The 57357-nt window shown below is 64.6% G+C and carries 48 protein-coding genes and 1 pseudogene (1 of these 49 only partly in view); 22 read left to right on the top strand and 27 right to left on the bottom strand.

Annotated elements, in window-relative coordinates:
- The 8 genes from AC05QJ_RS07500 to AC05QJ_RS07465 form a co-directional block, all read left to right on the top strand.
- Positions 1-524, top strand: the 3' portion of a protein-coding gene (locus AC05QJ_RS07500) for a LysR family transcriptional regulator (RefSeq protein WP_476746271.1). It extends 388 nt beyond the left edge of the window; only the last 524 of its 912 coding nucleotides appear in the window; the start codon falls outside the window, past its left edge; its stop codon occupies positions 522-524.
- Positions 525-639: 115 nt separating this feature from the next.
- On the top strand, positions 640-2103 hold the full coding sequence (locus AC05QJ_RS07495; protein WP_476746270.1) for a gamma-aminobutyraldehyde dehydrogenase: 1464 nt from the start codon (positions 640-642) through the stop codon (positions 2101-2103).
- Positions 2104-2186: 83 nt separating this feature from the next.
- Positions 2187-3338, top strand: coding sequence for a putative ABC transporter substrate-binding protein YdcS (ydcS, locus tag AC05QJ_RS07490; protein WP_476746269.1), 1152 nt, complete (start codon positions 2187-2189; stop codon positions 3336-3338).
- A 213-nt stretch (positions 3339-3551) separates the two neighbouring features.
- Positions 3552-4589: an ABC transporter ATP-binding protein gene (locus AC05QJ_RS07485; protein ID WP_476746268.1), complete on the top strand. Its 1038-nt coding sequence runs from the start codon at positions 3552-3554 to the stop codon at positions 4587-4589.
- Position 4590: 1 nt separating this feature from the next.
- Positions 4591-5541, top strand: coding sequence for an ABC transporter permease (locus tag AC05QJ_RS07480; RefSeq protein WP_476746267.1), 951 nt, complete (start codon positions 4591-4593; stop codon positions 5539-5541).
- Positions 5531-6337, top strand: a complete 807-nt coding sequence (locus AC05QJ_RS07475) for an ABC transporter permease (RefSeq protein WP_476746266.1) — start codon at positions 5531-5533, stop codon at positions 6335-6337. Before AC05QJ_RS07480 ends, AC05QJ_RS07475 begins: the two co-directional genes overlap by 11 nt.
- Positions 6338-6364: 27 nt before the next feature.
- On the top strand, positions 6365-7789 hold the full coding sequence (locus tag AC05QJ_RS07470) for a gamma-aminobutyraldehyde dehydrogenase (protein ID WP_476746265.1): 1425 nt from the start codon (positions 6365-6367) through the stop codon (positions 7787-7789).
- Between the two features lie 16 nt (positions 7790-7805).
- Complete coding sequence (locus AC05QJ_RS07465) at positions 7806-9668, top strand: FAD-dependent oxidoreductase (RefSeq protein ID WP_476746264.1); 1863 nt, start codon at positions 7806-7808, stop codon at positions 9666-9668.
- An 88-nt stretch (positions 9669-9756) separates the two neighbouring features.
- On the opposite strand, the gene AC05QJ_RS07460 is transcribed toward AC05QJ_RS07465, so the two are convergent.
- The 3 genes from AC05QJ_RS07460 to AC05QJ_RS07450 form a co-directional block, all read right to left on the bottom strand.
- Entirely contained in the window at positions 9757-10863 is a 1107-nt protein-coding gene (locus AC05QJ_RS07460) for an NADH:flavin oxidoreductase/NADH oxidase (RefSeq protein WP_476746263.1), read from the bottom strand.
- Positions 10864-10980: 117 nt separating this feature from the next.
- Positions 10981-12690, bottom strand: coding sequence for a single-stranded-DNA-specific exonuclease RecJ (recJ, locus tag AC05QJ_RS07455; RefSeq protein WP_476746262.1), 1710 nt, complete (start codon positions 12688-12690; stop codon positions 10981-10983).
- 42 nt (positions 12691-12732) lie between these two features.
- Positions 12733-13275, bottom strand: a complete 543-nt coding sequence (locus AC05QJ_RS07450) for a YaeQ family protein (RefSeq protein WP_476746261.1) — start codon at positions 13273-13275, stop codon at positions 12733-12735.
- Positions 13276-13428: 153 nt separating this feature from the next.
- Here AC05QJ_RS07450 and AC05QJ_RS07445 point away from each other — a divergent pair, with 153 nt between their 5' ends.
- Together AC05QJ_RS07445 and AC05QJ_RS07440 are read left to right on the top strand one after the other, a co-directional pair.
- A complete protein-coding gene (locus tag AC05QJ_RS07445; protein WP_476746260.1) occupies positions 13429-14628 on the top strand; it encodes a CaiB/BaiF CoA transferase family protein in 1200 nt (399 codons plus the stop codon).
- Between the two features lie 20 nt (positions 14629-14648).
- A complete protein-coding gene (locus AC05QJ_RS07440) occupies positions 14649-15479 on the top strand; it encodes a TIGR02285 family protein (protein ID WP_476746259.1) in 831 nt (276 codons plus the stop codon).
- 158 nt (positions 15480-15637) lie between these two features.
- Here AC05QJ_RS07440 and AC05QJ_RS07435 read toward each other — a convergent pair whose 3' ends face one another.
- Together AC05QJ_RS07435 and AC05QJ_RS07430 are read right to left on the bottom strand one after the other, a co-directional pair.
- Positions 15638-15922: a DUF3509 domain-containing protein gene (locus tag AC05QJ_RS07435; protein ID WP_476747888.1), complete on the bottom strand. Its 285-nt coding sequence runs from the start codon at positions 15920-15922 to the stop codon at positions 15638-15640.
- A 121-nt stretch (positions 15923-16043) separates the two neighbouring features.
- Positions 16044-17270 carry an EAL domain-containing response regulator gene (locus AC05QJ_RS07430; protein WP_476746258.1) on the bottom strand — a complete coding sequence of 409 codons (1227 nt, stop codon included), beginning with the start codon at positions 17268-17270 and terminating at the stop codon, positions 16044-16046.
- Positions 17271-17453: 183 nt separating this feature from the next.
- Between AC05QJ_RS07430 and AC05QJ_RS07425 the strand changes: the two are divergent.
- Positions 17454-17603: pseudogene (locus tag AC05QJ_RS07425) on the top strand (type II toxin-antitoxin system HigB family toxin); the annotation flags it as partial.
- On the top strand, positions 17593-17952 hold the full coding sequence (locus AC05QJ_RS07420) for a helix-turn-helix domain-containing protein (protein WP_476746257.1): 360 nt from the start codon (positions 17593-17595) through the stop codon (positions 17950-17952). The pseudogene AC05QJ_RS07425 and the gene AC05QJ_RS07420, both read left to right, overlap by 11 nt.
- A 57-nt stretch (positions 17953-18009) precedes the next feature.
- On the opposite strand, the gene thrC is transcribed toward AC05QJ_RS07420, so the two are convergent.
- From thrC to xerD, 4 genes are all read right to left on the bottom strand, one after another.
- The gene (gene thrC / locus AC05QJ_RS07415; protein ID WP_476746256.1) at positions 18010-19419 is read right to left on the bottom strand and encodes a threonine synthase; all 1410 of its coding nucleotides are present in this window, start codon (positions 19417-19419) and stop codon (positions 18010-18012) included.
- A 104-nt stretch (positions 19420-19523) separates the two neighbouring features.
- Positions 19524-20828 carry a homoserine dehydrogenase gene (locus AC05QJ_RS07410; protein ID WP_476746255.1) on the bottom strand — a complete coding sequence of 435 codons (1305 nt, stop codon included), beginning with the start codon at positions 20826-20828 and terminating at the stop codon, positions 19524-19526.
- Between the two features lie 82 nt (positions 20829-20910).
- The gene (dsbC, locus tag AC05QJ_RS07405) at positions 20911-21642 is read right to left on the bottom strand and encodes a bifunctional protein-disulfide isomerase/oxidoreductase DsbC (protein WP_476746254.1); all 732 of its coding nucleotides are present in this window, start codon (positions 21640-21642) and stop codon (positions 20911-20913) included.
- 142 nt (positions 21643-21784) lie between these two features.
- Positions 21785-22681 carry a site-specific tyrosine recombinase XerD gene (gene xerD / locus AC05QJ_RS07400; RefSeq protein ID WP_476746253.1) on the bottom strand — a complete coding sequence of 299 codons (897 nt, stop codon included), beginning with the start codon at positions 22679-22681 and terminating at the stop codon, positions 21785-21787.
- Between the two features lie 77 nt (positions 22682-22758).
- Between xerD and AC05QJ_RS07395 the strand changes: the two genes are divergently transcribed.
- Entirely contained in the window at positions 22759-24561 is a 1803-nt protein-coding gene (locus tag AC05QJ_RS07395; protein ID WP_476746252.1) for a cation:proton antiporter, read from the top strand.
- A gap of 156 nt (positions 24562-24717) precedes the next feature.
- On the opposite strand, the gene rplS is transcribed toward AC05QJ_RS07395, so the two are convergent.
- The 5 genes from rplS to ffh all read right to left on the bottom strand — a co-directional run bounded on the left by rplS (position 24718) and on the right by ffh (position 28276).
- Positions 24718-25068: a 50S ribosomal protein L19 gene (gene rplS, locus AC05QJ_RS07390; protein WP_042122082.1), complete on the bottom strand. Its 351-nt coding sequence runs from the start codon at positions 25066-25068 to the stop codon at positions 24718-24720.
- 42 nt (positions 25069-25110) lie between these two features.
- Positions 25111-25863 (bottom strand): tRNA (guanosine(37)-N1)-methyltransferase TrmD, encoded by a 753-nt coding sequence (trmD, locus tag AC05QJ_RS07385; protein WP_476746251.1) that lies wholly within the window; start codon positions 25861-25863, stop codon positions 25111-25113.
- Positions 25864-25866: 3 nt separating this feature from the next.
- A complete protein-coding gene (gene rimM / locus AC05QJ_RS07380; RefSeq protein ID WP_476746250.1) occupies positions 25867-26403 on the bottom strand; it encodes a ribosome maturation factor RimM in 537 nt (178 codons plus the stop codon).
- Positions 26404-26408: 5 nt separating this feature from the next.
- Positions 26409-26660 carry a 30S ribosomal protein S16 gene (rpsP, locus tag AC05QJ_RS07375; protein WP_042122088.1) on the bottom strand — a complete coding sequence of 84 codons (252 nt, stop codon included), beginning with the start codon at positions 26658-26660 and terminating at the stop codon, positions 26409-26411.
- A 239-nt stretch (positions 26661-26899) separates the two neighbouring features.
- Complete coding sequence (ffh, locus tag AC05QJ_RS07370) at positions 26900-28276, bottom strand: signal recognition particle protein (protein ID WP_476746249.1); 1377 nt, start codon at positions 28274-28276, stop codon at positions 26900-26902.
- A 197-nt stretch (positions 28277-28473) separates the two neighbouring features.
- On the opposite strand from ffh, the gene AC05QJ_RS07365 reads away from it, so the two are divergent.
- From AC05QJ_RS07365 to AC05QJ_RS07355, 3 genes are all read left to right on the top strand, one after another.
- The gene (locus AC05QJ_RS07365; RefSeq protein WP_476746248.1) at positions 28474-29286 is read left to right on the top strand and encodes a cytochrome C assembly family protein; all 813 of its coding nucleotides are present in this window, start codon (positions 28474-28476) and stop codon (positions 29284-29286) included.
- A gap of 10 nt (positions 29287-29296) precedes the next feature.
- Positions 29297-30508, top strand: a complete 1212-nt coding sequence (locus AC05QJ_RS07360; protein ID WP_476746247.1) for a transporter associated domain-containing protein — start codon at positions 29297-29299, stop codon at positions 30506-30508.
- Positions 30509-30813: 305 nt separating this feature from the next.
- A complete protein-coding gene (locus AC05QJ_RS07355; protein WP_476746246.1) occupies positions 30814-32121 on the top strand; it encodes an MFS transporter in 1308 nt (435 codons plus the stop codon).
- A gap of 50 nt (positions 32122-32171) precedes the next feature.
- Here AC05QJ_RS07355 and purT read toward each other — a convergent pair whose 3' ends face one another.
- The 5 genes from purT to AC05QJ_RS07330 all read right to left on the bottom strand — a co-directional run bounded on the left by purT (position 32172) and on the right by AC05QJ_RS07330 (position 35358).
- Positions 32172-33353, bottom strand: a complete 1182-nt coding sequence (purT, locus tag AC05QJ_RS07350; RefSeq protein WP_476746245.1) for a formate-dependent phosphoribosylglycinamide formyltransferase — start codon at positions 33351-33353, stop codon at positions 32172-32174.
- 93 nt (positions 33354-33446) lie between these two features.
- Positions 33447-33914, bottom strand: coding sequence for a preQ0 transporter (locus AC05QJ_RS07345; protein WP_476746244.1), 468 nt, complete (start codon positions 33912-33914; stop codon positions 33447-33449).
- Between the two features lie 64 nt (positions 33915-33978).
- Positions 33979-34191 carry a DUF1289 domain-containing protein gene (locus tag AC05QJ_RS07340; RefSeq protein ID WP_476746243.1) on the bottom strand — a complete coding sequence of 71 codons (213 nt, stop codon included), beginning with the start codon at positions 34189-34191 and terminating at the stop codon, positions 33979-33981.
- On the bottom strand, positions 34191-34715 hold the full coding sequence (locus tag AC05QJ_RS07335) for a gamma carbonic anhydrase family protein (protein ID WP_476746242.1): 525 nt from the start codon (positions 34713-34715) through the stop codon (positions 34191-34193). Before AC05QJ_RS07335 ends, AC05QJ_RS07340 begins: the two co-directional genes overlap by 1 nt.
- Positions 34716-34758: 43 nt before the next feature.
- Entirely contained in the window at positions 34759-35358 is a 600-nt protein-coding gene (locus AC05QJ_RS07330; RefSeq protein ID WP_476746241.1) for a CoA pyrophosphatase, read from the bottom strand.
- A gap of 131 nt (positions 35359-35489) precedes the next feature.
- On the opposite strand from AC05QJ_RS07330, the gene AC05QJ_RS07325 reads away from it, so the two are divergent.
- The 4 genes from AC05QJ_RS07325 (at position 35490) to AC05QJ_RS07310 (ending at position 43107) form a co-directional block, all read left to right on the top strand.
- Positions 35490-36050 (top strand): NUDIX hydrolase, encoded by a 561-nt coding sequence (locus tag AC05QJ_RS07325; RefSeq protein ID WP_476746240.1) that lies wholly within the window; start codon positions 35490-35492, stop codon positions 36048-36050.
- Positions 36051-36077: 27 nt separating this feature from the next.
- On the top strand, positions 36078-36644 hold the full coding sequence (locus AC05QJ_RS07320) for a L,D-transpeptidase family protein (protein WP_476746239.1): 567 nt from the start codon (positions 36078-36080) through the stop codon (positions 36642-36644).
- Positions 36645-36839: 195 nt separating this feature from the next.
- Positions 36840-38549, top strand: coding sequence for a ShlB/FhaC/HecB family hemolysin secretion/activation protein (locus tag AC05QJ_RS07315; RefSeq protein WP_476746238.1), 1710 nt, complete (start codon positions 36840-36842; stop codon positions 38547-38549).
- A 25-nt stretch (positions 38550-38574) separates the two neighbouring features.
- A complete protein-coding gene (locus AC05QJ_RS07310; protein WP_476746237.1) occupies positions 38575-43107 on the top strand; it encodes a hemagglutinin repeat-containing protein in 4533 nt (1510 codons plus the stop codon).
- A gap of 69 nt (positions 43108-43176) precedes the next feature.
- Here the strand turns inward: AC05QJ_RS07310 and AC05QJ_RS07305 are convergent, their stop codons facing one another.
- Both AC05QJ_RS07305 and purL read right to left on the bottom strand, forming a co-directional pair.
- A complete protein-coding gene (locus tag AC05QJ_RS07305; protein ID WP_476747887.1) occupies positions 43177-43488 on the bottom strand; it encodes an NGG1p interacting factor NIF3 in 312 nt (103 codons plus the stop codon).
- Between the two features lie 2 nt (positions 43489-43490).
- Entirely contained in the window at positions 43491-47390 is a 3900-nt protein-coding gene (gene purL / locus AC05QJ_RS07300; RefSeq protein ID WP_476746236.1) for a phosphoribosylformylglycinamidine synthase, read from the bottom strand.
- A gap of 246 nt (positions 47391-47636) precedes the next feature.
- Here purL and mltF point away from each other — a divergent pair, with 246 nt between their 5' ends.
- The gene (mltF, locus tag AC05QJ_RS07295) at positions 47637-49097 is read left to right on the top strand and encodes a membrane-bound lytic murein transglycosylase MltF (protein ID WP_476746235.1); all 1461 of its coding nucleotides are present in this window, start codon (positions 47637-47639) and stop codon (positions 49095-49097) included.
- A gap of 139 nt (positions 49098-49236) precedes the next feature.
- Here the strand turns inward: mltF and tadA are convergent, their stop codons facing one another.
- Together tadA and AC05QJ_RS07285 are read right to left on the bottom strand one after the other, a co-directional pair.
- The gene (gene tadA, locus AC05QJ_RS07290; RefSeq protein ID WP_476746234.1) at positions 49237-49716 is read right to left on the bottom strand and encodes a tRNA adenosine(34) deaminase TadA; all 480 of its coding nucleotides are present in this window, start codon (positions 49714-49716) and stop codon (positions 49237-49239) included.
- The gene (locus AC05QJ_RS07285) at positions 49716-51098 is read right to left on the bottom strand and encodes a multicopper oxidase family protein (RefSeq protein ID WP_476746233.1); all 1383 of its coding nucleotides are present in this window, start codon (positions 51096-51098) and stop codon (positions 49716-49718) included. The genes tadA and AC05QJ_RS07285 overlap by 1 nt, the downstream gene beginning before the upstream one ends.
- Before the next feature lie 237 nt (positions 51099-51335).
- Between AC05QJ_RS07285 and AC05QJ_RS07280 the strand changes: the two genes are divergently transcribed.
- Complete coding sequence (locus tag AC05QJ_RS07280; protein WP_476746232.1) at positions 51336-51836, top strand: acyltransferase; 501 nt, start codon at positions 51336-51338, stop codon at positions 51834-51836.
- Positions 51837-51890: 54 nt separating this feature from the next.
- Here AC05QJ_RS07280 and AC05QJ_RS07275 read toward each other — a convergent pair whose 3' ends face one another.
- From AC05QJ_RS07275 to AC05QJ_RS07260, 4 genes are all read right to left on the bottom strand, one after another.
- Positions 51891-52781 carry an alpha/beta hydrolase gene (locus AC05QJ_RS07275; protein WP_476746231.1) on the bottom strand — a complete coding sequence of 297 codons (891 nt, stop codon included), beginning with the start codon at positions 52779-52781 and terminating at the stop codon, positions 51891-51893.
- Between the two features lie 66 nt (positions 52782-52847).
- Complete coding sequence (locus AC05QJ_RS07270; RefSeq protein WP_476746230.1) at positions 52848-55076, bottom strand: TonB-dependent siderophore receptor; 2229 nt, start codon at positions 55074-55076, stop codon at positions 52848-52850.
- 76 nt (positions 55077-55152) lie between these two features.
- A complete protein-coding gene (locus tag AC05QJ_RS07265; RefSeq protein WP_476746229.1) occupies positions 55153-56499 on the bottom strand; it encodes a HAMP domain-containing sensor histidine kinase in 1347 nt (448 codons plus the stop codon).
- Positions 56499-57194 (bottom strand): response regulator transcription factor, encoded by a 696-nt coding sequence (locus AC05QJ_RS07260; RefSeq protein ID WP_476746228.1) that lies wholly within the window; start codon positions 57192-57194, stop codon positions 56499-56501. The genes AC05QJ_RS07265 and AC05QJ_RS07260 overlap by 1 nt, the downstream gene beginning before the upstream one ends.
- Positions 57195-57357: the final 163 nt, after the last annotated feature.

The following is a 57357-nucleotide window of genomic DNA, read 5'->3' as shown; positions in this document are numbered from 1 at the left end:
GCCCCTACATCGAGCACCTGCTGGTGGCTGGCGAGATCGATGTCGGCGTGCTGATCCTGTCGAACCTGGAAGACCGCCTGGCGCTGCAGACCGAAGTCCTCACCCATTCACCCCACCGCCTGTGGCTCCCGGCCCAGCACCCGCTGCTGGAGCGCGACAGCATCAGCCTCGCCGATGTGGCCGACGAGCCGCTGATCCAGCTCAACGTCGATGAAATGGAACACAACGCCCGGCGCATGTGGTCCGGCGCGGGGCTGCAGGCGCGGATCAGCCTGCGCACCGCGTCCACCGAGGCGGTGCGCAGCCTGGTGGCGGCGGGCCTCGGGGTGTCGATCCAGCCGGACATGACCTACCGCCCCTGGTCGCTGGAAGGCGACATCATCGAGGCGCGGCCGCTGGCCGACCTCAACCAGACCCTCGATATCGGTTTGGCCTGGCGCCGCGGCACGGCGCGGCCAGCACTGGTCGATCCCTTCCTCACCGTGGCCCGTGAACCGGGCAATACCCGAAAGCCTTCGATTTAATCGAACGCCACCTTCAATATTTAGAATTTGTCGCCCTGCGCCTGCCGCTCTAGTCTCTGTAAGAAATATCGCCCACCCCGGTCGGCGAATAACTAAAACAACAGAGAATCGAAGCATGTCCGGCGCCCACCCGACCCCGCTGTCCACCGCCCTGCTGATCGACGGCGAACTGGTTGCCGGCAACGGCCCGGCCGAGCCGATCTTCAATCCGGCCACGGGCGAAGTGCTGACGCAGATCGCCGAGGCCAGCACCGAACAGGTCGAGACCGCGATCCAGGCCGCCCACCGCGCCTTCGCCAGTTGGTCACGGACCACGCCGCAGCAACGTTCCAACCTCCTCCTCGCCATTGCCGACGCCATGCAGAAGCAGGCCGATCACCTGGCCCGCCTCGAAGCCCTCAACTGCGGCAAGCCGCTGCACCTGGCCCGCCAGGACGACCTGCCGGCAGCCATCGACGTGTTCCGTTTCTTCGCCGGTGCCGTGCGCTGCCAGACCGGCCAGCTTGCCGGCGAATACCTGCCGGGCTACACCAGCATGGTCCGCCGCGATCCGCTGGGCGTGGTGGCGTCCATCGCGCCGTGGAACTACCCGATCATGATGGCGGCCTGGAAGATCGCCCCGGCGCTGGCTGCCGGCAACACCCTGGTGTTCAAGCCGTCGGAGCACACACCGCTGTCGATCCTGGCGCTGGCCCCGGCGCTCGCCGAGCTGTTGCCGCCAGGGGTGCTGAACATCGTCTGTGGCGGCGGCGAAAGCGTCGGCAGCCATCTGGTCAGCCATGCCCGGGTACGCATGGTGTCGCTCACCGGCGATATCGTCACCGGCCAGAAAATCCTCCAGGCCGCCTCCAAGACCCTCAAGCGCACCCACCTGGAGCTGGGCGGCAAGGCCCCGGTGATCGTCTGCAACGACGCCGACCTCAAGGCCGTGGTCGAGGGTGTGCGCAGCTACGGCTACTACAACGCAGGCCAGGACTGCACCGCCGCCTGCCGCATCTACGCCCAGGCCGGCATCCACGACAAGCTGGTGGCCGAACTGGGCTGGGCGGTGAGCAGCCTGCGCTTCGCCGGCAAGCGCGACGCCGACAACGAGATCGGCCCGCTGATCAGCACCCGCCAGCGCGACCGCGTGGCGAGCTTCGTCGAACGTGCGCTGAGCCAGCCCCACATCGAACGGGTCACCGGCGCCGCCGTGCATTCGGGCCCAGGCTTCTATTACCAGCCGACGCTGCTCGCCGGCTGCCAGCAGCGCGACGAGATCGTCCAGCGCGAAGTGTTCGGCCCGGTGGTCACCGTGACCCGCTTCGACGAGCTGTCCCAGGCGGTGGACTGGGCCAACGATTCCGAATACGGCCTGGCCTCGTCAGTGTGGACCCGCGACCTGGACAAGGCCATGCAGATCGCCGCCCGCCTGCAGTACGGCTGCACCTGGATCAACAGCCATTTCATGCTGGTCAGCGAGATGCCCCACGGCGGGCTCAAGCGTTCCGGCTATGGCAAGGACCTGTCCAGCGACTCGCTGCAGGACTACAGCGTGGTGCGGCACATCATGGCCCGCCATGGCGAACACCTGAGCTGAACAAAAACAGGCACTACGCTGACAACACCGCTGTACCGCTTTCACAACCTGCCCCGACCATAATTTGAAGAAGAGGGAACACCATGTTCGTGCACAAGACCGCATTGCTCAGCGCCCTGAGCACCGCCCTGCTGGCCAGCGCCAGCCTGCAGGCCGCCGAACCGCTCAAGGCCGTGGGTGCCGGCGAAGGCCAGCTGGATATCGTCGCCTGGCCCGGCTACATCGAGCGCGGTGAAAGCGACAAGAACTACGACTGGGTCACCGGTTTCGAGAAGGAAACCGGCTGCAAGGTCACGGTGAAGACCGCCGCCACCTCCGACGAAATGGTCAGCCTGATGGCCAAAGGTGGCTACGACCTGGTCACCGCCTCGGGCGACGCCTCGCTGCGGCTGATCGTCGGCAAGCGGGTGCAGCCGATCAACACCGCGCTGATCCCCAACTGGAAGAACATCGACCCGCGCTTCAACGACGGCCCGTGGTACGTGGTCAACAAGCAGGTGTACGGCACGCCCTACCAGTGGGGCCCGAACGTGCTGCTGTACAACACCAAGGTATTCCCGCAGGCGCCCACCAGCTGGGGCGTGGTGTTCGAGCCGCAGAATCTGCCGGACGGCAAACCGAACAAAGGCCGCGTGCAAGCCTACGACGGCCCGATCTACATTGCCGATGCGGCGCTGTACCTGAAGTCGGCCAAGCCTGAACTGGGCATCCAGAACCCCTACGAACTGAACGAAACCCAGTACAAGGCCGTGCTCGACCTGCTGCGCCAGCAACAGCCGCTGATCCACCGCTACTGGCACGACGCGACCGTGCAGATGAGCGACGTGAAGAACGAGGGCGTGGCTGCCTCCAGTTCCTGGGGCTACATGGTCAACGGCCTGAAAGCCGACAACCAGCCGGTGGCCTCCACCGTGCCGAAGGAAGGCGCCACTGGCTGGGCCGACACCACCATGCTGCACGCCGAGGCCAAGCATCCGAACTGCGCCTACAAGTGGATGGACTGGTCGCTACAGCCGAAGGTCCAGGGTGACGTCGCCGCCTGGTTCGGCTCGCTGCCGGCGGTCCCGGCGGCCTGCACCAGCAGCGAACTGCTGGGTGCCGAAGGCTGCAAGACCAACGGCTTCGACCAGTTCGACAAGATCGCCTTCTGGAAAACCCCGCAGGCCGAGGGCGGCAAGTTCGTGCCGTACAGCCGCTGGACCCAGGACTACATCGCGATCATGGGTGGGCGCTAAGCCTTAGCCCTGGGCCCACCTTTCGGGCCTCATCGCTGGCAATGCCAGCTCCCACAGGGTTCGGCGGCGCACACAGAACCTGTGGGAGCCGGCATTGCCGGCGATGAGGCCCGAAAGAGCCCGCAAAAGCCACCTGCCAAACATGCACCACCTTCGTCAGTCGTCCAGGCCTGGGCCGCTGCACACACCCACGCCTATCCGGAGCACCGCACCATGACCCTTGCAGTCCAGTTCACCCAGGTTTCCCGCTTGTTCGGCGAGGTCAAGGCCGTCGACCGGGTATCCATCGATATCCAGGACGGCGAGTTCTTTTCCATGCTCGGCCCTTCCGGCTCGGGCAAGACCACCTGCCTGCGCCTGATCGCCGGCTTCGAACAACCCAGCCACGGCTCGATCCGTATCCACGGCGCCGAAGCCGCCGGCCTCCCGCCCTACCAGCGCGACGTCAACACCGTCTTCCAGGACTACGCCCTGTTCCCGCACATGAGCGTGCTCGACAACGTCGCCTACGGCCTCAAGGTCAAGGGCGTGGGCAAGCAGGAGCGCCACAAGCGTGCCGAAGAGGCTCTGGGCATGGTCGCCCTCGGCGGCTACGGCAGCCGCAAGCCAGTGCAACTGTCCGGCGGTCAGCGCCAGCGCGTGGCCCTGGCCCGCGCCCTGGTCAACCGCCCACGCGTACTGCTGCTGGACGAACCGCTGGGCGCCCTCGACCTGAAGCTGCGCGAGCAGATGCAGACCGAGCTGAAGAAGCTCCAGCGCCAGCTCGGCATCACCTTCATTTTCGTCACCCACGACCAGACCGAAGCGCTGTCGATGTCCGACCGCGTCGCGGTGTTCAACCGCGGTCGCATCGAGCAGGTGGACACCCCACGCAACCTGTACATGAAGCCGGCCACTACCTTCGTCGCCGAGTTCGTCGGCACCTCCAACGTGGTCCGTGGCGAGCTGGCCAGCCAGTTGAGCGGCAGCGTCCAGCCCTTCTCTATCCGCCCCGAACACATCCGCCTGGGCGATGCCGCCGCCAGCAGCCAGGTGCAGATCAGCGGTGTGCTGCACGATATCCAGTACCAGGGCAGCGCCACCCGCTACGAGCTGAAACTGGACAACGGCCAGTTGCTCAACGTCAGCCAGGCCAACAACCAGTGGCAGGCCGAAGCCGCGCACCTGCAACCGGGCCAGCGCCTGGCCGCGCACTGGGCGCGGGAGGCGATGACGCCGCTGGCCGAAACCGTGCTGAGCGAGGGTCGCTGAGATGAGCCTGGCCCTGGAAAAACCGGCGCCGATGCCGGTGGGATCGCCGATGCGGCGCTTCTCCAACCTGCTGTACCGCAAGCCCAACCTGTACCTGGCGTTGCTGCTGATCCCGCCGCTGATCTGGTTCGGCGCGATCTACCTAGGCTCGCTGCTGAGCCTGCTGTGGCAAGGCTTCTACACCTTCGACGACTTCACCATGGCGGTGACGCCGGACCTGACCCTGGCCAACTTCGCCGCGCTGTTCAACCCGGCGAACTTCGACATCATCCTGCGCACCCTGGGCATGGCCATCGCCGTGTCCATCGCCAGCGCCGCCCTGGCCTTCCCCATCGCCTACTACATGGCGCGCTACACCACGGGCAAGACCAAGGCGTTCTTCTACATCGCGGTGATGATGCCGATGTGGGCCAGCTATATCGTCAAGGCCTACGCCTGGACGCTGCTGCTGGCCAAGGGCGGCGTGGCCCAGTGGTTCGTGCAGGCGCTGAACCTGGAGCCGGTACTGCAGTTCATCCTCGGCATCCCGGGCGTGGGCGGCAGTACCCTGTCGACCTCGCACCTGGGGCGCTTCATGGTGTTCGTCTACATCTGGCTGCCGTTCATGATCCTGCCGATCCAGGCCTCGCTGGAGCGCCTGCCGCCGTCACTGCTGCAAGCCTCGGCCGACCTCGGTGCGACACCGCGGCAGACCCTGATGCAGGTGATCCTGCCGCTGTCGGTGCCGGGCATCGCGGCGGGTTCGATCTTCACCTTCTCGCTGACCCTCGGTGACTTCATCGTCCCGCAACTGGTGGGCCCGCCCGGCTACTTCATCGGCAGCATGGTCTACGCCCAGCAGGGCGCGATCGGCAACATGCCGATGGCCGCGGCCTTCACCCTGGTGCCGATCGTGCTGATCGCCATCTACCTGTCCATCGTCAAACGCCTGGGGGCCTTCGATGCACTCTGAAAAAGCTTCGCTGGGCCTGCGCCTGGCGGCCTGGGGCGGGCTGGTGTTCCTGCACTTCCCGATCCTGATCATCTTCCTCTACGCCTTCAACACCGAGGACGCGGCATTCAGCTTTCCGCCCCAGGGCTTCACCCTGAAATGGTTCAGCGTGGCCTTCTCGCGCCCTGACGTGCTGGAGTCGATCAAGCTGTCGCTGCAGGTGGCCTGCCTGGCCACGCTGATCGCCCTGGTACTCGGCACCCTGGCCTCGGCGGCATTGTACCGGCGCAGCTTCTTCGGCAAGGAAGGCATCTCGCTGATGCTGATCCTGCCGATCGCCCTGCCCGGCATCATCACCGGTATCGCCCTGCTCTCGGCATTCAAGAGCCTGGGCATCGAGCCGGGGATCTTCACCATCGTGGTCGGTCACGCCACCTTCTGCGTGGTGATCGTCTACAACAACGTCATCGCCCGCCTGCGCCGCACCTCGCAGAGCCTGATCGAGGCCTCGATGGACCTCGGCGCCGACGGCTGGCAGACCTTCCGCTACATCATCCTGCCGAACCTCGGCTCGGCGCTGCTGGCTGGCGGCATGCTGGCGTTCGCCCTGTCGTTCGACGAGATCATCGTCACCACCTTCACCGCCGGCCACGAACGCACCCTGCCGATCTGGCTGCTCAACCAGCTCAGCCGGCCGCGGGACGTGCCCGTGACCAACGTGGTCGCCATGCTGGTGATGATGGTGACCATGCTGCCGATCCTTGGCGCCTACTACCTGACCCGCGGCGGCGAAAGCGTTGCCGGCAGCGGAAAATGACCCTGACTTGCTGACGAGGACTGAACCATGCAAACCAAGCTGCTGATCAACGGCCAACTGGTGGCCGGCGAAGGACCTGCCCACGACGTGCTCAACCCGTCCCTGGGCGCCACCCTGGTGAGCATCAACGAGGCCACCGCCGCCCAGGTGGACGCTGCCGTGCGCGCCGCCGACCACGCCTTCGACGCCTGGTCGCAGACCGCGCCGAAAGACCGTGCAGGTTTGCTGCTGAAACTGGCCGACGCCATCGAGGCCAACGGCGAAGAACTGGCCAAGCTGGAATCGGACAACTGCGGCAAGCCCTACAGCGCCGCGCTGAACGACGAGATCCCGGCCATCGCCGACGTGTTCCGCTTCTTCGCCGGTGCCAGCCGCTGCCTCAATGGCTCGGCGGCGGGCGAGTACCTGCCGGGCCACACCTCGATGATCCGCCGCGACCCGGTGGGCGTGATCGCCTCCATCGCGCCGTGGAACTACCCGCTGATGATGGTCGCCTGGAAGATCGCCCCGGCCCTGGCCGCCGGCAATACCGTGGTGCTCAAGCCCTCGGAGCAGACCCCGCTGACCGCCCTGCGCCTGGCACAGATCGCCGCCGACATCTTCCCTGCCGGCGTGCTCAACATCGTCTTTGGCAAGGGCCCGAGCGTCGGTGCGCCGCTGGTCACCCACCCGAAGGTGCGCATGGTCTCGCTGACCGGCTCCATCGCAACTGGCTCGAACATCATTTCCAGCACCGCCGACAGCGTGAAGCGCATGCACATGGAGCTGGGCGGCAAGGCGCCGGTGATCATCTTCGACGACGCCGACATCGACGCCGCCGTCGAGGGCATCCGCACCTTCGGCTTCTACAATGCGGGCCAGGACTGCACCGCGGCATGCCGCATCTACGCCCAGAGCGGCATCTACGAGCAGTTCGTCGAGAAGCTTGGCGAAGCGGTATCGACCATCAAGTATGGCCTGCAGGACGATCCGCAAACCGAACTCGGCCCGCTGATCACCGCCCAGCACCGCGACCGCGTGGCCGGTTTCGTCGAGCGCGCCATCGCCCAGCCGCATATCCGTCTGGTCACCGGCGGCAAGGCCGTGCCTGGCGACGGTTTCTTCTTCGAGCCGACGGTGCTGGCCGACGCCCAGCAGGACGACGAGATTGTCCGCCGCGAAGTGTTCGGCCCGGTGGTTTCGGTGACCCGCTTCGACGACGAGGCGCAGGTGCTGGAATGGGCCAACGACTCCGACTACGGCCTGGCCTCGTCGCTGTGGACCGCCGACGTCGGCCGCGCCCACCGCGTCTCGGCGCGTTTGCAGTACGGCTGCACCTGGGTCAACACCCACTTCATGCTGGTCAGCGAAATGCCCCACGGCGGGCAGAAACTCTCCGGCTACGGCAAGGACATGTCCATGTACGGGCTGGAGGATTACACCAGCATCCGTCACGTGATGTTCAAGCACTGATCGACAAGGACCTTGCATGCAAATCACACGACGCGATTTTCTCAACGGCGTCGCCATCGGCATCGCGGCGGGGATGACCCCGCTGCAGATCCTCCAGGCCGCGCCGGACGGACGCTACTATCCGCCGACGCTGACGGGCCTGCGCGGCAGCCATGCTGGCGCGTTCGAAGTGGCGCACCAGATGGGCTGGGAGAAAAAGACCTTCGACACCGACGCCCTGCCCATCGCCGAGCAGTACGACCTGGTGGTGGTCGGTGGCGGCATCAGCGGCCTGTCGGCGGCCTGGTTCTATCGCCAGCGCCACCCGCAGGCGCGAATCCTGGTGATCGAGAACCACGACGACTTCGGCGGCCACGCCAAGCGCAACGAGTTCAGCGCCGGCGGCCGGACGATCATCGGCTATGGCGGCAGCGAGGCGTTCCAGTCGCCGAACCACCTGTACAGCAAGGAAGTGAACGGTCTGCTCAAGGCCCTGGGCGTTGATATCAAGCGCTTCGAAACGGCCTTCGACCGCAACTTCTACCCGGACCTGAAGCTGTCGCGTGGGGTGTTCTTCGACAAGGAGACCTTCGGCGAAGACAAACTGGTGACCGGCGACCCGACGCCGATGGTGGCCGACGATATCGCCCCGGAACGCCTGAACGCCCGCTCGATCCGCGATTTCATCAACGACTTCCCGCTGCCGGAAGCCGACCGCAAGGCGCTGATCGACCTGCACGAAGCGCCCCGGGACTACTTGGCCGGCAAGAGCCTGGAAGAAAAGAACGCCCATCTGGAACGCACCAGCTACCGCGACTTCCTGCTCAAGGACGTGGGCCTGTCGCCGACGGCGGTGGCGTACTTCCAGGGTCGCACCAACGACTTCATGGCCCTGAGCATCGACGCGGTGGCTGCCTCCGACGCCTACAGCTTCGGCTTCCCCGGCTTCTCTGCGATGCAACTCGACCCCATCAGCGAAGAGGCCAGGGCGGAGATGGAAGAGCCGTACATCTACCACTTCCCCGACGGCAACGCTTCGCTGGCGCGGCTGCTGGTGCGCGACCTGATTCCGCAGGTGGCGCCGGGCAAGGGCATGGACGACATCGTCCTGGCGAAGTTCGACTACAGCCAGCTCGACCAGGCCGCGCACCCGGTGCGCATCCGCCTCAACAGCACGGCGGTGAGCGTGCGCAACGTCGAGGGTGGCGTGAACGTCGGCTACAGCCGTGGCGGCCAACTGGCGCAAGTGCGGGCCAGGCACTGCGTGATGGCCTGCTACAACATGATGATCCCCTACCTGCTGCGCGACCTGCCGGCGGAACAGGCCCAGGCCCTGAGCCAGAACGTCAAGTTCCCTCTGGTGTACACCAAGGTGGTGGTGCGCAACTGGCAGGCGTTCCAGAAACTGGGCGTACACGAGATCTACGCCGCGACCCAGCCCTACAGCCGGATCAAGCTGGACTATCCGGTGAGCATGGGCGGCTACGAGCACCCGCGTGACCCGGCGCAGCCCATCGGGTTGCACATGGTCTACGTGCCGACCACGCCCAACGCCGGCATGAACGGCCGCGACCAGGCGCGTACCGGCCGGGCGAAACTTTATGCGCAAAGTTTCGACCAGTTGGAGGCACAGTTGCGTGACCAGCTGCAGCGGATGCTCGGGCCAGGGGGCTTCGATCACCAGAAGGACATTCTGGCGATCACCGTCAACCGCTGGTCCCATGGCTATTCCTGCTTCACCAACACCCTGTACGACGATGCCGAACAGACCGAGCGGTGGATGGAGCAGGCGAAGAAACCGCTGGGCAATGTGACCATCGCCAACTCGGATGCGGCGTGGAGTGCATATGCGCATGCGGCGATTGATGAGGCGTGGCGGGCGGTGGGCGAGCTGGCCTGACGCCTGAAAGCGCCCACCAAACCCTGTGGGAGCTGGCGCAGCCTGCGAAGGAGCGCCAGCTCCTACCGGGTCGTTTGCAATCCTTGACTCAATCCCTCAAATCCGACTCATGAATCGGCTGCTCCCGGCTCGTCGCCCGCTGGTACTGCGCCGGCCAGGTCGCCTTGTTGCCGCCCAGGTCGTCGTCGGCATGCAGCGGCCAGTACGGATCGCGCAGCAGTTCGCGGGCGAGGAAGATCAGATCGGCCTGGCCGGTGCGCAGGATGTGCTCGGCCTGGGCCGGTTCGGTGATCATGCCGACGGTGCCGGTGGCGATCCCCGACTCCTTGCGCACCCGCTCGGCAAAACGGGTCTGGTAGCCCGGACCGGTGGGGATCTCGGCGTGCACCGAAGTGCCGCCCGATGACACGTCGATCAGGTCAGCCCCCAGGGCTTTGAGGCGCTTGGCCAGTTCCACGGTTTCATCCGGGTTCCAACCATCCTCGACCCAGTCGGTCGCCGACACCCGCACGAACAGCGGCAACGACTCCGGCCAGACTTCCCGCACCGCCTCGGTAACCTGCAAGGTCAGGCGGATACGGTTGTCGAAGCAACTGCCATAGCCGTCCCGCCGCTGGTTGCTCAGCGGCGACAGGAACTGGTGCAGCAGATAACCATGCGCCGCATGGATTTCCACCACCTTGAAGCCCGCTACCAGGGCCCGCTTCGCAGCGGCAACGAAGTCGTCGATGATGCCGCGGATCTGCACTTCGCTCAGTTCGGTGGGCGGCGTGTGTTCGGGGTCGAAGGCGATGCGGGACGGCCCCACCGGGGTCCAGCCGCCGTCTTCCGGCTTGACGCTGCCGTGCTTGCCCAGCCACGGGCGATGGGTGCTGGCCTTGCGCCCGGCGTGAGCCAACTGGATGCCCGGCACGGCGCCCTGGGCAGTGATGAAACGGGTGATACGTTGCAGCGGCGGGATCTGTGCGTCGTCCCACAGGCCCAGGTCCTGGGCGGTGATGCGGCCGTCGGCAGTGACTGCCACAGCTTCGGTGATAACCAGGCCCGCGCCACCGACGGCGCGGCTGCCCAGGTGCACCAGATGCCAGTCGTTGGCCAGGCCATCGACGCTGGAGTACTGGCACATGGGGGAGACGGCGATGCGGTTGGGCAGGGTCAACTGACGCAGGGTGTATGGCTCAAGCAAAAGGCTCATGAGGGCACCTCTCAGGACTCCGAATGGTGGACCGAACCGAGCGCTCGTTGTCCCTTTGGCTCAGTGCCGGTCCTACACAGCCTAGACCAGTTTCCTACCCCAAGTTCCGCTAGCGGATCAGCGTGGCTCCATATGCGCGATCATCAGTTGCACGGTTTCCTGGCCACGGAACTCGTTGACGTCGAGCTTGTACGCCAGCTCGACCCAGCGCACCGTCGGGTTCGGCCAGACGTCGCGGTCGATGCCGAAGGCAATACCGTCCAGCTTCACCGAACCGCATTCGCTCTTGAGCACCACCTTCAGGTGACGTTCGCCCACCACCCGCTGCTCGACCAACTGGAACACGCCGTGAAACAGCGGCTCGGGGAAGTGCTGACCCCAGGGGCCGGCATGGCGCAGGGCGCGGGCCAGCTCTAGGTGGAATTCCTCCACCGCCAGGGTGCCGTCGGACAGCAGCCGGCCGGTCAGGTCCTCTTCACGCAACTGGCGGCGGACTTCATCATCGAAGGCGTCGGCAAATGCCGGGAAATTGTCTGCCGGCAGCGACAACCCCGCCGCCATGGCGTGCCCGCCGAACTTGCTGATCAACTGGGGATGCCGCGCCGCCACCGCATCCAGCGCATCACGAATGTGGAAACCCGGCACCGAACGGGCCGAGCCCTTGAGCATGCCCTCCCCCGCATCGGCAAAGGCGATGGTGGGACGGTGATAGCGTTCTTTCAGGCGCGAAGCGAGGATGCCGATCACGCCCTGGTGCCAGTCTGCCTCGAACAGGCACAGGCCGAACGGCATCGACTCCACCGGCAGGTCCTTGAGCTGGGCCAGGGCCTCGCGCTGCATGCCTTGCTCGATGGACTTGCGGTCCTGGTTCAGTTCATCCAGTTGCACCGCCATCTCGTGGGCGAGGCTGGCGTCTTCGCTGAGCAGGCATTCGATGCCCAGGCTCATGTCGTCCAGGCGCCCGGCGGCATTCAGGCGCGGGCCGAGAATGAAACCAAGGTCGGTGGAGGTGATGCGGCGATGGTCGCGACGGGCCACTTCGAGGATCGCCTTGAGCCCGGCACGGGCACGACCGGCGCGGATACGCTCCAGGCCCTGGTGCACCAGGATGCGGTTGTTGGCGTCCAACGGCACCACGTCGGCGACGCTGCCCAGGGCCACCAGGTCCAGCAGCTCGCCAATGTTCGGTTGTGGCTTGCTGTCGTAGTGACCGAGGCTGCGCAGGCGCGCTCGCAGGGCCATCAGTACATAGAAGATCACCCCGACCCCGGCCAGCGACTTGCTGGGGAAGTCGCAGCCCGGCTGGTTCGGGTTGACGATGGCGTCGGCCTGGGGCAGTTCGTGACCGGGCAGGTGGTGGTCGGTGACCAGCACCTTCAGCCCCGCCGCCCGCGCCGCCGCCACGCCCTCGACGCTGGAAATGCCGTTGTCCACGGTAATCAGCAATTGCGGCGAACGCTGCAGCGCCACCGCGACGATCTCCGGGGTCAGGCCGTAGCCGTACTCGAAGCGGTTGGGCACCAGGTAATCGACATGGGCCGCGCCCAGCACGCGCAGGCCGAGCACGCCGACGGTGCTGGCGGTGGCGCCGTCGGCGTCGAAGTCACCGACGATGAGGATGCGCTGCCGCTGCTCCAGCGCTTCCACCAGCAGGTCCACCGCCGCGTCGATGCCCTTGAGCAGGGTGAACGGCAGCAGACGCGCCAGGCTCTTGTCCAGCTCCTCGGCGCTTTGCACGCCTCGGGCGGCGTACAGGCGGGTCAGCAAGGGCGGCAGGTCACCGAGAAATGGCAGGGTGGACGGCAGTGAACGCGGTTCGATACGCATGGGACGGCTTAGGCTTCCATGAAAAACGGGAAAGTTGGCGGCTCAGCCGCGGTCGCCCAGCAACCACTCCAGCTGGACTTCGTGCTGGCCACGGTCGTCGGTGACGAACACGGTGCCTTCGCTGATCATCACGTCCCACTTGATGGAACGCGGCATGTCGGTGGCGAGGGTTTCCAGCACCTCTTGCGGCACGGCAGCGATATTCAGGTTCTTCAAGCCCTTGACCGCATCCACCACCTTGTTCTGCCACACCCGCAGGCTGCCGTAGGCCAGCAGACTGGTGCGTTCGGTACGGCGCGAGCACCAGGTCAGGCGGTCGGCATCCGGCTGGCCGACTTCGATCCAGTGCAGGACGCGGTCGTCCAAGCTCTTTTCCCACAGCGCGGCTTCATCGACATCCGACAGACCACGGCCGAACGACAGTTGCTCGTTGTACCACAGGGCGTAGGCCAGCAGCCGCACGGCCATACGCTCTTCGGTCTCCGAAGGATGGCGGGCGATGGTCTGCTTGACGCTCTCGTAGACGCCGCGATCGAGGTCGGTGAGGTTCAGTTCGAATTTGTAGGTGGTGGACGGCTGGGCCATGGGGGCGGGCTTCTGGTAACGGGGAAAAGTCGCCCAGTCTACCCGATGCGGCGGCGATCAACTAAACGAAGCCACATTCCTGCGCTACAACAGTATCTGAGCCAATCGGCCTGTGATAAAAACGAGCGCATTGCCCATTGCCACGGATGCCTTATGTCGTTGCCCAGCAAACCCCTCGCCGGCCTGAAAGTGGTCGAACTCGGAACCCTGATCGCCGGACCGTTCGCGTCGCGGATCTGTGCCGAATTCGGCGCCCAGGTGGTCAAGGTCGAGTCCCCGGATGGCGGCGACCCGCTGCGCAAGTGGCGCAAACTCTACGAAGGCACCTCGCTGTGGTGGTTCGTGCAGGCGCGCAACAAGCAGTCGCTGACCCTCAACCTCAAGCACCCCGAAGGCATGGCAATCCTCAAGCGCCTGCTGTCGGAGGCCGACATCCTTATCGAGAACTTCCGCCCTGGCGTGCTGGAAAAGCTCGGCCTGGGCTGGGACGTGCTCAAGGCGCTGAACCCCAGGCTGGTGATGGTGCGCCTGTCCGGCTTTGGCCAGACCGGGCCGATGAAGGACCAGCCGGGCTTCGGCGCCGTTGGCGAGTCCATGGGCGGGCTGCGCTACATCACCGGTTTCGACGACCGCCCGCCAGTGCGCACCGGGATTTCCATCGGTGACTCCATCGCCGCCCTGTGGGGCGTGATTGGTGCGCTGATGGCCCTGCGGCACCGCGAGGTGAACGGCGGCGAGGGCCAGGTCGTGGATGTGGCGCTGTACGAAGCGATCTTCGCCATGATGGAAAGCATGGTGCCGGAGTTCGACGTGTTCGGCTTCATCCGCGAGCGCACCGGCAACATCATGCCCGGCATCACGCCCTCCTCCATCCACACCAGCGCCGACGGCAAGCACGTGCAGATCGGCGCCAACGGCGATGCCATCTTCAAGCGCTTCATGCTCGCCATCGGCCGCGCCGACCTGGCCGACGATCCGGCCCTGGCCAGCAACGACGGCCGCGACCTGCGCCGTGACGAGCTCTACGGCGTGATCGACCGCTGGGCAGGCAGCGTGCCGCTGGACGAACTGATGCGTACCCTCAACGAGGCGCAAGTCCCGGCCAGCCGTATCTATTCCGCCGAAGACATGTTCAGCGACCCGCAGTACCTCGCCCGGGAGATGTTCCTCCAGGCGAAACTGCCCGACGGCAAGCCGTTCAAGATGCCGGGCATCGTGCCCAAGCTGTCCGACACCCCGGGCTCCAGCGAATGGGTCGGGCCGAAGCTGGGCGAGCATACCGACCAGTTGCTCGGCGAACTGGGCTACGACCCGGCCGCCATCGCCAGCCTGCGCGAGCAAGGTGCCATCTGAAGCGGCTGGCCCTGAGTGTATTGCTCGGCGTGCTGCTGAGCGCCTCCGGCATTGCCGCGGCCAGGGAGCGACTGGTCTGGCTGCTGCGTGACCTGCCGCCGCTGACCATGTTCGAAGGCTCGCAGAAAAACCGCGGGGCGGTGGATCAACTGCTGGCCATGTTGACCGAGCGCATGCCCGAGTACGATCACAGCATCCAGCGTGTCAATCGCGCCCGGGCCTTGCAGATGCTGCGAGAGCCCGGCTTCAACTGTGATCCGACGCTGCTGCGCACCCCCGAACGCGACCAGTTCATCCACTTCTCGCTGCCGAGCATGGGCACCCTGAGTAACGGCCTGATCATCCGCAAGCAAGACCAGAAGCTGATCGAGCCCTTCCTGGTAGAAGACCATGTCGACCTCAAGGCCCTGCTGGCAAGCCAGCCGGAAAAATTGGGGATGGTCGCCGAGCGCAGCTACAGCACGCCCATCGACGACATTCTGCGCGACACACCACGCGACAGACTCGCCCCTCACTACGGTGTCGACGCTGTGAGAAGCCTGCTGCAGATGCAATTTCTCGGGCGGCTGAAGTGGCTGCTCGGCTATTGGCCAGAGGTACGTTACCTGAGCCAGGAACTCGGCCAGCCGCTGGACGATTTGGTGTTCTATCCAATTCAGGGTGTCGCCGAGTACCAGTTCATTCATGTCGGCTGCTCCAGGACCGTGCTCGGCGAGCAGGCCATCGCCCACATCAACCAGTTGCTGCTGGACATGCGCCGGGATGTATTGCCGCCGCTCTACGCCCAGTGGCTGGACCCGCAGACCCGCGAGGTGTACATGGAAGACGCCCGCCACTTCTTCGACCACTGACCGCGAAATCCGGGCAAAAAGAAACCCCGAACGGTGGGGAGCCCGTACGGGGTTAAACGAAGGCCTTGGGCCTTTCGTGGAGACAGTCAGACAGCATCGGAGCAAAATGCCATCTGCCTGCCTGTATAGGGTCTGATCGCGGGATCCAATAAAGGTTCCTACAAGGTAGCCGACAAATTCCGACCCTGCCGGGCATGTTGCCAGGCTGCGATCACACAGGGCTGGAGTCGCCCCTCGGCGATACGCAGGTCACGCTGCAGGCCGTCCACCAGATCCACCAGCAGGCGCTGGTCCGTCAGTTCGCTGGCCATGACACGGCGTTGCACTACCTGCTGACCGGACTCGTCCCGCAGCGACAAGGTGAAATCGGCAACTCCCTTGGGAGCCAGCATGACCGCATACGGGGCCAATGCTTCATTGAGCAACAAGCTGACAGATTCCATCTCGTTCACTATTCACCTCGTTAGAACAAAGGGGTCTTTCAATGACCCCGCCTGCGCCGGAAAAGTTCGGTCAAGCGGGTTGCCGCCCGTTTCACGAGCATGCCTCCAGAACGTGACAGATTTAATCGGCCTCCCCGGTTGCACCCTGCTCCCTTGCCGATACCACTGCCTCACGGGCGCTCAGCCACTCCAGGAGGATACCCGCAGGCATCGGCCGGGCGATGAAATGCCCTTGCCGCACCGGGCGTCCCAACTTGCTGGCGATCGCCCAGTCCTCGGGGGTTTCGACCCCCACGATCACCACCTTCAGTTCCAGACGCCGTGCCAGGATCAAGGCCCCCGCCACCGCCGCAGCCTTGCGGCCGTCCTCGCCCATACCGCGAAGGGCAGCAACCGGCAACTTCAGCTCGTGCAACGGCAGACCGGTCAGTTGCGGCAGGCTGAGCAGCGTACCGCTGAAGCCGTCCAGAGACAGACGGCATCCCAGCGAACGCAGCGCCACCCACGCCTCGCTGCTCATGCGTTCACAGTGGCTTTCATCGAGTTCCAGCGTCAGTACGCTGCCGGGCAGTTGCAACCGCGCCAGCAGGTCTTGTAGCCGCGCGGCGCTACCGGCGTCCAGCAGTTGGGACGACGGCAGGCCGACCGCCACCGGTAATGGCCGCCCGTCTTCCCCCGTGATCGCGGCGCTCAGCGCCAGGGCCTGTTCGAGCAGATGCCAGGTGAGCATGTCGAGCAGGCCGGCCCCCTTGAGCACGGTAAAAAACTGCCCCGGCGCCAGCAGACCGAGGGTCGGGTGCTGCCAACCGACCACCGCTTCGACCGCCACCAGCCGCCCTTCCGCATCGACCCGTGGCTGGTACTGCACGCGCCATTGCTCGCGGGAGCGTGCCAGTTGCTCGGCAGACAGGCTCGCCAGCTCGAACACCTGCGCCGATGCCTCCTGAGGTTCCGCCCTCGCAGGAACCTCGCGGTATTGCGACAGCAGACGGTGCAGAATGGCGCTGTTGGCCGGTTTCGGAACGCTGCCCAGCAGCCTTATGCCCAGTTGCCGCGCCAGTTCGCCCACCCGCTCGAGCAACACCGGTTCGGCATCACTGAGAATGATCAGCGACGACGCCAGCCGCTCATGGGCCAGATGGCGAATCAGCGACAAGCCGTCGTCGCCATCCAGGTACAGGTCGCAGATCGCCACATCGACAGGACCATGACGGGCGAGCATTTCCTTCGCACAGCCCACGGACTCGGCCGCCAGCACGTCGTACACGCCACTGGCGTTGAGCATTTGGTGCAAGGCCATCAACTGGAAAGGATGGTCTTCGAGAATCAGGATCTTGAGCGAATGCATGAACGGTTCTCCGCGAATTGCCGGCCTGTGCGGGAGCACAAAGGCGCAACTCTAGGGAAAAGCTGCCGTCATCCCTATAGGAAAAATCCCAAAGATCCTCACCTGTTTCCGATGATGATCAACGGGCAGATGTGCGCAACCGAGTTGCAGTGATCGAACCAGAGGGCTAAAAAACACGCTGATCAAGTTTTGGGAAGTGCCTGGGACATCGGTGGCAACAAATACCGACTCGTTGTCGAGATGCAGTATCGAGCAGGTATCGCCTGGGTGAAATTCATCGGCACGCACCAGCGCTACGACGAGATAAACGTGGAGACGATCAATGAATATTAAGCCGATCCGCACCGACAAAGACCTTCATGCGGCCTTCAAGCGGCTCGAAACCATCTTCCAGGCTGAACCCGGAACACCTGAAGCCGATGAGATGGAAATACTGGTAACGCTGATTGAGGTCTATGAGAACAAGCATTACCCGATTCAGGCTGCCGACCCGATAGAGGCCATCAAATTCCGTATGGATCAGCAAGGTCTGACCCCTCGCGACCTCGAACAATACATCGGCCCAAGCGGCCGCGTTTCAGAGGTGCTGAATGGCAAACGGCGCTTGAGTTTGTCCATGATCAAGCGATTGCATGACGGATTGCGCATTCCGTATGAATCCCTGCTGGGGAAAACCGCCTGACACCTGGCAAAAGGCCCGTCATTTTGACGGGCCTTTTGCCAGGTGCTGATGCTTTGCTTACAGCGGCTTGCCGCGATTACCGTGCTGGCTCACGAAGGCCTGGACCTTGCCCAGGTCGTTGGCCAGGACCGTGCACTTCTCTTCCCGCGAGAACAGGTCCGAGAGGTGAGCCGGCAGTTCCAGGGCCTTGCCGACGCCGGCCTTTTCCACCGCATCGGGGAACTTGACCGGGTGCGCAGTACCCAGCACCACCATCGGCGTGTCCAGGCTGCGGCGGCATTCGCGGGCGGCCTTGACGCCGATCGCGGTGTGCGGATCCAGCACTTCGCCGGTCTGGGCGAAGACTTCGGCGATGGTCTCGCAGGTCTGCGCGTCATCCACGGCCAGTGAGTCGAACAGCTTGCGCGCTTCGGTCCAGCGGTCCTGCTCGACGCTGAAGCCGCCGCCCTGCTTGAAGTTGGCCATCAGCTCGGCAATGGCAGCACCGTTGCGACCGTGCAGGTCGAAGAGCAGGCGCTCGAAGTTGGACGACACCATGATGTCCATCGACGGCGACAGGGTCGCGTGCAGGGTTTCCTTGACGTACTGGTTGCCGCTCATGAAGCGGTGCAGGATGTCGTTGCGGTTGGTGGCGACGATCAGCTGGCTGATCGGCAGGCCCATGTTGCGCGCCAGGTAGCCGGCGAAGATGTCACCGAAGTTGCCGGTCGGTACCGAGAACGCCACGGAACGGGCCGGGCCACCCAGCTGCAGCGCGGCGTGGAAGTAGTAGACGATCTGGGCCATGATCCGCGCCCAGTTGATCGAGTTGACAGCCACCAGGCGAGTGCCCTTGAGGAAGCTCTGGTCGGCGAAGCTGTTCTTGACCATCTCCTGGCAGTCGTCGAAGTTGCCTTCGATGGCGATGTTGTGGATGTTCTCGCCCATGATGGTGGTCATCTGGCGGCGCTGAACTTCCGAAACGCGCTGATGCGGGTGCAGGATGAAGATGTCGACGTTGTCGCAACGGCGGCAGCCTTCGATGGCTGCCGAACCGGTGTCGCCGCTGGTGGCGCCGATGATCACCACGCGCTCGCCGCGCTTGGCCAACACATGGTCGAGCAGGCGACCGAGCAGTTGCAGGGCGAAGTCCTTGAATGCCAGGGTCGGGCCGTGGAACAGCTCCAGCACCCATTCGTTGCTGTTCAGTTGACGCAGTGGCGCGACCGCCGCATGGGCGAACTCACCGTAGGTTTCTTCGAGGATCTTCTTGAAGTCGGCATCGGCGATGCTGCCGGTGACGAACGGGCGCATCACCCGGAACGCCAGCTCGTGATACGGCAGGCCGGCCCAGGAAGCGATTTCTTCCTGGGTGAAACGCGGCAGGTTTTCCGGCACGTAGAGGCCGCCATCGCTGGCAAGACCGGCAAGCAGCACGTCTTCGAAATTCAGGGCAGGAGCCTGGCCACGGGTACTGATATAGCGCATGAGGGCAAACCTTCTTTTGAGCGGCAAGCTTCAAGCTTCAAGCTGCAAGAGGAGCGGTGGCGCTCTTTCTTGCAGCGGAGGGTCCTCGAGCTTGCCGCTGGAATTTAGTTGAGCTGTTCGACGCGGATCCGCACGACCTTGCCGGCCACGTCCTGGAGGGCTTCCAGCGCGGCAATGGCGTCGTTCATCCGTTTCTCCTGGACCTTGTGGGTCAGCAGGATCATCGGGACCAGGCCGTCCTGTTCCTCGACTTCCTTCTGCATGATCGATTCGATGTTGATGCCACGCTCGGAGAGGATGCTGGCCACCTGGGCCAGTACGCCCGGATGGTCCTTGGCCTGGATGCGCAGGTAGTAGGCGCTTTCGCAGGCTTCGATCGGCAGGATCGGGTGGGCGGACAGCGAGTCCGGCTGGAAGGCCAGGTGCGGTACGCGGTTTGCCGGGTCGGAGGTCATGGCGCGAACCACGTCCACCAGGTCGGCGACCACCGAGGAAGCGGTCGGCTCCATGCCGGCGCCAGCGCCGTAGAACAGGGTCGAACCGGCGGCGTCGCCGTTGACCATGACGGCGTTCATCACGCCATTGACGTTGGCGATCAGGCGGTCGGCCGGAATCAGGGTTGGGTGCACGCGCAGCTCGATGCCGGCAGCAGTGCTGCGGGCCACGCCCAGGTGCTTGATGCGGTAGCCCAGGGCTTCGGCGTAGTTCACGTCAGCAGTGGTCAGCTGGGTGATGCCTTCGGTGTAGGCCTTGTCGAACTGCAGCGGGATGCCGAAGGCGATGGACGCCAGGATGGTCAGCTTGTGCGCGGCGTCGATGCCTTCGACGTCGAAGGTCGGGTCGGCTTCGGCGTAGCCCAGCGCCTGGGCTTCGGCCAGCACGTCGGGGAAGGCACGGCCTTTCTCGCGCATTTCGGTAAGGATGAAGTTGCCGGTGCCGTTGATGATGCCCGCCAGCCAGTTGATGCGGTTGGCCGCCAGGCCTTCGCGGATGGCCTTGATCACCGGGATGCCGCCGGCCACGGCGGCTTCGAACGCGACGATCACGCCTTTCTCGCGGGCGCGGGCGAAGATTTCGTTGCCGTGCACGGCGATCAGCGCCTTGTTGGCGGTGACCACATGCTTGCCGTTGTCGATGGCCTTGAGCACCAGTTCGCGGGCCACGGTGTAGCCACCGATCAGTTCGATGACGATATCGATCTCGGGGTTGCTCGCGACTTCGAACACGTCAGCGGTAATGGGGGTACCGGTAATCTGGCAGTTCGGGTTCGGCGAACGCATGGCAATGTGTGCCACTTCGATTCCACGCCCGGCGCGGCGGGCAATCTCCTCGGCGTTTCGCTTGAGTACATTGAAGGTACCGCCACCGACGGTCCCCAACCCACAGATGCCTACTTTGACCGGTTTCACTGTGAAACTCCCCATTGAACGGCCGGCGTGGTACCGACCGTGAAAGAAGCCGCCTCCCCATGAAGGCGGCCCACTGATTGAATTACTTGGCGCCGGCCAGGGCCAGCTTGGCCACTTGCGGGGCCGGCTGGTAGCCCGGGATCACCTGGCCATCCTCGAGCACGATGGCCGGCGTGCCATTGACGCCGATGGACTGGCCCATGGCGAACTGCTTGCTGACCGGGTTCTCGCACTTGGCGGCCTTGATTTCCTTGCCGTCGATCATCTTGTCCAGGGCGCCCTGGCGGTCCTTGGAGCACCAGACCGCCTGCAGCTGCTCGTCACCCGGCGAGCCGAGGCCCTGGCGCGGGAAGGCGACATAACGCACTTCGATACCACGCTTGTTCAGCTCGGGCACTTCGGCGTGCAGCTTGTGGCAGTACGGGCAGGTGGTGTCGGTGAAGACGGTGATGTGCGACTTGGTCTCGCCCTTGGCAGGATAAACCACCATCTCCGCGGCTGGAATGGCGTTGATGGTCTTGGCGATGGCCTGTCGCTCGGTCTTCTCGGTCAGGTTGACCGGCTTGCCATCCTGCAACTGGAACAGGTAGCCCTGGACCAGGAACTGGCCGTCGGCGCTGGCGTAAAGGACGCGCCCCCCCTGAAGCTTGACTTCATACAGCCCCTTGAGCGGACTGGCGACAATGCTATCGACCGGAATTTCAGACTCCAGCGATTGCAGGGATTTGCGGATATTCTGCTCGGCGTCGTCTGCCGCGGCGAAACTACTCACCAGCGCCAGCACGGTGGCAGCAAGGATCTGGATCAAGCGCATAGGAACTCCTGAAAGCGTACAAAGGGCCGGAATAAGGACTCCCGTGCTGAAAATGCGGGTATTTCGCCGGCCCAGGACGTAAACCGTGGAAGACTATCACATTCATCGGCCTGTAACGGGCACCTCGACGGGTCAAATAAGCCTAGCCGCGCGGATGGTGCTTCGCATGCAGTTCCTGTAGCCGCGCCTTGGCCACATGGGTGTAGATCTGCGTGGTCGACAGGTCGCTGTGGCCCAGCAGCATCTGCACCACCCGCAGGTCGGCACCGTGGTTGAGCAGGTGGGTGGCGAAGGCGTGACGCAGGGTATGCGGCGACAGCGCCTTGCCGATCCCGGCCACCTGGGCGTGGTGCTTGATCCGGTGCCAGAACGTCTGGCGGGTCATCTGCTCGCCACGCTGGCTGGGGAACACCACGTCGCTGGGGCGGCCGTTGAGCAGGCCGTTGCGGCCGTCGCGCAGGTAGCGTTCCAGCCACACCACCGCCTCCTCGCCCATCGGCACCAACCGTTCCTTGCTGCCTTTGCCCATCACCCGCAGAACGCCCTGGCGCAGGTTGATCTGGTCCAGGGTCAGGCTGACCAGTTCGGTCACCCGCAAGCCGCAGGCGTACAACACCTCGAGCATCGCACGGTCACGCTGGCCAATGTCCTCGCTCAGGTCTGGCGCCTTGAGCAGCGCCTCGACGTCCGCTTCCGACAGCGATTTGGGCAATGGCCGCCCCAGCTGTGGCATTTCTACCTGCAGCGTCGGATCGACGGCGATGCGTTTTTCCCGCAGCAGGTAGCGGTAGAAGCCGCGCAGGCCAGACAGGAAACGCGCCGTGGAACGCGGCTTGTAGTGGTTATCGAGGCGCCAGCCGAGGTGATCGAGGATCAGGTCCCGGCCAGCGTCCGGCAATTCGATGCTCCGCTCCTGCAGCCAGCCGTTGAACAGGGCCAGGTCGCTTCGGTAAGAGGAACGGGTATTGTCCGACAGGCCTTTTTCCAGCCATAGGGCATCGAGAAACTGATCAATCAGGGGGTGGTCGATAGCAGGCATGACAACTCGGCAACGAGGCGATGAAAACGCCGAAATGCCGCTAGTCTTCCATAACCTTGCCAGGATAGGGAATCCGAATGAACGAACAACAGATCCTGCTGGCGTTTGGCGGCATCGGCGTCGCCGCACTGGGCTGCCAGTGGCTGGCCTGGCGCCTGAAACTGCCGGCCATTCTGTTTCTGCTGCTCAGCGGCATACTCGCCGGCCCGGTCCTGGGCTGGCTCGATCCGCAGGAAATGTTCGGCCCGTTGCTGATGCCCCTGGTGTCGCTGGCGGTGGCGCTGATCCTGTTCGAGGGCAGCCTGACACTGCACCTGTCGCAGTGGCGCGAGATCGGCAGCGTGGTCCAGCGGATGGTGACCCTCGGCGCGCTGGTCACCTGGGCGGTGATCGCCGTTGCCACCCACTGGCTGCTGGGTTTCGACTGGCCGCTGGCGGTGCTGTTCGGCACCCTGACCCTGGTCACCGGGCCGACGGTGATCGTACCGATGCTGCGGGTCGTGCGGCCGAAGTCGGCCATCGCCAACATCCTGCGCTGGGAAGGCATCGTCATCGACCCCATCGGTGCGCTGCTGGCCGTGGTGGTGTACAGCTTCATCATCGCCAGCGCGGCCGATGAAGGGCTGAGCCAGAGCCTGAAGACCTTCGCCGGAGTCATTCTCTGCGGCAGCGCGTTCGGCGCCGCCGGCGGCTGGCTGCTGGGCCAGGTAATGCGTGAACAGTGGCTGCCGGAATACCTGCACAACCTGGCTTCGCTGGCGGCCGTGCTGGGCATCTTCATTGCCGCCAACCAGGTGATGCACGAATCGGGGCTGCTGGCGGTCACCGTGATGGGCATGTGGCTGGCGAACATGAAGGGCGTGGATGTCCGGCAGATCCTGCACTTCAAGGAAAACCTCAGCGTGCTGCTGATCTCCGGGCTGTTCATCCTGCTGGCCGCGCGCCTCGACCTGAACGCCCTGCTCGGCCTTGGCCCCTCGGTGCTGGCATTGCTGCTGGTGATCCAGGTGCTTGCCCGCCCGCTGAACGTTGCCCTTTCCACCTGGGGCTCGCCCCTGAACTGGCGCGAGCGGGCATTGCTGGGCTGGATCGCACCACGGGGCATCGTTGCGGCAGCAGTCTCGGCCATCTTCGCCATTCGCCTGAATGAGGCCGGCCACGAAGGCGCCTTGTTGCTGGTGCCGCTGACGTTCGCGGTGATCATCGGCACCGTGGTTCTGCAAAGCGCCACGGCCCGACCACTGGCCAGGCTGTTGAAGGTGGCGGAGCCGGCGCCCAGCGGCTTTCTCATCGTCGGCGCCAACCCGGCGGCGCGAGCCATCGGCAAGGCGCTGCAGCAGATGGACTGCCGGGTCCTGCTGACCGACTCCAGCTGGGAGAACATCCGGGCGGCGCGTATGGAGGGGCTGCCGACCTACTTCGGCAATCCGGCCTCGCAGCATGCCGACGCACACCTCGACCTGGTCGGGCTCGGCCACCTGCTCGGACTTTCGCCCTCCGGAGAATTGAATGCATTGGCCTGCATGCGTTTTCGTCACGACTTCGGCCACCAGCGGCTTTTTTCCCTGGCCAGCGGGCTGGAAGTCAAGCGTAGCGACAAGCACAGGGCCAGCGACGAACACCGCGGTCACCTGCTGGGAAGCCAGCCACTGACCTATGTGCAACTGGCCAACCGGTTGCATCAGGGCGCCGAACTGTACAGCACGCACCTGACCGAGACCTTTGGCTGGGAGGAATACCGGGCGCTGCATGGCGAGCGTGCGTTACTGCTGTTCGCCCGCGACGACCATGGCTGGGTGCATGTGTTCGGGCCGGACCACACGCTCAGGCCCGGACCGGGCTGGACCTTGCTGGCCCTGGTTCAGCGACAGCCGGCTTGAGCTGCGAGCCCTGAGCGGCAAGCTTTAAGCTGCAAGCCACAAGAAGAAGCAGACCTGCGCCGACCGCTCTTTCTTGCAGCTTGAAACTTGCCACTCAGAAAAACAAAAAGGGCAGCCCGAAGGCTGCCCTTTCTTTTCGCAAAGGTCAGACTGGACTCAGGCCAGTTTTTCCTTGATGCGAGCTGCTTTACCGGACAGGTCACGCAGGTAGTACAGCTTGGCTTTACGCACGTCACCACGACGTTTCACGGCCAGGCTGTCGATTTGCGGGCTGTAGGTCTGGAAAGTACGCTCAACGCCAACACCGTTGGAGATTTTGCGAACGGTGAATGCGCTGTTCAGACCGCGGTTGCGCTTGGCGATTACAACGCCTTCGAACGCCTGCAGACGGGAACGATCGCCTTCCTTCACTTTCACCTGAACGACAACGGTGTCGCCCGGGGCAAAGGTAGGGATCTCTTTGCTCATCTGTTCAGCTTCGATCTGCTGAATGATTTTGTTGGTCATCTTTTGCTCCTAAGGCAGATTGTCGGATCTACCATCGATACGTTAACTATCGTCCCGCTCGCGGATGTAGTCCTCGAGCAGCTTCTTCTCTTCTCCAGAAAGTGAGCGACTTTCCAGAAGATCGGCGCGTCGTTCCCAGGTCCGCCCAAGGGACTGCTGTAAACGCCAACGCCGGATGTGTGCATGGTTGCCACTAAGCAACACGTCGGGTACACGCTGATCCGCATACACCTCAGGTCGGGTGTAGTGCGGGCAATCCAGCAGACCATCGGTGAAGGAGTCTTCCTCCGCCGAGTCCACATGCCCTAAAGCTCCGGGCAGCAGCCGCGTAACCGCATCGATCATGACCATTGCCGGCAGCTCGCCGCCAGACAACACGTAGTCACCAATCGACCACTCTTCATCGACATGAGCCTCGATAAAACGCTCGTCGATGCCTTCGTAACGACCGGCTATCAGAATCAACGATTCATGCTTCGCCAGGTCCTTGACCGCCGACTGAGTCAGCTTGCGGCCTTGCGGCGATAGGTAGATCACCTTCGCTGCTCCTCCGGTTGCCTGCCTGGCCTGAACCAGGGCGTCTTCCAGAGGCTTGATCTTCATCACCATGCCCGGACCACCGCCAAAAGGCCGATCATCCACCGTGTGGTGGCGATCCGTGGTGTAGTCCCGCGGGTTCCAGCAGGTCAGTTGCAACAACCCCTGTTTCACCGCACGGCTGGTAATGCCGTACTCACTGATGGCCGAGAACATCTCGGGGAACAGCGTGATGACGTCTACGCGCAGGCTGGCCATTGCTTAGAAATCCGCGTCCCACTCAACCCTCATTTCGCCTGCCGCCAGGTCGACTGCCAACACGCACTGCTCGGTATAGGGCAGTAGCCGTTCACGATCATCCAGGCTGCCAGCGCAGGGCTTGACCACCATTACATCGTTCGCGCCGGTCTCCAACAGGTGATCAACCTTGCCGAACAGTTGTCCGTCCTGGTTGATGACACTCAGACCCACGAGCTGATACCAGTAGTAATCGCCGTCGGTCAGGTCGGGCAAAAGGCTGCGCGAGATACAGATCTCGAAACCGGTCAGAAGACGAGCTTCATCGCGATCATCCAGCCCCTTGAGCTTGGCGACCAGATCCTTTTGAGTGGATCGGCCCTTGACCAGCTCGACCTGTTTCACCACACCTTCGCGCCGAAGCGTCCAGTTGCGGTACTGCAACAGGTTGTCGATCGGATCGGTAAAGGAAAAGACCTTCACCTCGCCGCGAACGCCGTGTACCGAAAAAATCTTGCCGACGACGATCAGTTCGTCAGCGTTTTCTGGCGTCGCGTTCATATTGCTCAGGCAGCAGCCTTGGCAGCTTCCTTCAGCAGCTGAGCAACGCGCTCAGACGGCTGTGCACCTTGAGCCAGCCAGTAGGTGGCACGCTCTTGGTTTACGGACAGTTTGACTTCTGCGCCCGAAGCAATCGGGTTGAAGAAGCCGATACGCTCAACGAAACGACCATCGCGCGCGTTGCGGCTGTTGGTCACGGTGAGGTGGTAGAATGGGCGCTTTTTGGAGCCGCCACGGGCAAGACGGATGGTTACCATGTGAACATCGTTCCTGTAGTCGGTGCTGCAAATCTATAGGCCAAGCGGGCACGGGTGCCCGAAAGGCCGCATATTCTCAGGGAATACACGGACTTTTGCAAATGCCTTTTTTCTGGCAACTGCCTGTCTGTCATACAGATCTGCAATGGAGCCGCCTCCTAATAAGGCAGCGATTTTCCCGCCAGCGGCGGGATTTTCGAACGACGCCCCGAAAAACGGGGCGTCGTCACGAATCGGGATCAGAGCTTGGGCATGCCGCCGCCGGGCATCATGCCACCCAGCCCGCGCATCATCTTGGCCATGCCGCCCTTGGCAGAAAACTTCTTCATCATCTTCTGCATCTGCTTGTGCTGCTTGATCAGGCGGCCGATGTCCTGCACCTGGGTGCCGGAACCCAGGGCGATACGGCGCTTGCGCGAACCGCTGATCAGGTCAGGGTCGCGGCGCTCGGCCGGGGTCATCGAGTTGATGATCGCTTCCATCTGCTTGAACTGCTTCTCGGCGGCGCCCTGGGCGTTGCCCATCTGCGACAGGTTGACGCCACCGATGCTCGGCAACTTGTCCATCAGGCCGCCCAGACCGCCCATGTTCTTCATCTGCTGCAGTTGGTCGCGGAAGTCTTCGAGGTCGAAGCCCTTGCCCTTCTTCAGCTTCTTGGCCAGCTTGTCGGCCTTGGCCTTGTCGATGTTCTGCTCGGCCTGCTCGATCAGGCTGAGCACATCACCCATGCCGAGAATCCGTGAGGCGATACGGTCCGGGTGGAACGGCTCGAGGGCTTCGGTCTTCTCGCCCATGCCGATGAACTTGATCGGCTTGCCGGTGATGGCGCGAACCGACAGCGCGGCACCGCCACGGGCGTCACCGTCGACCTTGGTCAGCACCACGCCGGTGAGCGGCAAGGCATCACCGAACGCCTTGGCGGTGTTGGCAGCGTCCTGGCCGGTCATGGCGTCGACCACGAACAGCGTTTCGATCGGCTTGACTGCGGCGTGCAGGTCCTTGATCTCGGTCATCATTTCCGCGTCGACGTGCAGTCGGCCGGCGGTGTCGACGATGACCACGTCGATGAACTTGAGCTTGGCCTCGCGAATGGCCGCTTCGGCGATGGCCACCGGCTTCTGGCTGATGTCCGACGGGAAGAAGGTCACGCCGATGTCGTTGGCCAGGGTTTCCAGCTGCTTGATCGCCGCCGGACGATAGACGTCGGCAGAGACGACCATGACGGTCTTCTTCTTGCGTTCCTTGAGGAAGCGCGCCAGCTTGCCGGCGGTGGTGGTCTTGCCCGCACCTTGCAGACCGGCCATCAGCACCACTGCAGGCGGTGCGGCGTTCAGGCTCAGGTCTTCGTTGGCCGCCCCCATCAGTGCTTCGAGCTCGGCCTGGACGATCTTCACGAACGCCTGGCCCGGCGTCAGGCTGCGGGACACCTCGGTACCGACCGCACGTTCCTTGACCTTGTTGACGAAGTCCTTCACCACCGGCAGGGCGACGTCGGCCTCGAGCAACGCCATGCGCACTTCGCGCAGGGTGTCTTTGATGTTGTCTTCGTTCAGCTTGGCCTTGCCGGTGACATGGCGCAGCGTCTGTGACAGACGATCGGTCAGGTTTTCAAACATGGGGATCCTTTACAGGTTCTTCAGAACCGCGGGTTATCAGCCGCCCCGGGCGCATTCGGCCGGCCTCGGGCAGGGACAGGGGCGCGATTATAACGAAGACTCGCGCCAGCGCACACCATACCGTCGGCCGCCAGTCTTCCTTGGCGGGCGCGTTCTATGCCAAACTCATCGGCTTTCGGGCTTGCCTAACAGGACTTATGCTCCCCTTGTCACCCAGCTTGCTACCCAACCTGATCGCCGCCTGCCTCTATGCCGCCGCGATCGTCTATCAAGGCACCGGCCTGGCCCGGGGCGTAAAGGCCGACAAACGGCTTCTCGGCCTGCTGGGAGCGCTGGCGGTCATCGCCCAGGGCAGCGCGCTGTTCTGGCAGTTGCTCACGCCCCTGGGCCTGAGCCTGGACTTCTTCAGCGCCGCCAGCCTGATCGCCACCGCGGTCATTGCCATCACCCTCCTCGCCTGCCTGCGCATCCCGGTGGAGAACCTGCTGCTGCTGTTGTTCCCCCTCGGCCTGCTGACGGCACTGATCGCCCAGTTCGCGCCCTCGGGCACGGTACCGCTGATCAACGAAGAGCCGGGCATCCTCGCCCATATCCTGCTGTCGATCCTGGCTTACGGCCTGTTCACCATCGCGGTGTTCCAGTCGCTGTTGCTGCTGATGCAGGACCACCAGCTCAAGCACAAGCATCCTTCCGGCATGATCCGCAACTTCCCGCCATTGCAGACCATGGAAAGCCTGCTGTTCGGCTTCCTCTGGGCCGGCTGGGGCCTGCTGTCGCTGTCGCTGATTTCCGGCTGGCTGTTCCTCGACAACCTGTTCGCCCAGCACCTGGTGCACAAGACCCTGCTGGCCTGCGTTGCCTGGGTGGTATTCGGCGTGCTGCTGTGGGGCCGCACCCGCCTCGGCTGGCGTGGCCACAAGGCGATCCGCTGGACCCTTGCCGGCTTCTGCCTGCTGATGCTGGCGTACTTCGGCAGCAAGCTGGTCCGCGAATTCATCCTGCATATCTGACGGACGAACCATGAACACCTTGCCGCTGGCTCCGCTGCTCGGGCTCCTGGCGCTGGCCTTGCTGTGGTCGGCACTGTTCACCGCCGTCGATGCCGCCCGCCAGCAGGCGCTCGCCAACCGGAGCAACGGCAAGGCCGACATTCCGGCTCCGGCGCTGATCTTCGGCGCCACGCTCGGCAAGTTGCTGGTGCTCGCCCTCGCCGCCCTGACCGGCCTGCGCTGCCAGGGCGAAAGCGGTTTCTGGCTGGGCTGCCTGGGTGCGACGCTGGTGCTGCTGGTCTGCGCCGAGTATCTGCCCCGGCAACTGGCCAGGCGCAACCCCGAAGCCTTCATCGGCCTGGGTTCGTTCCTGCGCCTGCCACTGCGCCTTCTGCAGCCGCTCGCCTGGCTGCTGGACGGCACCGCGCGCCTGATCCTGCGCCCCTTTGCCCTGCGTCCGGCAGTGGTCCAGCAGCACGACGAACACCTCGAAAGTGGCCCGGACGATACCGAAGAAGCCGGTGACCACCACACCGCCAGCACCCTTCCTGCCAGCCTCATGGCGCTGGACAGGATCACCGTCAATCACATTCTGGTTCCCCGCAGCGAAGTCGCCGGAGTCAACCTCGACGACAGCATCGAGGCGATCACCGCACAACTCAGGGCGTCCAGGTATACCCGCCTGCCGGTGTTCCACAGCGACATCAACCAGGTCCAGGCCGTACTCAACACCCGGCATATCGCCCACCTGCTGCCCAACGCCGAACTGACGCGGGAAAGCCTCATGGCCGCCTGCTACGAACCCTACTTCGTGCCGGAGAACACACCGCTGCAACTGCAACTGCTGAACTTCCACAAGCAGCAGCGGCGCATGGGCATCGTCGTCGACGAATACGGCGAGGTACAGGGCATCGCCACCCTGGAAGACATCCTCGAGGAGATCGTCGGCGAGTTCGAGGAGCAGGACAGCCAGGAAAACCCGCATATCCACCCACAGCCGGACGGCCGCTACGTGGTCGAAGGCAATGTGGCGATCCGCGAACTGAACCGCAGTCTCGGCTGGCACCTGCCCAGCGACGGCCCCAAAACCCTGAACGGACTGGTCACCGAGGCGCTGGAAAGCATTCCGGAAAGCAGCGTTTGCCTGAAGATCGGCCGCTACCGCCTGGAAATCCTCGAAACCGAGGATAACCGCGCCAGCCGTATCCTGGTCTGGACCGTCGCCCGCCAACCCGTGGTGTGATTCGCTACAGCGACAACACCTGATGTAGACACATTCTGTATCGAATGTGGCTATACTCGGGCCACGCTTACCCAGCCCTGCCGTCGCGCCCGCTACCCGCACCCGGCGCTTCCCGGCCAGTCCGCACCGCCTGCATCAAGCGCCTCAGCGGTACTGCTTCACACCCCGAACAGTGCCCGCGCCGCCCCCATCCCCACAGGGCATATGCTCGGCCACGCGGTCCATAACTCATAACAAGCTCCGACGCCGAGCCGTCGCCCGTGCGCGGCCGCCCAGGAAGCCTTCGACTGTCAGGGGTACCTTGCATGACCACCAGCAGCACCTACAACAATGAGGCCGACACCGCGCCGTCGGGCAACTCGCCGGCCCGCGTCGCCACGGCCAGCTTCATCGGCACGGCCATCGAGTTCTACGACTTCTACATCTACGCCACAGCCGCCGCGCTGGTAATCGGTCCGGTGTTCTTCCCGCAGACCTCGGGCACCGCGCAGATGCTCTCGGCCTTCCTCACCTTCGGTATCGCCTTCCTCGCCCGCCCGCTGGGCTCGGCGTTGTTCGGCCACTTCGGCGACCGCATCGGACGCAAATCGACCCTGGTGGCCTCGCTGCTGCTGATGGGGGTCTGTACCACGCTGATCGGCGTGCTGCCCGGCCACGACAGCATCGGGATCTGGGCACCGGTCCTGCTCTGCGTACTGCGCTTCGGCCAGGGGCTGGGGCTCGGCGGGGAATGGGGCGGCGCAGCGCTGCTGGCTACCGAAAACGCGCCCAAGGGCAAGCGCGCCTGGTTCGGCATGTTCCCGCAACTGGGCCCGTCCATCGGCTTCCTCGCCGCCAATGGCCTGTTCCTGGCCCTGGCGATGCTGCTCAGCGATGAAGACTTCCGTGCCTGGGGCTGGCGCATTCCGTTCCTGCTCAGCGCAGCGCTGGTGATCGTCGGCCTGTACGTGCGGCTGAAACTGGAAGAAACCCCGGTGTTCGCCAAGGCCATGGCCAGCCATCAGCGGGTGAAGATGCCGGTGGTCGAGCTGTTCGCCCAGTACTGGATGCCCGTGCTGCTCGGCGCGGCGGCCATGGTGGTGTGCTACGCGCTGTTCTATATCTCCACGGTGTTTTCGCTGAGCTACGGCGTCTCCACCCTGGGCTACACCCGGGAAACCTTCCTTGGCCTGCTGTGCTTCGCGGTGCTGTTCATGGCCCTGGCCACGCCGCTCTCAGCCTGGCTCAGCGACCGTTTCGGGCGCAAGCCGGTGCTGGTGACCGGTGCCCTGCTGGCGATCGCCTCGGGCTTCACCATGGAACCCTTGCTGACGTCCGGCTCTACCGCCGGCGTTGCGCTGTTCCTGGCGATCGAGCTGTTCCTGATGGGGGTGACCTTCGCGCCCATGGGCGCCCTGCTGCCAGAGCTGTTCCCGACCCACGTGCGCTATACCGGCGCATCGGCGGCGTACAACCTGGGCGGTATCGTCGGCGCTTCGGCGGCACCCTTCTTCGCCCAGAAACTGGTGGCGATGGGTGGCCTGAGCTGGGTTGGCGGCTATGTTTCGGTGGCGGCCCTGCTGAGCCTGATCGCCGTGCTGTGCCTGAAGGAAACCCGGCACGCGGAGCTATAACGAAAAACGCGGGACAGGCCGAAAGGCCTGTCCCGCGTTGTTTTCAGCGCTTAGAACTCGACCTTGACGGCTTGCGATGCGCGGGTCGCCTTGGCCCGGGCGGCCTCGATCGACTCATCGCGCGCCAGGCACACGCCCATGCGGCGCTGGCCGTTGACTTCCGGCTTGCCGAACAGGCGCAGCGCGGTGTCTGGCTCGGCCAGGGCGGCGCCGAGGTTATCGAACGCCGTCTGCTGCGACTGGCCTTCCACCAGAATCACCGCCGACGCCGATGGGCCGAACTGGCGCACTGCCGGGATCGGCAGGCCAAGGATCGCCCGTGCATGCAGGGCAAACTGCGACAGGTCCTGAGAGATCAAGGTGACCAGGCCGGTGTCGTGCGGACGCGGCGAGACTTCGCTGAACCACACCTGATCGCCCTTGACGAACAGCTCGACACCGAACAGACCACGGCCGCCCAGTGCCTCGGTGACCGCCTTGGCCACGCGCTCGGACTCCGCCAGGGCCACCGGGCTCATGGCCTGGGGCTGCCAGGACTCCTGGTAGTCGCCCTTCTCCTGACGGTGACCGACCGGCGCCAGGAAGGTGGTGCCGCCGATATGACGAACGGTCAGCAGGGTAATTTCGTAGTCGAAATCGATGAAGCCTTCGATGATCACCCGGCCCTTGCCGGCACGGCCGCCTTCCTGGGCGTAGTCCCAGGCCTTCTGCAGGTCGTCGGCGCTCTTGAGCAGGCTCTGGCCCTTGCCGGACGAACTCATCACCGGCTTGACCACGCAAGGGAAGCCCAGGTCCAGGGCGGCCTTGCTGTACTCCTCGAAGGTGTCGGCGAAGTGGTAAGGCGAGGTCGGCAGGTCCAGCTCTTCGGCGGCCAGGCGGCGGATGCCTTCGCGGTTCATGGTCAGTTGCGCGGCGCGGGCAGTCGGCACCACGGTGAAGCCCTCGGCTTCCAGCTCGACCAGGGTGGCGGTGGCGATGGCTTCGATTTCCGGCACGATGTAGTGCGGCTTCTCGGCCTCGATCACGGCACGCAGCGCTGCGCCGTCGAGCATGTTGATCACATGGCTGCGATGGGCCACCTGCATGGCCGGGGCGTTGGCGTAACGGTCCACGGCAATCACTTCAACGCCGAAGCGTTGCAGCTCGATCACCACTTCCTTGCCCAGCTCGCCGCAGCCGCAGAGCAGTACACGGGTCGCGGTGGGCGACAATGGAGTTCCGATACGAGTCATTTCAGGTCCTCAGAGGGAGAAATCCAGGACCGCCCCAGCACGGTGCGGGCCAGCGAAAGGGGCATATTTTACATGGTTGGACGCCGTCGCGGCTCAGCCGGCGACGGCGTTTTTCCGCACCCGCCAGGCCATGGCCAGCCAGACGGCGGTCACCCCGGCGAACTTCGAGGCCAGCGCCGTGCCAACCACGGCCGGTGTCAGCGCGCCGATCATGCCGAAGAAGATGAAGGTATCGAGCGGGATGCTCAGCGCCGAACTGAGCCACAAACGGTCGTGCAGCGGCCGCTTGGTGATACTGAAGACGATCCAGTCGATCAGTTCGGAAACGGCGAAGGCGGTGGCACTGGCCACGGCGATGGCCGGATCGGAGGTCACGTAGGACAGCACCAGCGCCGCCAGCATGGCGACCAGCGCACCATGGCCGAAGCGGGTCTGCACCATGTCGCGCAGGATGAACACCAGGCCACCCCAGGCGGACCAGATCACATCCAGGTGCGGCGCACTGGAAAAGGCGTAGTTGATCAGCACCACGCTGCTGATATAGGCGATGAGAAAGAACATGGAAGGCACCGGTAAGAAGCCGCACAGGGTACTTCAGAGCCCCCGTGCGGCCAAGTCCCGGAAGTCAGCTTGCGGTGCGCGGCTGGTTGAAGATCAGGCCGGCGGCCACTGCCCGCTCATGACAGAGCAGCAACACCTGGCGGCGCTCGGCGTTGTCCATGCGGCCCCAGCGAGTGATTTCACCGGCGGTGCGCTGGCAGCCGGTGCAGATGTCCTGCTCGTCCAGGGCGCAGATACTGATGCACGGGGACGGGACGGGTTTTTCCACGCTGCTCATCAATCCTCCTGCGGCGCCAGGTCGCGGGCATAACGCTGGGCGTTGTGCACGTAGTGTGCGGCGCTGGCTTCGAGCAGCTTCTTCTGCGCATCGGTGAGCTCGCGCACCACCTTGCCCGGCGAACCCATGACCAGCGAGCCGTCGGGAATCTCCTTGCCCTCGGGGATAAGCGCATTGGCGCCGATGATGCAATGCTTGCCGATCTTCGCGCCGTTGAGAATCACCGCATTGATGCCGATCAGGCTGAAGTCGTCCACGGTGCAGCCGTGCAGCATGGCGTTGTGGCCGATGGTCACGCCCTTGCCGATGGTCAGCGGCGAGCCCATGTCGGTGTGCATCACGGTGCCGTCCTGGACGTTACTGTTCTCGCCGATGTCGATCAGCTCGTTGTCGCCGCGCAGGACCGCATTGAACCAGACGTTGGCGCCCGCCTGCAGGCGCACCTTGCCGATCAGCGTGGCATTGGGGGCAACCCAGCTCTGCGGATGGGTTTCGACCCGCAGGTCGCCCAGACGGTATTTCATGCGTGGATCCTCACGGTGGAAGTGCGGCGGGTGGGCCCGCTCGTCATAGTGAAGTGAAGCGCTCGGGCGGCTGGTGCAGGCTGATCCGCGCGTCGTAGAGCAGGTTGACCAGCTCGACGATCATGATCGCCGAGAGGCCCCAGATCTTGTATTCGCCGAAACGGTAGCTGGGGACGTACCAACTGCGGCCCTGATAATCGATCCGGTGGGTGTGGTCACGAGGGTCCTGGCGGAAGAATTCCAGCGGCACGCTGAACACGGCGGCAATTTCGGCATCATTGGGCTGGTACTCGACATAGTCGGGAATCAGCCCCACGAACGGCGTGACTTTCAGGCCATGCAGCGAGATCAGCGGGCTCAGCGGGCCGACCACCTCGACCAGCCCTGGCGGCAGGCCGATCTCTTCCTCGGCTTCACGCAGTGCGGTGAACACCAGATCCGGGTCTTCCGGATCACGCCGGCCACCCGGAAAGGCCACTTCCCCGCCATGGGTGGAAAGCCCCTTGGCACGCAGGGTCAGGACCAGTTCAGGCTCTTCGCTCCGGGTGATGGGCAGCAGCACCGCGGCCTCGGGAAAACGTCGATCGGTTTCCAGGGTACCCGGGGTGTGACTGCTCACACGGCGAAGTAGCTCGTCCAGCATGGTCTCTCTCGTTCCAGAAGCGTTCTGCATCATGCACCAAAGCCGCGCCGGGCCCAACCCCCGGCGACGATCGCACTTGCCGGGCGCAGGACGGCGGCGCGAAGATAGCCGCACCTATAAGGAAGATAAGCATGAAATACTGCAGCGCGTGCGGCAAAGCAGTCACCCAGCGCATTCCCGAAGGCGATTCCCGCCTGCGCTATGTGTGCGATCACTGCCAGACCATCCATTACCAGAATCCCAACATCGTCGCCGGCGTCCTGCCCAGCCACGGCAGCAAGGTCCTGCTGTGCCGCCGCGCCATCGAGCCGCGCCGCGGCTACTGGACACTGCCGGCCGGGTTCATGGAGAACGGCGAGACCATGGAAGAGGCCGCACGTCGGGAAACCGTCGAAGAAGCCTGTGCCCGCCTCGGCGAAATGAGCCTCTATCACCTGTTCGATCTGCCGCACATCAATCAGGTCCACGTCTTCTACCGCGCCGAACTGGCCGACCTGGACTTCGATATCGGCGTCGAAAGCCTGGAGGTGCGCCTGTTCGAGGAAGACGAGATCCCTTGGGACGAGCTGGCTTTCAGGACGATCCACGTCACACTAGAATGCTACTATCGGGACCGCGAAAGGCAGCACTACCCGGTTCGCACCGGCAGCCTGCCACCTTCATTCGCGCCACCCCACACGAACGACTCGTAAACACCGGAACTCCAGGGATACCGTTTCATGCGCTGGTTGCTTGCCCTCTTTTGCCTCAGTGTGATTTCGGTGTCCCAGGCGGCCTACACCGAAACCATCGTCACCAAACCGATTCTCAAGGACGCGCCACCCGCGCCCCTCGCCTCGCCTGCCGAAACCCGTCCCAACGGCCGCATCGACAAGGTGCTGGTGCTCAAGTCCCAGCGGCGTCTGGAGCTGATCAGCAACGGCGAACCGCTCAAGACCTACCGCATCTCCCTGGGCAAGAAGCCGGTGGGGGCCAAGGAGCGCGAAGGCGACAAGCGCACCCCGGAAGGCTTCTACTGGCTGGACTGGCGCAAGATCTCGGACCGCTACAACCTGGCCATCCACGTGTCCTACCCCAATGTGACGGATGCCGCCAAGGCTCGCCGTGAAGGCGTTCCGCCGGGCGGGATGATCATGATCCACGGCACGCCAGACACCGAAGACAATCCCGAAGAGCTGTTCCACACCCTGGACTGGACCGAAGGCTGCATCGCCATGCGCAACGTCGATATGCGCGAAGTCTGGAACCTGGTGCAAGACGGCACCATGATCGAAATCCGCCCCTGAGGCCCCGCTCCGGCGCTCTTGCGCCGGCCAATCCCCTGCTTCCTGACAGGCTTCGGAAATTTCCGAAGCCGCTCACGCTTTTTCCCTACCCGCTTTCGCGCCTTTCCCCCGCATCCAAACGATTGCGCCTTCCTTAGATTCGTCTCGCCTGATTTTTATTGATCGTCCTGATAACAAAAACCAAGGACGCATGACATGCCGAGTTCGCCACGAATCGAAGGCCCGCGCAGCCGTGCGCCGGCCCTCCTGATCCTTGTCGCCCTGTGCTGGCTGACACCGCGCTGCGCTGCTGCCGTCGATGCCGCGTCGCTCCTGCCCATGCTGCAGGAACAACGTCGCGACGCCGAAGAACGCGAGCGGCAGCAGCGCCTGCGCCGCCTCAGAGCCCCCTTCGCGATCAATGTCCCGGACGACAGCACCGAAAGGCCGCCCGCCGGCACCCCGTGCTGGCCGATTACTGGGGTTCGCCTGGCGGGCAACACGCTGATGGCGCCCGAGGCCCTCAACCGGGCACTCGAACCGCTGCTGCAACCCTGCATGGATGAAACGCGCATCAACGCGGTACTCAAGGCCATCACCCGCAGCTATCTGGAGCAGGGCTATCTGGCGGCCCGGCCTTATCTGGCCAGTGCCCCGGCGGCGGGGGCCAGCCTCGACATCGTGATCGTCGAAGGTTTCGTCGAATCGGTCGAGTTCGAAGATCCGCAACTGCCGTTGTCGCTGTCCCGTGCCTTTCCCGATCTGCTGGGGTCGCCCTTGCGGCTGTCGGCGCTGGAGCAGGGACTGAACCAGATGAACCGGCTGCAATCGTTCGACCTCAGCGCCGATCTGGAACCCGGGGAGCTACCGGGGGGCACGCGGGTGCTGATCAGGTCGCAACGTACACGCACGTCTCGCTGGCGACTGGGGGCCGGGATCAACAACGGCGGCGACAGGGCCACGGGACGCGTACGCACCCTGTTGTCCGTGAGCATCGACAGTCCGCTGGAACACAATGACTTCCTGCGCCTCTCCCGGATTCGCAGCCTTCCCGGCCGCAGCAGCGGCAGTGAGGCCTACGGCATCCAATACAACACGCCATACGGCCCCTGGAGCTTCTCGCTGCGGCTCAATCGCATCGAGAGCCGGACCGATGATTCAGGGGGCGCGGCAAACAGCCAAAGCGACTTCTACAGCCTCGGACTTTCCCGTGAGCTGTGGCACAACGCCTCAGCCACGCTCAACGCCGACCTGACGCTGAACTACAAGCGCCTGGACAGCCGCTTTTCCGGTCAATGGCTGCGGCTTCGCCTGCAAAGTCCGACGCTGACCACGCTGGACGCCAGCCTCAACCTGACCTGGCGCGACCAGGCCCTGTGGAGCGCCACGCTCGGCTACAGCCGTGGACTGGGCTGGTTCGGCTCGGACACTGCCGCAGCCCACCCGAATGCCCCTCAACCCCTGTTCCACCGCTACCAGGCCAGCCTCTGGCAACTGCGGCAAGGCGCCGCCCCCGGGTTTCGCTGGCGCTGGGAAAGCGCCCTCAACCTGCAGTACAGCCCGGTGCCACTGGCCGCCGTGGAGCAGATGGCGATTTCCGGCGACAGCGCCGTACGCGGTTTCCGCCAGGCCACCGTCTCCGGCGCCAGCGGCATCGTCTGGCGCAATACCCTGAGCCTGCCACTGGCCCACCCCTTGCCCGAACGGCTGGAAATCCGTCCCAGCCTGGGCCTCGACGTCGGCTGGAGTCGCTACGACCACGGCAGGCCCTCGCAGCGACTGGTCGGTGCACAGGCTGGCCTGCAGGTCAGCCATCCCTGGGCCCGTCTGACCCTGGCTTACCACCGCGCCCTGTCCGCCACCGACACCCGCCGCCGCGATCTGGAGCCGGGCTACTGGCTAGCCGAACTGCACCTGCCTTTCTGATCCCACAACAACAAGAGAAACCACCATGCGCCACCTGCCTGCACGGTTCACCCCCAACCTGTTACGCCGGGCCATCGGCCTGAGCCTGCTGGTCCCCGTCACGGCCATGGCCAACAACGGCCTGCAACCTGTCGCCGGCCCGGCCGGCACCCCGTCCATTGGCGAACACAACGGCGTGCCGGTGATCGACATCGTCGCCCCCAACGCCAGCGGCCTGTCCCACAACCAGTTTCTCGACTACAACGTCGGCCAACCCGGTGTGGTACTGAACAACGCCCTGGACGCCGGGCACTCGCAACTGGCGGGCGCCCTCGGTGCCAACCCGCAGTTCCAGGGCCAGGCCGCCGCTACCATCGTCAACGAAGTCATCAGCCGCAATGCCTCGAGCATCGAAGGCGCCCAGGAGATCTTCGGCCGGCCCGCCGACTACATCCTCGCCAATCCCAACGGCATCACCATCAACGGCGGCAGCTTCATCAACACCACCCGCGCCGGCTTCCTGGTGGGACGCCCGGAGATCGAAGACCAGCGCCTCTCCCGCCTCGACAGCCTGTCGGCCAGCGGCACGCTGCAGGTGGGCGAACAGGGCCTGAACAATGCCGAAGGCGCCCTCGAACTGATCGCCCCGCGCATCGAAACCCGCGGCGTCCTGCACGCCGCTACCGACCTGGACCTCACGGTCGGGCGCAACCGCATCGACCGCGCCAGCGGCGAGATCATCGACCACCTCGCCGGCACGCCAGGTAGCGTCGATGCCAGCCTGTTCGGCGCGATGCAGGCAGGTCGCATCCGTATCATCAGTACCGCCGAAGGCGCGGGCGTCCGCCTGGAAGCCCCGTCCGTCACCGCGCGCAACGGGCTCAGCATTCGCTCTGCCGGCGATCTGCAGATCAGCGGCAACGAGCATCAGGCCAGCCGCCTGCACGCTGGCGATGGCGTGCTGGAACTCAGGGCCGATGGCGACCTGCAACTCACCGCCGTCGATGGCCAGGGACGACGCATCGAGGGGGGCGCCGGGAAAAAACTGGTGCTGGACAGCAAAACCCGCGAAACCATCCAGCGCGACAACGAGAAATGGGACAAGAAGTGGTGGTTCATCACCACCGAAACCTATGACCGCAGCAAGGTCCGCACCGAACGCACGAACAAGGGCAGCAGCCTCAGCGCCGCCGAAAACATCGACCTGGTGGCCGGCGGCGACGCCCGGCTGACTGCCGCGACGCTACGGGCCGAGGGCGACATGGCGCTCAGGAGCGGCGGCAAATTGCACATCGATGCCGGTATCGACAGCCAGCGCAACGAGGAGAGCATCCGTCACCGCAAGCACCTGTGGCGCGGCGACCAGGACCGCAGCGACTACCGCGAGACCGGTCACGGCGGCGAACTGGCAGCGCGCAACCTGAAGCTGGACGCAGCGCAGGCGGTGAAACTTGAGGGAGGAACCCTGCGCGCCAGCCAGGACATCACCATCAGGACACCGGACCTGGACGTTGCCGGCCGGGCCTTGCACGGCAGCGACAGCCGCAAGGAGTACCGCGGCGACCTGGTTTCCGGGGCGTTCTTCGGCAATCGCGAAAACGACCAGGGCAGCCAGCAGAAGGTCCAGGGCAGCCAGATCCTCAGCGACGGCGCAGTGACGGTGGTCGCCGATCAGGTACGGGTCAGCGGCAGCCGTATCCGCAGCAAGGACGACGCGCTGCTGGTCAGTGAAAAGGCGCTGCTGAGCGTCGAAACGGCGCAGGAAACCACCGCCCGCACCACCAGCAGCACCGACAGCAAGCTGTTCGGCCTGTTCGGCAGTTCCAGTGACAGCACGCTGCAGCACGACACCGTCCTGGTCAGCGACCTGGCCTCCGAGAGCAACCTGCGCCTGGCCAGCGCCGAAGACCTGCAGGTGATCGGGGGCCGATTGAATGCCGGCAAGGAGTTGCAGCTCGAAGCGGCCAGGGATGTCCAGGTCAAGGCCGCCGGACAACAACAGACCACCCGCACGGAACAGACCGACAAAGGCTTCTACGCCAACGCCCGGGAAACCACCGAGGCCCGCGACGGCAAGCCGGGCTCGAAGCAGTACGCCGCATCAGTGGGCTACGAGGTCGACCGACAGCAGAGCACCACCACCCAGGACACCCTGGTCGCGAGCCAGCTCGGTGGCGCCTCGATTCGTATCGACGGCAAGGGTGCCGTCAATCTCGACAGCACCGACCTCGATGCCCGCCAGGGCGCTATCGACATCGACGGCACCTCGGTCAGGCTGGGTGCCCTGTCCAGCGGCGAAACCCACAACACCGTCACCAGCCGCTCGGCAGGCGGGCTGGGCGTCAGCGGCGGGATGGACCGCATCGGCAGCGGCTACGAGGGGGCGTACAACCGCAAGGAACGCGACGAACACCTGGTGGAGAGCCGACCCAGCGAACTGAAGGCCGCCGGCGACATCAGGATCAAGGCCCAGAGCCTGATCAACGAGTCGGCGAAGGTGAACGCAGCGCAGCAGTTACAGGTGGATGCGCCGCTCATGGAAAACCGCGCGACGGCCAGTGTGCGCGAGACCCGCGAGAGCGAAACCCACTGGCAAGGCAACCTGGGATTGAGCCTGGACTACCGCGACATCACCCGGCCGATCGAAAACCTGGTCTCCGGCAACGAAGCCGCCCGCTTCCAGCAAGCCGCCGTGGAAGACGCACTGGCGCCGCCCACCCTGGGCGCCGACCTGGGGCTGGAGCACTACAACCGCGAGCAGACCCAACGCAGCGAAACCGCGCAGGTCAGCGAGCTGTCGGGCGCGAAGGTGAAGGTCGTGGCCGATACCCTCAGCGATACCGGCACCCGGTACCGCGCCGAAAGCGGCAGCGTGCAGATCGACGCCACCCGGCATGAGTTTCTCGCCGCGCAGGACTCCAGCAGCGAAACCGTCCAGCGCCTGGATGCCGGCGGCACGGCGCGGGTCGAAACCAGCACCGGCCACGACATTGCCGGCAAGGTCACGGGCAAGGGTGGCTCGCTGGACAGCAGCGAAACCCGCGTCGTGGCCCGCCCCGGCAGCTTGTCTGGCCAGCAGGGCATCCAGGTTCAACTGGGCAGCGACGGCCTCTACGAGGGCACCGTCTTCGACGCCGGCAAGGGCGACCTGAAGGTCGAGACCGGCGGCAACCTCACGCTGGCCCAGGCCAACGACCGCCAGACGCGGCAACTGCGCCAGCTCGATGGCAACGCCTGGCTCAAGGGCGGCAGTTCGCCCGCCGGCAACGCCCTGGAAGCCCGGGCCTACCTGGACCACAAGCGTAGCGACAGCCAGGACAGCCAGGCGCGGGTCGCCAGCCTCGATGGCGAGGGGGACATCCACCTCAAGGCCGGTGGCGCCATGACGCTGACCGGTACCCGGATCGGCAACGAGCAGACCCGTCCGGAGCGGATCCTCACCGAGGCCGACGGCCCCTTGCGGGTGCTGGCCGCCACCGACAGCCATGACGCCAGCGGCAGCAACCTGGGTGGTGGTGGCGAAGCGGTATTCAGGAAAAACAGCGCGGGCAAAGGCGCCGGGCTCGGCGGCCACTTCAGCAACGGCCGGATTTCCGAAGCCGACGAGACGGCTCAGGGCGCGGTTTTCACCGCCAGGGAATCCGTCGAACTCACCAGCCAGGCCCGGCAAGAGGACGCTCTCCACCTTCAAGGCCTGAAGGCTTCGGCCGCACAGATCAAGGTCGCCGCACCGAACGGCGGGGTGCTGGTGGAGTCCGCCAGCAGCAGCGAGCGCCGCGACAACCTCGACCTGACGGTGGGCGCCGGCTATGGCGTGACGCCTGCTGCCGAACGCAGCGAAACGAAAAAAGGCATCTATGGCCGCGCCCAGTTCACGCTCGACCAGCGCGACAATCTGTTGCACCAGAACAGCCAGCTCGATGCCGACAAGGTCGGCCTTTACAGCAGGGGCGACCTGCAACTCAATGGCGTGCGGGTCAACGCCGCGCGCGTCGAGGGCATGGTGGGCGGCGACCTGCTGCTCGCCAGCCGGCAGGACCGGGTCAATGCCCTGAAGGTCGAGGTCGATGCGCAGTTGAGCAAGGAACAGAATCCCCAGGGTTACCTCAACGCCGTGCGCTCGTTCAGCGGGCCACTGGCCGCGGGCGCCGAGAAGAAGGTCGGCAGCACGGTGCAGAAAGCCGATCCGGGTATTTCACCGACCCTGGACCTGAAAGTGGATTACGCCCGGCGCGATACCGTCGCGGCCCCCAGCCGGCTGAGCGGACAGGACGGGGTGACGCTGCAAGTGGCCGGTGACGTGAAGCTGTCCGGGGCGGACGTTCGCGCCGGCAACGGCACGGTCGATCTGGGCAGCGAACGGATCAGCCGGGAAACCCTCAACGGACGGGATGTGCGCCGGGTCGTCGGCACCAACCTGTCCAACGCACCCGTGGAACTGGGCAGCGATCTGGTCAATACCTACAAGGAAGGGATGAAACTGGACGAGGGCGATTCGCGGGTGGACCTGGGACTGGTGCGCACCGGAGGGCATGATCGGGAGGTGAGGCTGGAGTCGGCGATCATCGAGAAACGATAAGAGGACTGCAGTTTCTGCTGCCCTCATCGCTGGCAAGCCAGTGATGAGGCCAGCAGAAACAATGCAACACTAGATATCCGAGAGCATCCACGCCTCATACGCCGGCGTTTCATAGGGATGGCTCTGCTTCAGCGCGGCAACGACCTGATGAATCAGGTCGTCAGCCACCACCAGTTCCACCCGCCATTCCTCGACCTGTTCGACCACCCCGCTCTGCCCGATGAACGGCTGGCTGCCGTCCAGCGGGCGGAACTGACCCTGGCCCAGCACTTGCCAGGCGCAGCAGTCGTAGGCGCCGATGCGCCCGCCGCCCGCGGCGAACACGGCCTGCTTGACCGTGTCGACGTGGCTCGGCGGAACGAAGAAGGCGAGTTTGTACACCCTCAGTTCACCCAGACGCGGGCGTTGCGGAACATGCGCATCCACGCACCGTCTTCGCTCCACTCGTCCGGACGCCAGGAGTTCTGCACGGCACGGAACACACGCTCAGGGTGCGGCATCATGATGGTGACGCGACCGTCGCGGCTGGTGAGACCGGTGATCCCGCGCGGCGAGCCGTTCGGGTTGGCCGGGTAGTTCTCGGTGACCTTGCCGTGGTTGTCGACGAAGCGCAGCGCCACGCAGCCGGACAGGTCGGCTTCGAGCAGGGCTTCTTCGCTGGCGAACTCGGCATGGCCTTCGCCGTGGGCGATGGCGATCGGCATGCGCGAACCGGCCATGCCCTGCAGGAAGATCGAGTTCGACTCCTGCACCTGGACCATGGCGACCCGGGCTTCGAACTGCTCGGAACGGTTGCGCACGAAGTGCGGCCAGAACTCGCTGCCCGGGATCAGTTCGTGCAGGTTGGACATCATCTGGCAACCGTTGCACACGCCGAGGGTGAAGCTGTCGGTGCGCTCGAAGAAGCCCTGGAAGGCATCACGGGCACGGGCGTTGAACAGTGCCGACTTGGCCCAGCCTTCACCGGCGCCGAGGACGTCGCCGTAGGAGAAGCCACCGCAGGCTACCAGGCCCTTGAAGTCGTTGAGGTCGACACGACCGGCGAGGATATCGCTCATGTGCACGTCGATGGCGTTGAAACCGGCGCGGTCGAAGGCCGCAGCCATTTCCACCTGGCCGTTGACGCCCTGCTCACGCAGCACGGCAACCTGTGGACGCACGCCTTTCTTGATGTAAGGCGCGGCGATGTCCTGGTTGACGTCGAAGCCCAGCTTGACGCTCAGGCCCGGGTTGTCTTCTTCCAGCAGCAGATCGAATTCCTGGTCGGCGCCCTGGGCGTTGTCGCGCAGGCGCTGGATCTGGTAGCTGGTCTCGGCCCACTGGCGTTGCAGCAGGCGGCGGTCGCCCTTGAACAGCTCTTCGCCCGCCAGCGTGATGACCACTTCGCCGTTGTTGATCGGCTTGCCGATCACCGCGACGCAGTCTTCACCCAGGCCGGCAGCGCTGAACTGGGCCAGCACGTCCGGGGTGGCGTCCTGACGAACCTGGATCACCGCACCCAGCTCTTCGTTGAAGAGGATGGCGGCGACTTTCTCGCGCTTGCCGGTGAGGGTGTCCAGTTCCAGGTCCAGGCCGCAGTGGCCGGCGAAGGCCATTTCCAGCGCAGTGGTCAGCAGGCCGCCGTCGGAACGGTCGTGGTAGGCCAGCAGGTGGTCGTCGGCGTTGAGGCCCTGGATCACGGCGAAGAAGGCCTTCAGGTCTTCGGCGTCGTCGACGTCCGGCGCCTGGGCACCCAGCTTGCCGTGGGTCTGCGCCAGGATCGAAGCGCCCATGCGGTTCTTGCCGCGGCCCAGGTCGATCAGGATCAGGTCGGTCTCGCCCTTGTCCATGCGCAGTTGCGGGGTCAGGGTCTTGCGTACGTCGAGTACCGGAGCGAAGCCGGTGACGATCAGCGACATCGGCGAGGTAACGGTCTTCTCGGCGCCCTCGTCGCTCCAGCGGGTCTTCATGGACATGGAGTCCTTGCCCACCGGAATGGTCAGGCCCAGCTCAGGGCAGAGTTCCATGCCCACGGCCTTGACGGTGTCGTACAGACGGGCGTCTTCACCCGGATGGCCGGCAGCGGACATCCAGTTGGCCGACAGCTTGATGTCGGAAAGTTTCTCGATGCGAGAGGCGGCCATGTTGGTCAGCGTCTCGCCGATCGCCATGCGGCCGGATGCGGGGGCATCCAGCAGGGCCAGCGGCGTGCGCTCGCCCATGGCCATGGACTCACCGGTGTAGACGTCGAAGCTGGTGGCGGTGACGGCGACGTCAGCCACCGGGACCTGCCACGGGCCGACCATCTGGTCGCGGGCAACCAGACCGGTGATGGTGCGGTCGCCGATGGTGATCAGGAAGCTCTTGCTGGCAACCGCCGGGTGGCGCAGCACGCGCTCGATGGAATCGGTCAGTTCCAGCTGGGCCGGATCGAAATCATCGCCCAGCTCGGCTTCGCGGGTGACCGAACGGTGCATGCGCGGCGGCTTGCCGAGCAGCACTTCCAGCGGCATGTCCACCGGGGTGTTGCCGAAGTGGCTGTCGGTGACGGTCAGTTGCGGCTCTTCGGTGGCTTCACCGACCACCGCGAACGGGCAGCGCTCGCGTTCGCAGATGGCCTGGAAGCGCTCGAAATCGACTGCGCTCACGGCCAGCACGTAACGTTCCTGGGACTCGTTGCTCCAGATTTCGTGCGGGGCCATGCCCGGCTCGTCGTTCGGCACGTTGCGCAGCTCGAAGCGGCCACCGCGACCACCGTCGTTGACCAGCTCGGGGAAGGCGTTGGAGATACCGCCGGCGCCAACGTCGTGGATGAAGGCGATCGGGTTCTTGTCGCCCAGTTGCCAGCAACGGTCGATGACCTCCTGGCAGCGGCGCTCCATTTCCGGGTTTTCACGCTGAACCGAAGCGAAGTCCAGATCGGCGGAGCTGGCACCGGTGGCCATCGACGAGGCAGCGCCGCCGCCCAGGCCGATCAGCATGGCCGGGCCGCCGAGCACGATCAGCTTGGCGCCGACGGTGATCTCGCCCTTCTTCACGTGCTCTTCACGGATGTTGCCCATGCCGCCCGCGAGCATGATCGGCTTGTGGTAGCCGCGCACTTCTTCGCCGTGGGGGGTGTCGATCGACTGCTCGAAGGTACGGAAGTAGCCGGTCAGGGCCGGGCGACCGAACTCGTTGTTGAAAGCGGCGCCGCCCAGCGGGCCTTCGATCATGATGTCCAGCGCGTCGACGATGCGCTCGGGCTTGCCGTACGGCTTCTCCCATGGCTGTTCGAAGCCCGGGATACGCAGGTTGGACACGGTGAAACCGGTCAGGCCGGCTTTCGGCTTGGCGCCGCGACCGGTTGCGCCTTCGTCGCGGATCTCGCCGCCGGAGCCGGTGGAAGCCCCCGGGAACGGCGCGATGGCGGTCGGGTGGTTGTGGGTCTCGACCTTCATCAGGATGTGCACCGGCTCCTGCACCGCGCCGTACTGGCGGGTCTCAGGGTTCGGGAAGAAGCGGCCGGCCACCGAACCGACGATCACCGAGGCGTTGTCCTTGTAAGCGGACAGAACGCCTTCGCTGTGCATCTGGTAGGTGTTCTTGATCATGCCGAACAGGCTTTTTTCCTGGCTTTCGCCGTCGATGTCCCAACTGGCGTTGAAGATCTTGTGACGGCAGTGCTCGGAGTTGGCCTGGGCGAACATCATCAGTTCGATGTCGTGCGGGTTGCGCTTGAGGCCCTGGAAGGCGTTGACCAGGTAGTCGATCTCGTCTTCGGCCAGGGCCAGGCCCAGCTCGACGTTGGCTTTCTCGAGGGCGGCGCGGCCACCACCGAGGATGTCCACGGCGGTCAGCGGGCGGGGCTCGGCGTGGCTGAACAGGCCGGCGGCCTCTTCGAGCTTGCCGAGGACCACCTGGGTCATGCGGTCGTGCAGTTGCTCGGCGACCAGGGCCGCGTCGGCCTCGCTCAGCTCACCGCTGACATAGAAGGCAATGCCCCGTTCCAGGCGACGGACGTTTTCCAGACCGCAGTTGTGGGCGATATCGCTGGCCTTGCTCGACCAGGGCGAGATGGTGCCGAAACGCGGCATGACCAGGAACAGGCGACCGGCAGGCTCCTGGACCGGCACGCTCGGGCCGTACTTGAGCAGGCGCGCGAGCACTTGCTGTTGGTCGGCGGTCAGATCACCGTCAACTTCGGCGAAATGAGCGAATTCAGCGTACAAACCACTAACAGCGGGGACTTTCTGGCTCAATTGCTCCAGTAATTTACCGTGGCGAAAGGCAGAAAGGGCAGGAGCGCCGCGCAGGATCAACATCGTCGGGACAGCCTCAGGAAGGGGGTGTGCTTAGAGGCCGTGCATTCTAGCCTAAAGCGCTGCGCGAGGCACCCGAAACGCTGCATCCGCGGCCATCCGAATGTCGGCAAGTGCATTGCAGACGAGTCGGAGCTTTCCCGAAGGGCTCCAACTGCGCCGAAAAGTCGCAAGCACGGCGAGCGATAACAGACAAGCTATCTGTTGTCGAGATATGGCGCGGCAGGCCCTTTGCGTATACTGCACGTTATGTTCGCCCACACTGCTTTGCGCCAGCGGTGCGCCAAATGGCTCATCGCAACCGGACTCTTCCTGATGCTCGGTGCCTGCGTTGAAAAACCCAGCACCCTCGAACGCATCAAGGAGGATGGTGTATTGCGGGTTGTAACCCGCAACAGTCCGGCCACCTACTTCCAGGACCGCAACGGCGAAACCGGCTTCGAATACGAGCTGGTGAAGCGTTTCGCCGACGATCTGGGCGTCAAGCTGGAAATCGAGACCGCCGACAACCTGGACGACCTGTTCAGCCAGCTCGGCAAGCCGTCCGGCCCGGTGCTGGCGGCGGCGGGACTGGTCAGCAGCGAGCAGCGCCAGGGCCAGGCGCGCTTCTCCCACCCGTACCTCGAAGTCACCCCGCAGATCATCTACCGCAACGGCAAGTCCCGGCCCACCAATGCCGCCGGTCTGGTCGGCAAGCGTATCCTGGTGCTCAAGGGCAGCAGCCATGCCGAACAACTGGCGGAGCTGAAGAAGCAGTATCCCGGCCTGGAGTATGAAGAATCCGACCAGGTGGAAGTAGTCGACCTGCTGCGCATGGTCGACGAAGGGCAGATCGACCTGACCCTGGTGGATTCCAACGAACTGGCGATGAACCAGGTCTACTTCCCCAACGTGCGGGTGGCCTTCGATCTTGGCGACGCCCGCGACCAGCGCTGGGCCGTGGCCGCCGGCGAAGACAACAGCCTGCTCAACGAAATCAACGAATACCTCGACAAGGTGCAAAAGAATGGCACCTTGCAGCGCCTGAAAGACCGCTACTACGGGCATGTGGATGTCCTCGGCTACGTCGGTGCCTACACCTTCGCCCAGCACCTGCAGGAGCGCCTGCCGCGCTTCGAAAAGCATTTCCGCACCTACGCCAAGCAGGAACAGGTGGACTGGCGCCTGCTGGCGGCCATTGGTTACCAGGAATCGATGTGGCAGCCGGAAGTCACCTCCAAGACCGGCGTACGCGGCCTGATGATGCTGACCCAGCGCACCGCCCAGGCCATGGGCGTGTCCAACCGGCTGGACCCGGTGCAAAGCATCCGTGGCGGCGCCAAGTACTTCATGCACGTCAAGGAACAACTGGACGACTCGATCAAGGAGCCGGACCGTACCTGGTTTGCCCTGGCGGCCTACAACGTGGGCGGCGGCCACCTGGACGATGCACGCAAGCTGGCCGAACGCGAGGGACTCAACCCGAACAAATGGCTGGACGTGAAGAAAATGTTGCCGCGTCTTTCGCAGAAGAAGTGGTACAGCAAGACCCGCTACGGTTATGCCCGCGGCGGCGAGCCGGTGCATTTCGTCGCCAACATCCGCCGCTACTACGACATCCTCACCTGGGTGACCCAGCCGCAACTGGAAGGTAACCAGGTCGTCGAGGGCAACCTGCATGTGCCAGGCGTGAACAAGGACAAGCCCGCGGAACAGACCCCGCCGCTTTAGGCTCTGTATGAAAAGCCTTGATACTCGGTGATGCTGCGTTGAAAACAGCCTCGGAATGCTCATTGACAACCAGTCAACTCCGCTTCCTCGGCTGTTTTCGCCTTGCCTGACCTTCGTCTCAAGGCTTTTCATACAGACCCTAGGTTTTTGCTCGGCGCGCCTTGAAGAACTCGCTGAGGATTGCCCCGCACTCCTCCGCCAGCACCCCACCTTCGTAGATCACCCGGTGATTGAGAAAGCCCTGGGTGAAGAACTGTCCCTGGCTCTGCACGATGCCCGCCTTGGGTTCCAGCGCGCCGTAGACCACGCGGTTGACCCGCGAATGGACGATCAGGCCGGCGCACATGCTGCAAGGTTCGAGGGTGACGTAAAGGGTGCTGCCCGGTAGCCGGTAGTTACTGGCCGCCCTGGCCGCCGCGCGGATGGCGACCATTTCGGCATGGGCGCTGGGGTCGCTGTCGAGAATCGGCCGGTTGAAGCCCTGGCCGATCACCTGGCCGTGCTGCACCAGCACCGCGCCCACCGGCACCTCGCCAAGGGCCGCGCCCTGGGCGGCCAGTTCGAGGGCCAGGCGCATGAATTCCTGATCGCGGCTGCGATCGATGATCTGTGGCCGCATCAGACCACCGCGATCGCGGCCATCAGGCCGGTTTCCATGTGGTCGATGACATGGCAGTGGAACATCCAGGTGCCGGGATTATCCGCCACCAGCGCCACCTGGGCGCGCTCGTTCTTGCCCAGCAGGTAGGTGTCGGTGAACCACGGCTCGACAATCTGCCGGCGATTGGAGGCGATCACCTTGAAGCTCATGCCGTGCAGGTGCACGGGATGCTGGTACTGGGTCATGTTCTTCAGCTCGAAGATGTAGCTCTTGCCCTTCTGCAGCGTGGCGATCGGACGATCGGCGCAGGTCTTGTCGGTGATGTCCCAAGCCTGGCCGTTGATCTGCCAGAGGCTCGGCGGCCGACCGTTCTCGGTGTCCACCGAGACCTTGCCGGCCCACTCGAAATTGAAGTTGAGCTTCTCGGCGTTTTCCAGGTCCGGCTCGGCGATGGGGTTGGCCGGCAGCGCCGGTGGCCAGTCGCCCGGCTTGTCGGCACTGGCTACCGAGCGCAGGGTGCCGAGGCGCACGAAACCATCGCGCAGGGAGATTTCCTCGCCCGCGTCGGGAATGCGAATTGCCAGGCAGATACGCATGCCCGGGCCGAGCCAGTAATCCTCTTCCAGCGGGCGCGGGGTGATGGGGTTGCCGTCGAGGGCGTAGACCATCGCCTCGCAGTTGCCCTTGAGGTTGAGGCGGTAGGTCCAGGTGTTGTCGAGGTTGAGCAGGCGTACCCGAACCACCTGGCCGGCCGGCAGTTCGGTGACCGCGTCGGCCTTGCCGTTGATGGTGATCAGTCGCCCGGCGGTGCCGTTGCGCGCCGCCTCGCGGGGAATGCTGAAGGGCAGGAAGGCGCCCTGCTCGTCCACGTGCCAGGTCTTCAGGCTCAGGGTGCGCTCGTGGAGGAAGCCGGTGGGCTCGCGCTCCTCGACGATCAGCGGGCCGACCAGGCCGCGGCCCAGTTCCTCGCTGCTGCTGACGTGGGGGTGATACCAGTAGCTGCCGGCATCCGGCACGCGGAACTTGTAGTCGAAGAACTCGCCGGGCTTGACCGGCAGTTGCGAGACGTACGGCACGCCGTCCATTTCCAGCGGCAGGCGGATGCCATGCCAGTGGATGGTGGTTTCCACCGGCAGGTGGTTGATGAAGCGCACCCGCAGCCAGGTACCCTGACGCACCCGCAGCTCGGTGCCCGGTGCCGACGGGCCAAACGCCCAGGCTTCGGTCTTGAAGCCCGGCACCAGTTCAACGTCCAGAGGCGCCGCGATCAGTTCGTAGTCATGCCCGGCGTTCTCGTCCTCGACCTTGCCCAGCCAGTAACGGGCCGCGCCACCGGCACCAAGACCAACCACCACCAGACCGGTGAGGCCCTTGAGCATTTGTCGACGGGTAAAGGACATTGGAACGGGCACCTCATCTCGCGGAAACACCAGCCGGCCATGGTCTGGCCAGCGTGAAGGGCGAATACGATACACCCGCATTTACGAAAGATTAAGTGAAGACTTGTCGCAGCCCGGCGGTTCAAGCCACCCAGGGCTTGCCATTTCATTCCCATGCCCGAAGGGCACTGGTAGCATCGTGCGCTTCAAACACGGGCGGCACCTACGCTCGTCGCTCAACGCGAACAAGGAAAGGCAATGACGACTTCGAACGACCAGCACGGCACCCAGGCCAGCTACTACGTCCATCCACTGGCTGACGTCCAGGCCACCGAGATTGGCGAGAACACCAGAATCTGGCAGTTCTGCGTCGTCCTCAAAGGCGCTCGCATCGGCTCAAACGTCAACGTCTGCTCGCATTGCTTCATCGAGAACGATGTGGTGATCGGCAACGATGTCACCGTCAAGAACGGTATCTACATTTTTGACGGCATCACCCTCGAAGACAATGTCTTCGTCGGCCCGAACGTCACGTTCACCAACGACAAGGCCCCTCGCTCGAAGGTCTATCCCGACGCGTTTCCAAAGACTCTGATCAAGAAAGGCGCGTCCATCGGCGGCGGGGCGGTCATTCTGCCGGGCATCACCATCGGCGAAAACGCGATGATCGGCGCGGGCGCGGTGGTTACCAAGGATGTCCAGGCCAATGCGATCGTTTATGGCAACCCGGCTAGAGTGCAGGGCTCCGTAGCGCCCTGACAGTCTGCCCCATGACTGGAAGCCGCCGCGGGCCTGCGGCGACTTCCGGTCAACTCAGCGTGACATCCCCTCGATCACCGCATGCAGCGACGCCGGCAACATCGGCCCGTGGTTCAGTCCTTCGAAACGCTGGTAGCTGACCTGCAACCCGGGAGTCTTCTCAAGCTCGGCCACCAGTGACCGCGCCGGCGCCTCGACATCACCGGTGCTCGGACCACGAGGCTGCGACGGCTCCGCGCTGCCGCGCATCAGCAGCAATCGCCGCGTGTTGCCCGCCAACCTGCCCTTCAACTCCTGCGCCTCACGCACGATCGCCCCGTCCCGCCACCACAGCGACGGGCTGGCCGCGGCGTAGTCGCTGAACTCGCCCGGCCGGGTGAACAAGGCATGCAGCACCGCCAGCCCCCCATAGGAATGCCCCCACAACGTCTGGCGAGCCGGGTCGATTGGCGCCACGGCGGCGACCATCGGTCGCATGCGCCGGGTCAGCAGGTCGAGAAACGCCTCCACGCCACCACTCGGCTGGCCGGTCAGCGGATCGACCTGCTCGGCCAGGCCCGGCACCAGGGGCGTGTAATCGTAGGTGCGGGCATTGCGTTCGATACGCTCCTCGGTCTGGTAACCCACGGCCACCAACAGCGGCGCGTCGCCGTCAGCCAGCCGCTGCAGTTGCCCCGGCTGCAAGGCCTCAAGGGCGGCATTGCCATCAAGCATCCACAGCACCGGATAACCCGCCGCCGGCGCCGGGCGATCCGGCTGACCGACCCACAACCGGTAGTGGCGCTGCCCATCGGCGGAATCGAGCGTGAGGGTGGTGAAGCGATAGGCGGCGTCCTTTTGCTGCAGGACAGGAGCGTCCATCTTCTGCTGCGGTTCCGGCCGCGCCAACGCAAGCGAGCCCGACGCCATCAGCGCCAGGCTCAGAAACAACGGGGTGAGGTTCATCAGGCGTTCTCGTTATGGACGCACGCGGCCGCCACTTCACCAAGGGAAGCGGCGGCCACGGGCCTCTTAGAAGGAAGCGGTCAGGCTGGTGTACAGCGTGCGGCCTGGCTCGTTGTAGGTGGCCGCACCCGCGCCGTCGATGTTGGTCACGCCCTGGGCGTTGCCCTCGCGGAACAGGCGCTTGTCGAACAGGTTATCGACGCCGGTGGTGAGGCTGAGGTTCCTGGTGATGGCGTAGGTGCCGCTCAGGCCCACCAGCGCGTAGGGCGACAGTTGGTTGTTGGCGTTACCGGTCACGCGATCGCCGTGGTAGTCATACTTCTTCGGCGTCTGCTTGCCATACCAGGCCACGCTGGCCTGCAGCGACAGGTCGTCGGTGGCCTGCCAGTCGAGCATCGAGTTGAGGGTGTACTTCGGCGTTACCGACAGGGTCTCGCCGGTTTCCTTGTTCTTCGATTGCAGCATGTAGGTGAAGTTGTTGCTCCACTTCAACTGCTCGGTCAGCGGGATGGTCAAGGTGCCTTCCAGGCCTTCCACCAGCGCCTTGGGAATGTTCTCCCACTGGTAGACCGCGGCATTGGCGTAGCTGCCGGTGCCACCGGTGGCGCGACCGACCGGGCTCATGCCCGATTCGATCTTGTTCTTGTAGTCGTTGCGGAAGTAGGTCAGGCCGGCAACCCAGCCGTCTTTCTGGAACTCGATGCCCAGTTCCTTGTTGACGCTGGTTTCCGCCTCGAGGTCTTCGTTGCCCATCAGGTAGCAGCTGGTGCTCTGCCCGTAGCAACCCTGGCCACGGCTGTAGAGCAGATAGTCGGAGTCCAGTTGATAAAGGTTCGGCGCCTTGTAGGCCCGGGCGATGCCGGCCTTCAGGGTAACGGTGTCGGTCAGCGCGTGGGACAGGTTGAGCGACGGGCTCCAGTTGTCGCCGACGATGCTGTGGCGGTCGAAGCGCAGTGCCGGGGTCAGCATGGTGCCGGGCATCAGCTCGATGTTGTCTTCGGCAAACAGCGAGAAGATCTGCGCCTGGGAGCTGGTGTCGCGGTTGGTGCCGGTCAGGCCGCTGACGGCGCCGCCTTCGGTGGTGGTCTGGGTGTTGGCGCTCGGGTCGTTAAGCTGCTGCTGGCTCCATTCGCTGCCCAGGGTCAGGGTCTGGTCGCGCCAGGCATGCAGCGGCAGGTTGACCTCGCCGTGGGCGGTCAGGGTGCGCAGGGTCGAGGTGTAGAAATCGGTGTTGCTGAAGATGCCTTCGGTGCCACCGGCGAGGCCTTCGTTGATCCGCTGGTTGCGGGTCTTCTCGTATTGCAGGTAGGCCATGGTGCTGCCGAAGTCCCAGTCGCCACGGTGGGTCAGCGCGTAGTTCTCGCGGTAGAGGATGTTGGTCTCGTGGCCCAGCATGCTCTTCACGTTGGCGTTGGAGTTGGTGTTCTGGGTGTCGCCGGAATAGATATTGCCCTGACGGCTGAAGCCGGCTTCCAGCTCCAGGGTCTGCTCGGGGGTCAGGCGCCAGCTCAACTGGCCGTTGACGTCCTTGTTGCGCACACCTTCGCGACCGGCAGGCAGGGTGCCGGCCTGGTTGCCGGTACGGGCGGACTCGTGCCCGGCGTTGATGTCCCAGTCGTCCGAGTCGGTCTTGGCGACGTTGCCGTAGACGCGGTAGCTGAGGGTGTCGGTCAGCCCGCCGTTGAGGCCGAAGGTCACGCGCTTGCTGGCGCCTTCGTCGCTGTGGGTCGGGAAGTTCTGGTAGACCGTCACGTTGCCGTGGGTTTCGGTGCCCGGCTGCTTGGTGATGATGTTCACCACGCCGCCCATGGCGCCGGAGCCGTAGCGGGCTGCCGCCGGGCCACGGATGACCTCGATGCGCTCGACCTGGTCGGCCGGCACCCAGTTGGTGTCGCCGCGGGAGTCACGCTCGCCGCGCCAGCCGTAGCGCACCGAGCTGCGGCTGCTGACCGGCTTGCCGTCCACCAGGATCAGGGTGTTTTCCGGGCCCATGCCACGGATGTCGATCTGCCGGTTGTTGCCGCGCTGGCCGCTGGTGGAGTTGCCGGTGAGGTTGACGCCGGGCATGGTGCGGATGATCTGCGACAGGTCGGTGGCCGGTGGACGCTTCTTGATGTCTTCGGCGGTAATCACCGATACGCCCGGCGCCTGCTTGGTCTCTTCCAGCGCAGTAGCGACCACGTTCTGGTTCTCCAGCTCGATGGCCTGGCTCTCGGTGGCCGCCTGGACGGCACAGGACAACAGGCAGCTGGACAGCAACAGGAAGGGAATGCGGTGGGATGGGCGGGGCAACATCTTCGGATCTCCGGAACGGTGCGCTGAAGGCAAGAGATCACGAATGATAATGACTGCTAATTGAGAGTAAAGCGCATTAACTTTCTAAACATTCCTCGCCGACCGGTAGCACCAGGTGCAGGCACAACCCCGGGTGGGTGTTGCTAGCCCAGAGCCTGCCGCCTTGCAGTTGCACGGCACGACGGGCGATCGCCAATCCCAGGCCGAAGCCGGCACCACTGCCGGAGAGCCGCTGGTAGGGCTCGAAGATACGTTCCAGGTCGGCCTCGGGTACGCCGGGGCCCTGGTCCTGAAGGCGGAAATGCCAGAGGTCGCCTTCCCGTTCCCCGTCCAGACGCACCGTGCCGCCTGGCGGCGAATGACGGATCGCGTTGCGCAGCAGGTTCTCCAGAGCCTGGGCGACGCTGTCCAGATGACCGTGAACCCAGCAATCGGCAGTAATCCCCGCAGGCAGCCGCGTGCGCGGCCAGTCGCTTTCGAAACAGGCGTCCTCGCACAGCGCCTCCCAGACCGAGAGCATCTGCACCGGCCCGCTGGGCAACTGCGGTTGCTCCGTGTCCATCCAGGCCAGGTCGAGGGTGTCTTCCAGCAGCCGCTGCATGTCGTTCACCTCGCGGTCCAGACGCTCGCGCAACTGCTCGGGCGGCACCGCGCTGTCGTGGGCGATGCGCAGCCGCGCCAGCGGCGTGCGCAACTCGTGGGACAGGGTCCGCAGCAGCAAACGCTGCTGGTCCAGGCTGCGCCGCAAGCGCCCGGCCATGTGCTCGAAGGCCTGCGCCAGTTCGCCCAGTTCGTCGCGACGCTCCTGCAGCGGCAGGCCGGGGCTGTTGAGGTCGTCGGCGCGCAAGGCGTCGGCACGATCGCGCAGACGATTGAGCGGCACCACCAGATGGCGGTACAGCACCAGCCCGAGCAACAAGGCCAGCACCGCCGGCGCCAAGCCGTGGGTGACCACATGGGTCCAGGGTGTCAGGCCGGTGGGCAGCAACCGTTCGGGCAACTGGATGACCAGACGGCCGTCTTCGGGATGCTCGGGAAACTCGATGCTGACGTAGGGCAATTCATCCTGAAGGCGCCGGCTCATGGGCCAGTCGAGCTTGCGCATGAAGGTCAGGTGGCTGGCGTCCTCGGCGCTCAAGGGCGTCGTACCGAGGCTCTGCAGCAGCGGGCCGACCAGCGCCACCCAGGTATCTTCACGCTGGGCGAGCCGCCTGCGATAGGCCTCGGCCCCCTCGGCACCGCCGTTGCGCCAGGCCTGTTCGGCCTCTTCGGCGTAGCGGGCCAGGTACTGCTGGTCCGCATTGCCGAGGAAGTAGGTGCTGCGCTCCACCGACAGCCCCCAGGTCCAGATCAGCCAGGTCAGCAGCAGACAGAAACTGACCAGGATCAGCGCCAGTTTCCACAGCAGGGGATGACGCCGCATCAGGACGCTTCCACTTCCACCAGGACATAGCCCTGGCTGCGCACCGACTGGATCTGCACATGGGCCGCGCCGATGGCAGCCAGCTTGCGGCGCAGGTTGCAGACGTGGACATCGAGACCGCGGTCCAGCCGCGTGTAGGCGCGGTGCAGTACGGTCTGGTAGAGAAACGCTTTGCTCAGCGCTTCGCCGGGGTGGGCGCGCAGGGTCGACAGCAGGCGGAATTCGGAACCGGTGAGCCCGGCGCTGCAACCTTGATACAGGACGTCCTGGCGCTCCTGGTCGAAGCTCAGCGACCCACTGTCGGCGCGCTGTTCACTGCGCCGCGTGTCCAGCGCCACCCGCCGCAACAGCGCATCGACCCGGGCGTCCAGTTCAGCGAGGCTGAAGGGCTTGGGCAGGTAGTCGTCGGCGCCACGGGTGAAGCCGCTGATGCGATCCTGTTCGGCGCCGAGAGCGGACATCAGCATCACCGGCACGGCCTGGTGCCGGCGCAGGTTGTCGAGCAGGGTCAGGCCGTCGATGCCCGGCAGCATGATGTCCAGCAGGATCAGGTCAAAGCCGCCCTGCGCCATGGCCTGTTGCGCCTCGGCACCGGTTTCGCAGGCATAAACCTGGAATCCGCGGCGCTCGAAATGCTGCTGGAGATCCTGACGCAGGTTGAGATCGTCTTCGGTGAGGAGAAGTCTGGCGGACACGGACGCTGGGCTCTGGACAGGAAGTGATTGCAATTGCGAATCATCCCACCGAGAGGTCTGCAGGAGCAACGCCTCCGGTCGCCGTCACGCTGAATTATTCCGCTGGGTGCAATAAAGAACTGCCAACAAAGCGTATTCCGCCGAAAAGCATTCAGTTCCACAC

The organism is Pseudomonas sp. TUM25319, assembly GCF_056388475.1.
Note: the sequence above shows the minus strand (reverse complement) of the source record. Positions and strands in the feature narration are given on the sequence as shown.

What these genes read in the sequence shown, in the direction of transcription:
- rpsP (WP_042122088.1), bottom strand. Translation starts at nt 26,660, where the DNA reads ATGGTAACCATCCGTCTTGCCCGTGGCGGCTCCAAAAAGCGCCCATTC.
- thrC (WP_476746256.1), bottom strand. Translation starts at nt 19,419, where the DNA reads ATGCGCTATATCAGTACCCGTGGCCAGGCTCCTGCCCTGAATTTCGAA.
- AC05QJ_RS07475 (WP_476746266.1), top strand. Translation starts at nt 5,531, where the DNA reads ATGCACTCTGAAAAAGCTTCGCTGGGCCTGCGCCTGGCGGCCTGGGGC.
- AC05QJ_RS07445 (WP_476746260.1), top strand. Translation starts at nt 13,429, where the DNA reads ATGTCGTTGCCCAGCAAACCCCTCGCCGGCCTGAAAGTGGTCGAACTC.
- AC05QJ_RS07495 (WP_476746270.1), top strand. Translation starts at nt 640, where the DNA reads ATGTCCGGCGCCCACCCGACCCCGCTGTCCACCGCCCTGCTGATCGAC.
- rimM (WP_476746250.1), bottom strand. Translation starts at nt 26,403, where the DNA reads ATGAACGCGACGCCAGAAAACGCTGACGAACTGATCGTCGTCGGCAAG.
- AC05QJ_RS07365 (WP_476746248.1), top strand. Translation starts at nt 28,474, where the DNA reads ATGCTCCCCTTGTCACCCAGCTTGCTACCCAACCTGATCGCCGCCTGC.
- AC05QJ_RS07330 (WP_476746241.1), bottom strand. Translation starts at nt 35,358, where the DNA reads ATGCTGGACGAGCTACTTCGCCGTGTGAGCAGTCACACCCCGGGTACC.
- AC05QJ_RS07450 (WP_476746261.1), bottom strand. Translation starts at nt 13,275, where the DNA reads ATGGCCCAGCCGTCCACCACCTACAAATTCGAACTGAACCTCACCGAC.
- AC05QJ_RS07265 (WP_476746229.1), bottom strand. Translation starts at nt 56,499, where the DNA reads ATGCGGCGTCATCCCCTGCTGTGGAAACTGGCGCTGATCCTGGTCAGT.
- AC05QJ_RS07320 (WP_476746239.1), top strand. Translation starts at nt 36,078, where the DNA reads ATGCGCTGGTTGCTTGCCCTCTTTTGCCTCAGTGTGATTTCGGTGTCC.
- AC05QJ_RS07325 (WP_476746240.1), top strand. Translation starts at nt 35,490, where the DNA reads ATGAAATACTGCAGCGCGTGCGGCAAAGCAGTCACCCAGCGCATTCCC.
- AC05QJ_RS07270 (WP_476746230.1), bottom strand. Translation starts at nt 55,076, where the DNA reads ATGTTGCCCCGCCCATCCCACCGCATTCCCTTCCTGTTGCTGTCCAGC.
- AC05QJ_RS07355 (WP_476746246.1), top strand. Translation starts at nt 30,814, where the DNA reads ATGACCACCAGCAGCACCTACAACAATGAGGCCGACACCGCGCCGTCG.
- AC05QJ_RS07275 (WP_476746231.1), bottom strand. Translation starts at nt 52,781, where the DNA reads ATGAACCTCACCCCGTTGTTTCTGAGCCTGGCGCTGATGGCGTCGGGC.
- AC05QJ_RS07360 (WP_476746247.1), top strand. Translation starts at nt 29,297, where the DNA reads ATGAACACCTTGCCGCTGGCTCCGCTGCTCGGGCTCCTGGCGCTGGCC.
- AC05QJ_RS07340 (WP_476746243.1), bottom strand. Translation starts at nt 34,191, where the DNA reads ATGAGCAGCGTGGAAAAACCCGTCCCGTCCCCGTGCATCAGTATCTGC.
- AC05QJ_RS07470 (WP_476746265.1), top strand. Translation starts at nt 6,365, where the DNA reads ATGCAAACCAAGCTGCTGATCAACGGCCAACTGGTGGCCGGCGAAGGA.
- rplS (WP_042122082.1), bottom strand. Translation starts at nt 25,068, where the DNA reads ATGACCAACAAAATCATTCAGCAGATCGAAGCTGAACAGATGAGCAAA.
- AC05QJ_RS07465 (WP_476746264.1), top strand. Translation starts at nt 7,806, where the DNA reads ATGCAAATCACACGACGCGATTTTCTCAACGGCGTCGCCATCGGCATC.
- AC05QJ_RS07280 (WP_476746232.1), top strand. Translation starts at nt 51,336, where the DNA reads ATGACGACTTCGAACGACCAGCACGGCACCCAGGCCAGCTACTACGTC.
- ffh (WP_476746249.1), bottom strand. Translation starts at nt 28,276, where the DNA reads ATGTTTGAAAACCTGACCGATCGTCTGTCACAGACGCTGCGCCATGTC.
- AC05QJ_RS07310 (WP_476746237.1), top strand. Translation starts at nt 38,575, where the DNA reads ATGCGCCACCTGCCTGCACGGTTCACCCCCAACCTGTTACGCCGGGCC.
- AC05QJ_RS07395 (WP_476746252.1), top strand. Translation starts at nt 22,759, where the DNA reads ATGAACGAACAACAGATCCTGCTGGCGTTTGGCGGCATCGGCGTCGCC.
- mltF (WP_476746235.1), top strand. Translation starts at nt 47,637, where the DNA reads ATGTTCGCCCACACTGCTTTGCGCCAGCGGTGCGCCAAATGGCTCATC.
- dsbC (WP_476746254.1), bottom strand. Translation starts at nt 21,642, where the DNA reads ATGCGCTTGATCCAGATCCTTGCTGCCACCGTGCTGGCGCTGGTGAGT.
- AC05QJ_RS07285 (WP_476746233.1), bottom strand. Translation starts at nt 51,098, where the DNA reads ATGTCCTTTACCCGTCGACAAATGCTCAAGGGCCTCACCGGTCTGGTG.
- AC05QJ_RS07435 (WP_476747888.1), bottom strand. Translation starts at nt 15,922, where the DNA reads ATGGAATCTGTCAGCTTGTTGCTCAATGAAGCATTGGCCCCGTATGCG.
- purT (WP_476746245.1), bottom strand. Translation starts at nt 33,353, where the DNA reads ATGACTCGTATCGGAACTCCATTGTCGCCCACCGCGACCCGTGTACTG.
- ydcS (WP_476746269.1), top strand. Translation starts at nt 2,187, where the DNA reads ATGTTCGTGCACAAGACCGCATTGCTCAGCGCCCTGAGCACCGCCCTG.
- tadA (WP_476746234.1), bottom strand. Translation starts at nt 49,716, where the DNA reads ATGCGGCCACAGATCATCGATCGCAGCCGCGATCAGGAATTCATGCGC.
- trmD (WP_476746251.1), bottom strand. Translation starts at nt 25,863, where the DNA reads ATGGCCAGCCTGCGCGTAGACGTCATCACGCTGTTCCCCGAGATGTTC.
- AC05QJ_RS07345 (WP_476746244.1), bottom strand. Translation starts at nt 33,914, where the DNA reads ATGTTCTTTCTCATCGCCTATATCAGCAGCGTGGTGCTGATCAACTAC.
- AC05QJ_RS07420 (WP_476746257.1), top strand. Translation starts at nt 17,593, where the DNA reads ATGAATATTAAGCCGATCCGCACCGACAAAGACCTTCATGCGGCCTTC.
- recJ (WP_476746262.1), bottom strand. Translation starts at nt 12,690, where the DNA reads ATGCGTATCGAACCGCGTTCACTGCCGTCCACCCTGCCATTTCTCGGT.
- AC05QJ_RS07460 (WP_476746263.1), bottom strand. Translation starts at nt 10,863, where the DNA reads ATGAGCCTTTTGCTTGAGCCATACACCCTGCGTCAGTTGACCCTGCCC.
- AC05QJ_RS07480 (WP_476746267.1), top strand. Translation starts at nt 4,591, where the DNA reads ATGAGCCTGGCCCTGGAAAAACCGGCGCCGATGCCGGTGGGATCGCCG.
- AC05QJ_RS07485 (WP_476746268.1), top strand. Translation starts at nt 3,552, where the DNA reads ATGACCCTTGCAGTCCAGTTCACCCAGGTTTCCCGCTTGTTCGGCGAG.
- AC05QJ_RS07315 (WP_476746238.1), top strand. Translation starts at nt 36,840, where the DNA reads ATGCCGAGTTCGCCACGAATCGAAGGCCCGCGCAGCCGTGCGCCGGCC.
- AC05QJ_RS07430 (WP_476746258.1), bottom strand. Translation starts at nt 17,270, where the DNA reads ATGCATTCGCTCAAGATCCTGATTCTCGAAGACCATCCTTTCCAGTTG.
- purL (WP_476746236.1), bottom strand. Translation starts at nt 47,390, where the DNA reads ATGTTGATCCTGCGCGGCGCTCCTGCCCTTTCTGCCTTTCGCCACGGT.
- xerD (WP_476746253.1), bottom strand. Translation starts at nt 22,681, where the DNA reads ATGCCTGCTATCGACCACCCCCTGATTGATCAGTTTCTCGATGCCCTA.
- AC05QJ_RS07335 (WP_476746242.1), bottom strand. Translation starts at nt 34,715, where the DNA reads ATGAAATACCGTCTGGGCGACCTGCGGGTCGAAACCCATCCGCAGAGC.